Origin of the sequence: Longimicrobium sp. (assembly GCA_036377595.1) — a bacterium.
Lineage (GTDB): Bacteria > Gemmatimonadota > Gemmatimonadetes > Longimicrobiales > Longimicrobiaceae > Longimicrobium.
The window spans coordinates 1-53,740 of sequence record DASUYB010000098.1 but is presented as its reverse complement, the minus strand read 5'-3'; the positions used below and the strand labels follow the sequence as shown (position 1 = coordinate 53,740).

Sequence of the window (53,740 nt, the reverse complement as noted above, 5' to 3'; positions counted from 1 at the left end):
TTATCGGGAGAAGGGGGGCCGGGGGGGATGAGGGCCCGGCGCGAAGCGCCCCCGCTGTTTACCGCGCCGCGATCGCCGGCGGGGTCGCACCCTGCAGCCAGCGGCCCAGCCACTCGTCCGTCACCTGGCTGATCAGGCGGTAGCTGTTGAAGTCGTACGCCGCGCCGTGGTGGCCGGGCGGATAGATGCGCAGGTCCACGTCCTTCCCCAGCGCGGTGAACGCCGTCAGCAGCTGCATGGTGTTCTGCGGATGCACGTTGTCGTCCAGCAGCGAGTGGATCAGCAGCAGGTGCCCGCGCATCTTCGCGGCGTTCTCCAGCGGCGAGCTCTCCTTGTAGCCCTCCAGATTCTCGCTCAGCAGCCCCATGTAGCGCTCGGTGTAGATCGAGTCGTAGAAGCGCCAGTCGGCCACGGCGCTGTTCGCCACGCCCACGGGGAAGAGCTCGGGGTAGAGCTCCATCGCCATCAGCACCGCGTAGCCGCCGTAGCTGGTGCCGATGATCCCCACCCGCCGCGCGTCCACGTACGGCAGCGTCGCGAGATGCTTCGCCGTCTCCGCGAAGTCGTGCGCCTCCCACCGCCCCAGGTGCTTGTAGACCGTCTTCATGAACGCCGCGCCGTAGTTGTTGGTCGCGCGGTTGTTCACGCCGATGACGATGTAGCCGTGCTGGGCCAGCCACTGGTCGTAGCCGTCGGTGGCGAACTGGTCGTACACCTGCTGCGACCCCGGCCCGCCGTAGATGTCGAAGACCACGGGATACTTCTTCGTGGGGTCGAAGGGCACCGGCTTGATCATCGATGCGTCGATCCGCACCCCGTCGGCGGTGGTGAACGAGAACGGCTCGGCGGGCGAGTACTCGTGCGTGGCCAGCCACTGCGTCACCTGCGGATTGGCCTCCATCGTCCGCAGCTTCCCGCGCTGCGGCGACCACAGCTCCACCTGCTTGGGCTGCCGCACGCTCGTCCAGCGGTCGATGAAGTAGGCGGTGCTGGGCGACATGTCGAAGTGGTGCGTCCCCGGCGCGGAGGTGATCTTCCGCGTCCCGCTGCCGTCGAACCTCACCGCGTACATCTGGCGCTGCAGCGGCGAGTCCTGCGTGGACGAGTAGTAGATGGTCTGCGTGCGCGGGTCGATCCCCTCCACGCGGGTGACGGTGAAGTTCCCCTTCGTCACCTGGTTCACCAGCCGCCCCGAGTAGTCGTAGCGGTACACGTGCTGCCACCCGTCCTGGTCCGAGATCCAGAAGAACTCGTGCATCCCGGCCGGGAAGGTCATCATGTCGTCGATCCCCGCGTAGAAGTCGTACAGGTCGATCCACGCGTCCGACCGCTGCATCATCACCTGCCGCCGCCCGCCGGTGTTCACGTCGAAGAAGAACACGCGCAGCTCGTTGTGCGCGCGGCTCAGCGTCAGCACGGCGATGGTGTCGGGCCGGCTGGTCCAGTAGATCCGGGGGATGTAGAAGTCGCCGGTGAGGCCGGTGTCGAGCCAGGTCTTCCGCCCGCTACGCGCGTCCACCACGCCGATGCGCACCTTCGGATTGGGATCGCCGACCTTGGGATAGGGGATGCTGTCGTAGCTGGGATGCAGCCCGGAGAGGTCGCTCAGCATGTAGATGGGCTCGGCGCTCTCGTCCACCTGCCAGAACGCGATCCTGCGGCTGTCGGGCGACCACTTCCACGCCTGCGCGAGGCCGAACTCCTCCTCGTAGACCCAGTCGAAGTGCCCGTTGAACACGTGCAGCGTGGCGTCATTCGTCAACCGGCGCTCGGTGTGCGTGGCCAGGTCCGTCACGTACATGTCGCCGCCGCGCTCGAAGCCCAGCATCGACCCGTCGGGCGAGAGCTCGGCCGTGCGTGCGCCGCGCGTGGCCAGCTGCAGCGACCGGTCGGCCAGCGAGTAGATGTAGTAGTCCGCCGTCCCCGAGCGGCGGTAGATGGGCTGGAAGTTGGACTGGAAGACCAGGTGCTTCGAGTCCTGCGCCCACTGGAAGCTCTCGTACTCGAACGGCGTCTGCGACCCGGGGAAGGTCATCCCCTGCGCGGAGAAGAGGGTGCTTTCCGCGCCGGTTGCGGGGTCGTACGCCTTGATCACGTCCTTCCCCTGCGCGTCGCGGTCCAGGTAGCTGAACCGGCTCCCTTCGTCGATCCAGTTGACGCTGCGCGGGCCGTTGCGGCCGGACAGCGCGCCCGTGGCGGCCAGCGCCTCCTGCAGGCTGGCGAAGCGCTGCTTCTGCTGCGCGCCGGCCAGCGCGGGCACCACCGCCAGCGCGGCGGCCAGCAGCATCGACGCGGCGCGCGTTTGGGTCGAACGAGTCATTCGGGCTCGGGGGAGCGAAGGGATTGGGGAGATCGGCGGACGAAGCGCGCAAGGTACGCTAAGAAATCAGCACAGGCAACGCGATAAAGAAGGAGAATGTCTCACGCAGAGTTAGCAGAGTCAGCAGAAAACCGCTGTTCAACTGCTGACTCTGCTGACTCTGCGTGGAGCTCTTCTGTTGATGGATCACCCGAGAATGCGGTCCACCTCGGCGAGCTCGTCCTCCGTCAGCGTCCACCCGGCCGCGGCGGCGTTGCTGCGCACCTGCTCCGGCTTCGTCGCGCCGGCGATGACGGAGGCGACGGCGCGGCGCGCTAGGAGCCACGAGAACGCCAGCTCCAGGAGCGTGTGCCCCCGCGCCTCGGCGAACGCGATCAACCTCTCCACGAGTTGGAGCTTCTCGTCCGATCTCCGGTCGGCGACGCGCTCGTCGGAGAGCCTGGCGCCCTGGGGGACTGGTTCGCCCCGGCGGTACTTCCCCGTCAGCAGCCCGCTGGCCAGCGGGTAATAGGGGATGAAGGCGATCCCCAGCCGCTCGCACGCGTCCAGCACGCCGTCCTCCGGCTCGCGGTGCAGCAGGCTGTACTCGTTCTGCACGCTGGCGAACCGCGCCGCGCCCGGTCGCACCGCATCTGCCGCCTCGTGCAGCTGCGCAGCGGAGAAGTTGGAGCAGCCGATCTCGCGCACCTTGCCGGCGCGCACCAGCTCGTCCAGCGCGGCCAGCGTGTCGGCGATGGGCACCGTCTCGTCTGGCGTGTGCAGCTGGTAGAGGTCGATGCGGTCCGTGCGCAGCCGCCGCAGGCTGTCCTCCACGGCGTGGCGGATGTAATCGGGACGGGCGCCGTGGCGCTGTTCGTCCATCTTCATCCCGAACTTCGTCGCCAGCACCACCTGCTCGCGCCGGCCCTGCAGCGCGCGGCCAAGGTACTCCTCGCTCTGGCCGCTGCCGTAGATGTCGGCCGTGTCGAGGAAATTCACCCCTGCGTCCAGCGCCGCGTCGACCACCGCCGCCGTCCCCGCCGCGTCGACTCTCCGCCCGAAGTTGTTGCATCCCAGCCCCACCACCGACACCTCGAGCGATCCGATCCGCCGCTTCTCCATCGTCCGCGCCTGTCCAGGGTCGTCGTGTCCGTGATCGACCGCGGTGGCTCGCAAGCCTCACGCCCGGTGCGGGTCAGAAACAGCAAGTCTCACACGGAGGAAACGGAGGGAACGGAGGACTGCCGCTGTTCCTCCGTTCCCTCCGTTCCCTCCGTGTGATTCCCTTCCCTTGACCGAAGTCGTTACAGCATCACCTCCCAGGGGCGGGCGCGCTGGCGGCTGCGCTCGAGCGCGTCGCGCATCAGCAGGTCGTGGTAGTTGATCTCCGGCTCGTCCGGACCCGGTGTGCGCGGGCGCCAGTGGCCGTCGGGCTGCAGCTCCCACGACAGGCGGTTGTCGGCCAGCGCGGCGTCCAGCAGGCGCAGCAGCCGCTCCTTCAGCGCGGGGTCCAGCACGGGGACGATCGTCTCCACCCGCTCGTTCAGGTTGCGCTCGCGCCAGTCCGCGCTGCCGATGAACACCTCGGGGTCGCCGTTGTTGGCGAAGTGGAAGACGCGGTCGTGCTCCAGGAAGCGGCCCACCAGGCTCACCACGCGGATGTTCTCGCTGTACCCCGCCAGCCCCGGGCGGAGACGGCTGTGCCCGCGCACGATGAGATCGATCTTCACCCCCTCGCGCGAGGCGCGGTACAGCTCGCGGATAATGCCGGGGTCGTCGAGCGCGTTCATCTTGGCGATGATGCGGCCGTTCGCGTACCGCCGCTGGTGCTGCACCTCGCGCTCGATACGCTCCTCGAACACCCGCCGCATGTCGCGCGGGGCCACGAGCAGCCGCGTGTACTGCTGGTCGGGCGCGTACCCGGTGAGGAAGTGGAACAGGTTCACCAGGTCGTCGCCGATCTCGTCGTGGCAGGTCAGCAGCCCCAGGTCGCTGTACATCCGCGACGTGCGCGCGTGGTAGTTGCCGGTGCCGATGTGGCAGTAGGTGCGCGGCGGCCCGCCCTCGTCGCGCACGATCAGCGCGACCTTGCTGTGCGTCTTCAGCCCCACCAGGCCGTAGGTCACGTGCACCCCGGCGTCTTCCAGCATCTCCGCGCCGCGGATGTTGTTCTCCTCGTCGAAGCGCGCGGTCACCTCGATCAGCACCGCCACCTGCTTCCCCAGCTCGGCGGCGCGGATCAGCGCCTTCACGATGGGGCTGGCCTCGCCGCCGGTGCGGTAGAGCGTCTGCTTGATGGCCACCACGCGCGGGTCGACCGCCGCCTCCTCCAGCAGCCGCTGTACGCTGGCCGGGAAGGAGTCGTACGGGTGATGGACGAGGACGTCGCCGCGGCGGAGGATGGAGAAGATGTTGCGTTCCTCCTCGGTCTCGCCCTCGTGCTGCAGCGGCTCGGGGACGACGGGCTCCCACGGCTCGTACTTGTGCGCGGGGACGTCGAGCTCGGCGAGCACGGCGCAGTCCGCGTGGGCGATCAGCCCGCCCGCCTCGTACACGTCCTGCTCCTCCAGCTCCAGCTCGCGCACCAGCAGCTGCCGCACCTCGCGCGGCATCGCCCGGTCCACCTCCAGGCGCACGACCGGGGCGAAGCGGCGCTCGCGCAGTTCCTCGCTGATCAGCGCCAGCAGGTCCTCGGCCTCGTCGTCTCCCCGGTCCACGGCCGCGCTGCGGGTGACGCGGAAGGGGTGGACGTTCACGATCTCCATCCCCCGGAACAGCGAGCCCACGTTGGCCTGGATCACCTGCTCCACGGGGACGAAGTGGAAGCGGTGCTCGCTGTGGGGAACGGGGAGCCAGCGCCCGTTCTGGGGGGGGACCTTGATGCGGGCGAAGTGATAGGTGCTGCGCGCGGCGTGGCGCATCAGCACCGCCAGCGACAGGCTCAGGTTGGAGATGAAGGGAAACGGGTGCCCGGGGTCGACCGCCAGCGGGGTGAGGACGGGGTAGATCTGCTCGCGGAAGTGCTCGTCGAGCGCGCGCCGCTGCGGCGTGTCGAGCTCGTGGTAGTGCGAGACCACGACGTCGGCCTCGGTGCGCAGGAGCGGCTTGAGCACCTGCTCCCAGGTGTCGCCGAGCGCCGCGTGCATCTCCAGCGCGGCGTTGCCGATCAGCTCCAGCTGCTCCGCCGGCGTGCGTCCGTCGGTCGAAAGCGCTTGCACGCCGGCCGCGAGCTGGCCCTTGAGGCCGCCCACGCGCTTCTGGAAGAACTCGTCCAGGTTGCTGGAGGCGATGGCCAGGAAGCGCACGCGCTCCAGCAGCGGCGTGCGCGTGTCCAGCGCTTGCGCGAGCACGCGCCAGTTGAAGTCCAGCAGCCCCAGCTCGCGGTTGAAGTACAGCGCCGGGTTGTCCAGGTCGGCGCCGCGCGGCACGGGGCGCGGGCGCACCGCGCGCGGGATCGCGTGCGGCCCGTCGGGGACGCGCGGAACGGCGCGGACGCTGCGCGGGCGGCGCGGCGCGGACTGCGGGGGCGGCGGACTCTCGCCGGGGCTGGCAGACGGGACGTGCTCGGCGCGCATGGGATGGGCTGGGGATCGGGTCGGGGCGTATACGTACAGTTAGCGCGGCGCCCCGAAGATGTAAACCATTCCAATGTAACGATGTTTCGCGCGGCGGCGGAGTCGGGGCGGGGGTTTTGGTGATCGGCTGAACGCCTGGCGAGCCGCGCCGGGGGTTCGACGGGCGAATGAATTCGCAGCAACAAGAGCACGAAGTCCCTGCGGGACTGCAGCCGCCCGCATCCGTGCACATCGCCTGCATTCGCGCCGGATCGGCGCTGCGATTATCGTGATGGCGCCACGTATCTTCCCCTCTCCCGATCTCCCTTGAACCTCACCCGGCCCGCTTCCACGCCTCCTCGCGATACACTGCTCGCGGCGCTCCTCGCCGTGGGGGTGATGGCGTGCGCGGGGATCGTGGCCGCGCTGCACTGGCGGTTGTTTCGCAGCGCGATCTGGCCGGACGTGGCGAAGGCGGCGATCGCGGCCGGCGCGCTGGCGATGCTCGCGTGGGAGCGGCATCGCCGGCGCGCGGGGCGGCCGGTCGCGCGGCGGACGGCGCGGCGCATGGGGATCGCGCTCGTCGCGGCGGCGGTGCTCGCGTGGTACGCGGGGGCGCTGTACGCGTACCGCGGCTTCTTCCACGTGTGGGACCAGTTCCACTACGTGGTGGGATCGAAGTACTTCCGCGAGTTGGGCTACGACGGCCTGTACCGCTGCGCCGCCGTCGCGCTCGACCAGACCGGCACTGTTCGACAGCGGGATGGATCGCCAGTCGACCTGCGGGCGGAGGTGCGCGCGCCGGGGTTCCTGGTCCGCGACCTGGATCGCGGCAACGTGCTCGTCCCCGCCGCTGGCGCGCTGGCGGATCCGGGCGCGTGCACGGGGCGATTCACCCCCGCGCGGTGGAACGCGTTCCGGCGCGATGTGGTCTTCTTCCGCATGGCCGCGGGCGCGCAGCACTGGGCGCAGATGCAGCGCGACCACGGCTACAACCCGCCGCCGCCGTGGACGGCCGTCGGCGGCGCGGTCGCGGGGCTGCGGCCGGCGAGCAGCGGGTGGATGGTGGCGCTGGCGCTGCTCGATCCGCTGCTGGTGCTCGGCGCGTTCGCGGCGCTGGCGTGGGCGTTCGGCTGGCGGACGGCGTCGCTCGCGGCGGTGTTCTGGGGATGCCAGGCATTCGCGCCGTTCTTCTGGACGGGTGGCGCGTTCCTGCGGCAGGACTGGTTCTTCCTCTCCGTGCTCGCCGTCTCCCTGTCCCGCCGCGGACGGCACGCGGCGGCGGGCGCGTCGCTGGCGGTCGCCGCGTGCCTGCGCGTCTTTCCCGCCCTGCTCGCGATCGGCTGGGTGGTGATGCTGCTCGATCCGCGCACCGCCCGCCCCCGGCGCCGCGCGATGCTGCGAACCGCCGCCGGCGGCCTCGCCGCGGCGGTGGTGATGCTGGCGGCGGGCGCGGCCGCGGCGGGGCCGGGCGCGTACCCCGCGTTCGTGCGCCACATCCGCCTGCACGAGCGGACGCCGCTCACCAACGAGATGGGGCTGCGCCCGCTGCTGACCTCCGGCATCGGCCACGGCCCCGCGTCCGGGCGCCTGCGCTACCTGCGCGACGAGCGCCTTCCCGATCCCGTGCAGCCGTGGAAGGACGTGCGCTCGGCGCGCTGGCGCTCGCGGCAGCCGGTCGCGTGGATGCTGGCGCTGCTGCTCGCCGCGCCGTTCGTGATCGCCGTCAGGCGCGCGCGGCGAACGTGGGCGGCGCCGGGGCTGTCCACGCTGTGGATCGCCCTGATGCTGCAGTTGACGTCGTACTACTACGCCGTCCTCGTCGCCATCGCCCCGCTCGCGCGGCTCCGGCGACGGCTGGAGGTGTGGATGCCAGCCGCCGCGCTCGCCTCGCAGATCGCCGCCGCCGCGCTCTGGTGGATGGACGAGCGCCACCTCGCCCTCAGCGCCATCGCCCTCGCACTGGTGATCGCCGCAAACAGCGTGTTCGTGATTCGTGGAAGCCGCAGACTCGGACGGTAGACTCGCCGGCTTTGCGCCTTCGTTGCTCAGGTGAATTCCTCCGATGCCGGCTGGACGTCATCCTGAGGCCGCCAGACCGTAATCAGCTTCTGCACAAGAACTTGCAGGCCGAAGGATCTATCGCCGGCTCGGCACCTGATCCGGCGAAACTCACCGAATCTTCACCCGGATCGATTTGCCCGGCCCTGAGATGAGGAGCCCTGCGTGGGGGAGATGAGCGGGCGCGTCTGCGTGGTGACGGGCGCCAGCAGCGGCATCGGCAAGGCCACGGCGAAAGAGCTGGCGCGGCGCGGAGCCACGGTGGCGCTCGTCGTTCGCAGCCCCGAGCGCGGCCGCGCGGCGCTCGCCGAGATCGAGCGCGACGCCGGGTGCCGCGACGCGCGCATCGTCCTGGCCGACCTGTCGCGGCAGGCCGACGTGCGGCGCGCGGCGGACGAGCTGCTGGCGGCGTTCCCGCGCATCGACGTGCTGGTGAACAACGCCGCCGTCTACACGCGCCGCCGCCGGCTGAGCGACGACGGGATCGAGATGCAGTGGGCGGTGAACCACCTCGCGCCGTTCCTGCTGACGAACCTGCTCCTGCCGCGGCTCGTCGCGAGCGCCCCCGCGCGCGTGGTGACGGTCAGCTCCAACGCGCACGAGATGGCCGACCTGCGCTGGGACGACCTGGAGATGCGGCGGCGGCGCTACCGCGGCTTCCGGCAGTACGGCAACACCAAGCGCGCCAACGTGCTGTTCACGCGCGAGCTGGCGCGCCGCGCCGCCGGCACGGGCGTCACCGCGAACGCGCTCCATCCCGGCGTCGTGGCCACCGACCTGCTGCTGAACGGCTTCCCGCCCATCCGCCTGTTCCGCCGCTGGATGCGCACCCCCGAGCAGGGCGCCGCCACCGCCGTCCATCTCGCCGCCTCGCCCGAGGTGGCGGCTGTCACGGCGAAGTATTTCGTCGACGAGCGCGCGGTCTCGCTATTCGCCTCCACCCGCGACGAGACCGCGCGGCGCCTGTGGGAGATCAGCGAGCGAATGGTGGGGCTGGGGTGAGCTTTACCCGGCTTCGTCCAGCCACGAGGCGAGGGCGTCCACGGCTGCCGCGAAGCCTTCGAGGTACTGCTCGCCGCGGTAGTCGGACGGCTCGGGGATGCGGATGCGGTTGAGCTCGAACGCGCCGCGATGCGCATCGAACACGTCGCGTGCCGTCGAGGCGGCGATGTACGGGCTGACCGACGACGCGGCGTCCGACCATTCGATCGTGGCCGCGACGAACGCGAACACCTGGGCGAAGTAACGCCACGCGGGCGGCGAGGTGCCGGGCCTGAACCCCAGCAGGATCTCCCAGTCCCGTGGATCGGCGGCGTAGGTGACGGGGCGGCCGAGCGTCCGGTATGCGATCCGCGCGGCCGTCATCTCCTGCGCCGCCCGCCGCACGGAGGCAAGGGTGTAGCCGGTCGCGGTCGCGAGCGTCCGAACCGTTTCCGGAGCCCCGCCGAGCCCCAGCAGCACCGCCAGGAGATCGGCTTTCACACCCACGCCGAAGGCGGACCGCAACCGAAGCATCAGCGCCGGCGCGGAGATGAGCGATACGTCGCCGCCACGTTTTCGGCGCACGAGCAGCTCGTCTTCCCCTTCCGCCTGCGCGGCGAGTCTGTGCCAGCGCAGATCTCCGCCGTCCACCACCGCGCGCGCGAAGGTGGCGAGCCCCCCGTGCGCCGACACGGGGAACTGCTTCCGCAGCGTGGTGATCCGCTGCACGCTCATCAACGGCGCCCCCGCCGTCGCCCACCACGCAAGCACGTCGTCGAGGCGGCGTTCGCCATCACGCAGCACGCACGAAAGGAGGACCAGCGCCTCGGGATCGACGATCGCCCGCGCCTGAACGGCGCCACCGGATACGGGTGCACCGAGCGCCGCCCATTGCCTCCATGCGACGGCGACGGCGGCCTCGCGCGCGCGGCTAGCGATCTCGGCGGGCGTCGCGGACATGCTCCACCACCTCGGCAACGAGCCGCGGGAAGACGGGTGATGCGTCCTGCGTCAGCACCCACGCGGCCGCCTCGCCCAGCTCCGCGTCCGACGGTGCGAGTGCGACCAGGTCCTGCGCATGGACGCTGCGCAGCGTCTGGTCCGCCGCCGCGAAGAGCTTCAGCGCGATCAGCGTGCGCCGCCCGGCGAGCCCGACATGCAGCGCGCCGTACCGCCTCCACTCCAGGTCTTCGCCGATCCACGGCGGCAGCCCCTGGCTCCACTGGCGCGCCACGACCGTGTTCATCCAGTCCGCCGACAAGCCGAAATCCCGCGCCACGCGGGCGATGGCGCGGTTGAGGGGTTCAGGCAGCGGGTCGGGCGGTACCAGCACGACCGGCGAGCCGCTCCGCTCCACCTCCGCGCGGGCGATCACGTCTACGTCCTGCGTCGTCCGCGCGACGAGACCCAGCAGGTTCAGCGTCGCACCGCCCACGACCACCACGGCGGCCGGTGCGGCCTCGGCCTGAAGGAGCGACCCGACCGCTTCGAGCGCACGCGGTAATATCTGAATCAACTCGGCCATGTGGCCATCCTCATGGGTGAAATTATTTATCTTAATAAGATAGATAATATATCCTAGCCTACTTCGTCTAGACTCGCGGTGACTTCTGAATTCACGTCACCGTGGCGCCGCCGCAGCTGGAGCCGGCGCCGGCGGTGCAGCCGAAGCAGTGCGGGCCCAGCACGATCTCACGGCTCGCGAGCCCCTCCAGGTCGAAGTCGAAGACGGTGCGCGGGGCGCGGGGGTGCACCGGCATCTCCAGCATCTGGTTGAAGTCGCAGTCGTAGAGGGTTCCATCCCATCCCACCGACAGCGTGTTGCGGCACATCACCCCCGCGGCGGCGGCGGGATTGAAGGCCGTCACCAGGCGCTCCATGTACTCGGCGAGCTGGCCCGACGTCTCCAGGAACTCTAGGAAGCGGGAGATGGGCATGTTGGTGAGGGCGTACAGCGCGTTGAACTCCACGCCATACAGCCGCAGCAGCTGCCGCTTCCACTCCGCCTCGAGCGCCTTCTGGTTCCCCGGGAGAAAGGTGCCCACGGGGTTCGTCACCAGGTCCAGCACCAGCCCGGTGCCCGGCTTCCCGTAGCCCAACGCGTTCAGCCGCCGCAGCGCGGTGATGGACTCGTCGAACACGCCCTCGCCGCGCTGGGTGTCGGTGCCCTTCTGGCGGTAGTGCGGGAGGCTGGCGACCACGTGCACGCCGTGCCCGGCGTAGAACTCCGGCAGGTACGCGTAGTTGGGGAGGAGGGTGATGGTGAGGTTGCAGCGGTCCATCACGTGCTTCCCCGCGGCGCGCGCGCGGACGACGATCTCGCGCCAGCGCCGGTGCAGCTCCGGCGCGCCGCCCGTGATGTCGACGGTGGGGATATCGATCTGCTCGATGATCTCCAGGCAGCGGTCGACCACCGCGTCGGGCATCATCTCGGTGCGGTCGGGGCCGGCGTCGACGTGGCAGTGGCGGCACGTCTGGTTGCACTTGCGCCCGACGTTCAGCTGCAGGATCTCGATCCCCGTGGCCCGCAGCGGCAGCATCCCCGCGCCGGCCAGCGCCTCCCCGAACCCACGCACGGGCACGCGCGCCAGCATCGCGCGCTGCTCCGCGGCGGAGGCGAGCGGCGCGTGGCGTTTGTGGAGCGTCGGGAGGACGCGGTGCGCGGTCGCGGGCATCGAAACTGATAGTCCTAAGTCCTGGGTCCTGAGTCCTAAGTGCCCCGGGTCCACAGCACTCAGGACTTGGGACTCAGGACCCAGGACTTCTTTTCCTACATCCCCAACCCCTCGGCGCGGTTGCGCATCTGGATGCCGTGCACAAGGGACGCGCCGCCGCGGATGGCGGCGGCCACGTGCACGGCCTCCGTCATCTGCTCGGTGTCGGCGCCCTTGGTCAGGCAGTCCTGGCTGTACGCGTCGATGCAGTACGGGCACTGCACCGCGTGCGCCACCGCCAGCGCAATCAGGCTCTTCTCCCGCTCCGTCAGCGCCCCCTCGGCGAACACCGCGTTGTACCAGGCGAAGAACTTCTCCGCCAGCTCCGGTGCGTCCTTGCCGATCTCGCCGAACCGCGGCAGGTCGTGCGCGTCGTAGTAGTGCGTGTGCATGTCGGAAAAGTGCCCAGTTCTCAGTGCCCAGTGCCCAGTGCCCAGTAGAAGACTCGTCCCGCGCGCCGGTGCCGGCTCGCGGGACGAACCCACTGGGCACTGGGCACTGGGCACTTGGCACTGGGCACTGTCTTTACGCTGTATCCGCCACCTGCGCGCGGTACGTCTGCTTCAGCCGGGCGATGAAGGCGCGGATGCGCTCGGCGTTCTTCCCCACGTCGCTGCGGCCGATGCGGCTGACCGAGCGGATGTCCACCCGCGCGATCCCCGACGCGGGGGTGACGCGGATGGAGACGTCGTCCTTGAAGCCGAACCACTTCGTCTCGTCCACCGCCTCCAGCCGCCGCCCCTGCGGATCGTTCACCACCACGTCCCACCCCATGTCGTTGGCCACGCGCATCACCGCGCGGTAGGCCTCGTCGGGGGTCATCGACAGCATCACCGGCTGGACGTCGGGATACGCCTTCCGCTGCTGCGCGGCGATCGAATCTCCCTCGTACTGCCACGCGTTCAGCTTGCCGCCGCTGGTGTCCCGCATCATCCGCGAATAGGTGAGCTCGGGCGGGCTCACGAAGTCGGTGGTGATGTCGTGGATGGGCGGCACCGCGCGTGCGTGCCGGCGGAAGCTCCACGGGAAGAACCACGCCGCCGCCCCCAGCAGCAGCGCCAGCGCGGCCAGCGCCAGCGCGCCGCGGCCCGGCCCGCGCCGCGCCATCAGCGCCGCGACGATCGCCAGCACCGCCGCGGCGATGCCGAGGTACGCCCCGTACTTGAACATCGTGCGCAGCGCCGTCCCCACGTCCCACCACCCCAGCCGGTAGCCGGGGCCGGCGAACATCACCATCAGGAACGCGATCGCCCCCACGACCAGGGCGACGAGGGCGAGGGTGTGGCCCAGGTTCGACGGGGCGGGCGGGTCGAAGCCGGCGGGGGTCTCGCCGAGGCCAACAGGGGGATCGTTGCCAACAGGGCTCATCGGGTGGCTCCTGTCCGTCGGTTGCGGATCTTCTTCCAGGCGATGGGGACCAGCGCGGTGATGCCCAGCAGCGCCAGCGCCAGCAGCGTCTGCCGGTCGAACAGGTCGCGCGTCGACTCGATCGTGGCCAGCCGCGCGCCCAGGTTGCAGAACACGAAGCTGCCCGGGATGATGCCGATGGCCGTCGCCGCCACGTAGGTGCGCGTGGTGACGGGGGTGAACGCCGGCACCAGGTTCACCAGCCAGAACGGGAAGAGCGGCACCAGGCGCAGGAAGAGGAGATAGCCGAACGCGTCCTCCTCGAACCCTTTGGCGATGCGCTGCAGCCGCGGCCCCATCCGTCGGCGCGCCGCGTCCGCGAACAGGTAGCGCGCGCCCAGGAACGCCAGCGTGGCCCCCGTCGTCGCCGCGGCCACCACCAGCGCGGTGCCCGCCCAGCGCCCGAACAGCAGCCCCACCGCCAGCGAGAACACGATGGCGTCGGGGATGCTGAGCGCCGTCAGCACCACGTACGCGGCGAACGCGACGACCAGCATCGCCGGGTAGTGCGCGTGCGTGAACTCCAGCAGCCGCGCGCGGTTGGCCTTCAGCGTCTCCAGCCGCAGGTACTCGTGCCCGCCCAGCAGGAAGAAGGCGGCCACGATCGCGGCGATGGCGGCGACGAGCACGATCTTCTTCCAGTCGAACCCGCGCCGCGCGGGCGCCGCCTCCCCGTCCGCCGCCGGAGTAGTCACGCGCGGACGCGGCGCACCCGCGGCGACGGCGATCTTGCGGCGGCGCGGAAGAACGGCTTCATTCGCGGGCTCCGGTTCCGCCCGCGCGGCCATTCGCGGCGGGCGGGGTGACGATCGGCGATGGTGGGTGTTCGTTGCACCGAATGTAGCGCGGCGGCGGGGTCCCGCAAAGCAGAGGGAGGGGCGATGACGAGCGAGAGCAGCGAGCGCCATCACCGCGCGGCGGATGCGCGGGGACCCGTCCCCATCGCCGTCGTCACCGTCAGCGACTCGCGGACGGAGGAGACGGACACGAACGGGCGCTGGCTCCGCAACGCCATCGCCGCCGCGGGGCACGAAGCCGCGGGCTACCGCGTGATCCGCGACGAGCCGGACCTGGTCGCCGCCGCGCTGGAGGAGATGGTGACGGGTGGCGCGCGCGTGATTGTCTTCAACGGCGGAACGGGGATCGCGCCGCGCGACACCACCTACGACGTGCTGTCGCGGATGATCGAGAAGCCGCTCCCCGGCTTCGGCGAACTGTTCCGGATGCTGAGCTGGGAGCAGGTCGGCGCCGCGGCCATGCTCTCGCGCGCCACGGCGGGCGTCCATCGCGGCCGCGTCGTCTTTTCCCTCCCCGGCTCCCCCGCCGCGGTCAAGCTGGCCTGGGAGAAGTTGATCGCCCCCGAGATCAACCACGTCGTGTGGCTGGTGGAGGGGTGATTAGGGGAAAGAATTGGGGGGAAGAAGGGGGCGAATAAATTCGCAGCAACAACCACACGAAGTCCCCCTTCGGGGACTACTGCCTTCGGTGCCGACGAGACGGCGGCGCTCGGGGCACGCAATGGATGCTCGTTGCGAGCGCCGCTGTCGCGTCCTCACCAGAGCCGGTAGTCCGCGAAGGCGGACTTCGTGTGGTTGTTGCCGCGATGTAACCGTTCAGTTGGTCGGCAGAATCGTGGGCGCGGGGGTGCCAGCACGCAGGGCTGCGATGGAGCGAGCTACAAAGTCGAGCGGATGAATTCCTTGTTGCTGACAGGTCGCGCTGATCGAGAGGATGCGCTCGGCGTAGCGCAGCCCGGCTTCGCTCTGGCTGCCGAAGCTGCTCTTGCGCCACAGCACGGCCTTCCGCAGCGCGCGCTCGGCCGCGTTGTTGGTCGGCTCGACCGGCTCGTCGAGGAAGGTCCACAGCGATTCCCACAGCTTCAGCAGGTTGCGGCACATGCGTGCGACCCGGTTGTTGATCGATTTCGCGCCGCCTTCGACCAGACGCCGGAAGGACGCCCGGATGCGGGCCATCCCGCGTTTCAGCTCGTCCCGCGCCAGCGTTCCTTCCTGGTGGCTTCGCCAGCGCTCGAAGACCCGGTCGCAGATCTTCTCGCCCTCGGCCGCGAACTCCGCCGCCATGCCGCCCCGCAGCGCGAGCTTCCGGAAGTTCCGGATCAGGTGCGCCCAGCAGAGCTGCCGTTTCGCGCAGGCCTGGTAGGAGCACCAGCGGTCGCTGCTGACGATTCCCGCGAAGTCGCCCAGGAACTCCTTCAGCTCCTCCTTTCCCCGGCTGCGCCCGATGTGGAACGCCGTCGCCCGGTCGGCCACGCCCACCCACAGCCACATCTTCCTGCCGCACAGCTTCCACGGCGTCTCGTCGACGCCTGCCCGCCAGCTCGCCCTCACCTCGGTCTGCACCACCCGGTACGCCGCTTCCAGCGCGGCGCTCGTCTCCTGCGTGCAGGCTTCCGTGCTCCCCAGCGACGGCGCCGGCACATCCAGCAGCCGGCCCACCAGGTCCTGCACCGAGCGGCGGCTCATCCGGTAATGCCCGGCCAGCACGCCTGCCAGCGCGGTCAGCCGCGGGCCGAAGTGTTTGCCGCCCGACGGCAACGGCGCGCGGGTCAGCCCCGAGCACTTCGGGCAGCGCAGGCACCTCAGCCGGTGCTCCGTCACCTCGGCGTGGATCGGCGGAAGCTCCACCGTCTGGTGCACCTGCGCCGGAAGCGCTTCCTCCGCACCCGCCAGCGAATGCCCGCAGTGCTCGCACGCCTCCGGCGCGTGCTGCACCACCTCGCCCACCCGCTCCGGTGGGAGAAGCATGCGGTGGTGGCCCCGGTGCCCCGGCTGGCCGCCACGCCTCCTTCCCTTCGGCTTCTTTCCCGGCCGGACGAGGCCCGGAGGATCCGACGACGGTGGCTTCGACGAGTTGGTCGAGTTCTGCGCCAGGCGCGCCTCCAGCTCCCGCACGCGCTCCTGCAGGGCGGCGATGAGCCTCTCCTGCTGCTCCACGGCAGCACGCAACGATGGCGAGAGTACCTCGCCGCTGGCCTCGAGTTGCTCGACTATGCTCATGAGCCACAATATGTAGTGGCCAACATGAACGAAGTCCACAACTTTCGCGCATGGCCCCTGAACGGTTACACCGCGGCAACAACCACACGAAGTCCGCCTTCGCGGACTACATGCTCTCGTTGGTCCGGGATGTTGGTGCTCGCGACTGGCTTCGCACGATTGTCGGGACCGAGCGCCGCGGCTTGGACAGCGCCGAAGCCCGTAGTCCCCGCAGGGGGACTTCGTGTGGTTGTTGCAGCGAATTCATTCGCCCCTCCCCGACAGCCTCCCCCAGTGGTGTCCAGCTCGCGCGGCTTTTGCGTGCTCCGGCGCGCGAGCGGGTCTCCTGATCACGCCCGACGTCCATCCCTGATGCCGGTCATCACCCTTCGCTCCATCGCCGCCGCGCTGGCGCTGGCGGCCGCGGGCGCGTCCGCCGCCGCGGCGCAGCAGGACGCGTTGGCGGACACCGCGCGGCGCTACGCCATCGACACGCTCTCCGTTCGCGTGCTGCGCACGCCGGTACCGCCGCTGCGCGCGCCCTTCGCCGTCTCGGTCGCCGGCGGCGAGGAGCAGCGGCGCGCGAAGCCGGCGCTGGCGCTGAACGAGCCGCTGGCCGGCATCCCCGGCGTGCAGGTGGAGAACCGCTTCAACTACGCGCTGGGCGAGCGCATCGCGGTGCGCGGGCTGGGCGCGCGGGCGCAGTTCGGCGTGCGCGGCGTGCGCGTGCTGGTCGACGGCCTCCCCGCGACCATGCCGGACGGGCAGACCACGCTCAACCACGTCGACGTCGGCTCCATCGGCCGCGCGGAGGTGATCCGCGGGCCCGCCAGCGCGCTGTACGGCAACGCGTCGGGCGGCGTGGTCCGCCTCTCCACGCTCCCGCCGCCGCCCGTCCCCCTCGGCTCCGAGTACCGCGCCAGCGCCGGCGCCGACGGGCTGCTGCGGCTGCAGAGCTGGGCGGGGGGAACGACGGGGCCCGCCGCGTACCGCCTGAGCGTCACCCGCCTGAAGTACGGCGGCTACCGCGAGCACCAGTCGGCGGACAACTCGCAGGTGGGGCTCAACCTGGGCCTGCACCGCGGGGCGGACGCGCTGCGGCTGGCCTTCACCGCGGTGCACTACGACGCGCAGAACCCCGGCGCGCTCTCCGACTCGCTCCTGCGCGTGGACCGCACCGCCGCCGTCGCCACCAACGTCACCCAGAAGGCGGGCGAGGAGGGGCACCAGGGGCAGCTCGGGCTCACCTGGGAGCACGCGCTCGGCGCCGGCTCGATCGAGGTCACCGGCTACGGCCTGGCGCGCTCGCTCGACAATCCCATCCCCGTGCGCTTCATCGACCTGGACCGCGCGGCGGGCGGGGCGCGCGCGCTGTGGACCGGCGCCGACGTGGTGCACTGGACGCTCGGCGGCGAGTGGGAGCTGCAGCGCGACCACCGCCAGAACCACGAGAACCTGCAGGGCGCGCGCGGCGCACTCCTGTTGGACCAGGTGGAGCGCGTGACCTCCGCCGCCGCCTTCGCCGCCCTCTCTGCCGACGCGGGGCCGGCGACGGTGCTGGGCGCTGTGCGCTACGACCGCTTCCGCTTCTCCGTGCGCGACCGTCTTGTCACTACCGGCGACCCCGACGACTCCGGGGCGCGCACCCTGGGCGCGTGGAGCCCGACGCTCGGCGTGAGCGTGCAGGCCGCGCCGTGGCTGGCGTTCTACGGCAACGTGGCCACCGCCTTCCAGACGCCGACCACGACGGAGCTGGCCAACCGCCCCAGCGGCGCCGGCGGCTTCAACCCCGACCTGCGGCCCGAGCGCACCGCGTCCCTCGAGGCGGGCGCCCGCGCGCGCCGCGGCGCGGCCTGGGGCGAGCTGGCCGCCTACCGCGCCCGCATCCGCGACGCGCTGATCCCGTTCGAGGTCGACGGCTTTCCCGGGCGCCAGTTCTACCGCAACGCCGGCCGCGCCGTGCACCGCGGCATCGAGGCCAGCGCGGGCGTCGAGCCGGTGGCCGGGCTCACGCTCCGCGCGGCGTACACGTACACGGACGCGCGCTTCGGCACGTACGTGCTCGGCGGCACCGACCTGAGCGGCAACCGCGTCCCGGGCATCGCGCCGCACCGGGTGGAGGGCACGGTGTTCTGGTCGCGCGCGGCGGGGCCGTTCGCAGGCGTGGACGTGCGCCACGAGAGCCGCACCCCCGTGGCCGACACGGATTCCACCGGCGCGCTCGCATCTCCCGCGTACACCACCGTGGACCTGCGCGGCGGATGGTCGGAGCTGCGCCTGGGCCGCGTCCGCCTGTCGCCGAACGTCGGCGTCACCAACCTCTTCGGCGTGGAGTACAACACCTCCGTCGTCATCAACGCCGCGCGCGGCCGCTACTACGAGCCGGGCCCCGGCCGCTCCATCTACGCCGGCCTCGAGGTGAAGCTCGGCAGCGGCTGGTGATCGAGCTCGTGTGCGCGTTGCCGACGCATCCGCGCTGAACGAAGACGGACAGGCCTCACGCGGAGACGCGGAGGGCGCGGAGAACTACGCGGAACTGCTCCCTAGCCATCCTCCTCGCCGTTGGCACCCCACATCTGCCCGTATCTTCCGAGCGCCAGCTGTTTCGTCGCCTAACCTGTATACATCTGTAATCTTGAAGACGCATTAGGCGCGGCACCGACTTTGCAGCCGTGTACGCTCTTCGACCGTCTCTCCCACAAGGAGGCAACGATGCGGAAGCTGGGACTAAAACTGGACAACCTGAGCGTCGACTCGTTCGACACCGGGAACGCGCACGGCCGGGTCGGCACCGTGCGCGGCAACGACACGGTGGAGACGGAATGGTGCACCGGGTACCCGGACTGCGGCGTCTCGCAGCACGGCTGCCAGACGCCCCGCCGCACCTGCTACGGCACCTGCGGCTGCACCGAGAACTGCGATACCATCGCGCCCAACTGCTGACCGGGATGCCGCCACGCGATCGTGACAGTCACTTCCCTCACCGGAGGAACTCATGGCCAAGCTGGCGCTGAAGATCGACACCCTGAAGGTGGATTCGTTCGCGACGGGCGACGCGCACGGCCGGGTCGGCACCGTGCGCGGCAACGACACCATCGAGTCCGAATGGTGCACCGGCTACCCGGACTGCGGCGTTTCGAAGCCCCAGTGCCAGACGCCGAACGACACCTGCTTCGGCACCTGCACGTGCACCCAGACGGGCTGCGATACCTTCTTCCCCCGCTGCTAGGGGCCGGCGCGCAGACCACGAAATCGCCCCCGCCCGGGCATCCCGGGCGGGGGCGATCTACAGGACGCACGAGTTGACGCTCTACCCGGCGGATATCGCCGTCCGAGCATCTTCCGGCGCGCGAATCAACCGCTCGGCGTGCGCCTTCTGCCGCTCCATGTAGTACGCGACGAGCTTGTACGGATCGTGTCCGAAGCGCTCGGAGATCCGGTGGCGAGCCGCGCGTACCTCGGCGATCAGCTCCTCGCCCTCGTCCACGAAGTCCTCGATCTCGTTCTTCATCTTCCCCTTTCCCAGGAGCTCGAAGCTACATCGGAAGTAGCGTACGCACCAGACATGTCGACGCTCTTACCCTGAAGAGAGTGTGCATCGCCACCGTGCGTTGTAGATTGTGCGCCCGCCCCGCGAGGGGCGTTTTCGCATCCGCAGAATAGCATTGGGGATTGGAAGATGGCGCGCCTGTTTCGCCGCAGGGAAGAAGGTAGGAAGTCGCTCTGGGACCGCATCGTCGACGTGGCGCTCACCGACGTGTCGGTGCTCGTCAAGGGGATGGACGACGGGTCGCTGGAGCGGCTGGAAGAGACGCTGATCGCCGCCGACTTCGGCGTCCCCGCCACGCTGCGGCTGGTGCAGGTGGTCGAGACGCTGGCGCAGCGCGGCGTGGCCCGGTCGCAGCAGGACTTCGAGCGCGCGGTGAAGGACGAGATCACGCAGATCCTCTCCGCCGGCCGCTCCGACACGGCGCTGCGCTTCGACTACGACGCGGGCCCCACCGTCTTCCTGGTGGTCGGGGTCAACGGCGTGGGGAAGACGACGTCCATCGCCAAGCTGGCGCACCGGCTGCAGCGGCAGGGGCGCAAGGTGCTGCTGGCGGCGGGCGACACCTTCCGCGCGGGCGCCATCGAGCAGCTCAAGCGCTGGGCCGACCGCGTAGGCGCCGACTTCGTGGACGCCGAGCCCGGCCGCGACCCCGCCGCCGTGGCGTTCGACGCCATCGAGCAGGCGCAGGCCACCGGCGCCGACGTGGTGATCATCGACACCGCCGGCCGGCTGCACACGCAGGGCGACCTGATGAAGGAGTTGGAGAAGGTGCACCGCGTGATCGGCAAGAAGCTGGAGGGCGCGCCGCACGAGACGCTGATCGTGCTCGACGCCACCGTGGGCCAGAACGGTATGGCGCAGATCCGCACCTTCCAGCAGACGCTGCCGCTCACCGGCATCATCCTCACCAAGCTCGACGGCACGGCCAAGGGCGGGATCGTGGTGGCGCTGAAGGAGGAGTTCGACATCCCCGTGAAGTTCGTCGGCGTCGGCGAGACCATGGACGACCTCCTTCCCTTCGAGGTGAAGGAGTTCGCGGAGGAAGTGCTGGGGGCTTGAGTGCTGAGTTCCCAGTGCCCAGTGCCCAGTGCCCAGTAGGATGTCATCCTGAGGCCGCGCCGCACGCGAGCCGCGTCCACGAAAGCACCTGGCGCGGCCGAAGGATCTGGCCGACGCCGACGGGTGATCCACATCCCGCCACCGGAATCCCGTCCGCGATGACCCGATACGCGCCGATGACGGCGGACGACATCCCCGAGGCGCTCGCGCTGTGGAGCGCGTCGGAGGGCGTCGGGCTACGCGGCGCGGACGAGCCGGGAGAGCTGGCGCGGTACCTGGCCCGCAACCCCGGCCTCAGCATCGTCGCGCGCGAGGACGGGCGGATGGTGGGCGCGGTGCTGTGCGGCCACGACGGGAGACGGGGGTATCTGCACCACCTGGCCGTCGCCGCGTCGCACCGGCGCCGGGGGATCGGGGCGGCGCTGGTGGAGCGCTGCCTCGCCGGCCTCCGCGGCGATGGCATCGCCAAGTGCCACCTGATGGTCTATCACCACAACCAAGCGGGGCAGGCGTTCTGGCGGCGGATCGGCTGGCACGCGCGCGACGATCTCCTGATCATGTCCCGCAACCTCACCGGCGACTCGAACGCCTGACGATTCTTCCTCCCGCCTTCTCCCCGCCCATCTCATATCAGTCGTACACCAGCACCGCCTGCATCCTCCGCAAGTTCGCGCCGGGGAAGCGGCGCATCGCGTTGACCGAGCGCAGGAAGGCCGCGGCCTCCTCGCGCGTCTTCCCGGCATAGACCGCCAGGAACGCCAGGTTCTCGTCCACGTTCGTGTAGGTGATGTTGTTCTCGACGATCTCGTCGCAGAAGAAGCGGTGCGAGAACACCTTGCGGCGGGGGAACAGCGCCTGGACGGCCAGCCGCTCGCGCTCCGGGATCGAGCAGCGCGCGCCGCTGCGCAGGATCACGGCGTAGAACGGCTCGGAGCGGAACTCGTCGCGGGGGATGCCGTCCCGCGGCGGCACGAAGGTGAGGTCGTGCGCCTGGAAGCCGCCGCACGGATGGGCGGGATCCGGACAGATGGTCCCGGGCCGCTGCACCGCGGCGGGATGGGCATCGCCCCGCGGTGCGGCGAGGAGCATTGGAGCGGCGAGCAGGCAGGCGATGCGGGTCGGCTTCATTGCGATCTCTCGTGCCGGGGGTGAGGCGCGCAGCACCAGCAAGGCTCCCTCTACTAAGGCATCCGCGCCGGGATTTCACAACGCAGCCGTGGCCGCGCCGGCAACCGCTCACCACCGCGTGAACCTCTCGCCGCCCCAGTTGTAATCCTTCCCCAGCATCCCGACATTACCGGCAGCGGCCATTCGCGCGTGAAGCGGAGCCTCGCGCGGCGACTGTCCATAGATTCCCCGGGAGCCGCCGAGCGTCCGCGTCGACGCGAGGACGGCGCGGCGGCTCCGCTCGGAATGACAGGCCTGTCGCGCGGGCATCTCGTCCCCGCGCGTCACGAGCGAAGCGAGCCCGTCCCTCCCCCAGTCGGTTTTGGGGGAGGGACAGGCGCGAAGCGCCAGGGAGAGGGCCTCCGCGCGGCGCCTGGAACCAATCGCCCAGCAGCATCATCACCACGCAACCCGTGACGTACGGCAGCACCACGCACCAGCCCGCGATCTCGTCGCTCGACCGCCCCGTGCAGTTCCTGAAGGGGGTGGGGCCGGGCCGTGCCCCGCTGCTGCAGAAGCTGGGGCTGCTGACCGCGCGCGACGTGCTGTACCACGCGCCGCACCGCTACGAGGACGCGTCCACCATCACCCGCATCAGCGCGCTGGCGCCGGGGCTCGACGCAACCATCATCGGCCGCGTCGTCTCCGCCGGCGTGCTCCCCACACGCCGCGGGCTGCGCATCTTCCAGGCGGTGATCAGGGACGACACCGGGATGATCGAGTGCGCGTGGCCCGGGCAGCCGTACCTCGAGCGCGTGATCCGCAAGGGCGACCTCCTCCTCCTTTCCGGCCCGGTGAAGTTCTTCCACGGCCGGCAGATGCAGCCGCGCGAGTTCACCGTCGTCGCCAGCGAGGGAGACAGCTCGGCCGAGGAATCGGGCGCCATCTTCCCCGTCTATCCGGCCACGGAAGGGCTCACCTACCGGCAGGTGCGCAAGCTCATCCACGACAATCTGGACGAGCTGCTGCGCCGCGTGCGCGAGGAGGACGACCCCATCCCCGCCGACGTGATGAAGCGCCTGGAGATCGAGCCGCTGTGGAAGGCGCTCGACCACGTGCACCGCCCCACCTCGCTGCAGGAGGCGGAGATGGGGCGCCGGCGGCTGGCGTTCGAGGAGCTCTTCTTCCTCCAGCTGCTGCACGCCCGCACCCGCCACCGCACGGTCGCGCAGCGCAAGGGGATCGCCTTCGAGCGCAAGGACTTCCTCGTGCGCCCCTTCCATCGCCAGCTCCCCTTCACGCTGACCGAGGCGCAGAAGAAGGTGCTGAAGGAGATCGGCGAGGACATGGCGTCGACCCGGCGGATGAACCGGCTGCTGCAGGGCGACGTGGGCTCGGGGAAGACGGTGGTGGCGCTCTTCGCCATGCTGCGCGCGGTGGAGAACGGCTACCAGGCGGCGATGATGGCGCCCACCGAGATCCTGGCCGAGCAGCACGCGCGCACGCTCACGAAGCTGCTGGACGGCCTCCCCGTCGGCGTCACCCTCCTCACCGGGCGGATGGGCGCGAAGCAGCGGCGCGAGGCCGGCTACCGCATCGCCAGCGGCGGCGCGGGGATCGCGGTGGGCACGCACGCGCTGATCCAGGAGAGCGTCGCCTTCGACCGCCTGGGCCTCGTCGTCGTCGACGAGCAGCACCGCTTCGGGGTGAAGCAGCGTCTCGCCCTGGCGGAGATGGGAACGCAGGCCGACATGCTGGTGATGAGCGCCACCCCCATCCCCCGCTCGCTGGCGCTGACGCTGTACGGCGACCTGGACGTCTCCGTGCTCGACGAGCGCCCGCCCGGCCGCCGCCCGGTGCGCACCGCGCTGCGCTTCGAGTCCGCGCGCCCCAAGGTGCTCGGCTTCGTCCGCGAGGAAGTCGCCAAGGGCCGCCAGGCGTACTTCGTCTATCCCCTCGTGGAGGAGTCCGAGAAGGTCGACCTCAAGTCCGCCACCGAGGAATACGAGCGGTTGAAGACCGAGGTCTACCCCGACCTCCGCGTCGCCCTCATCCACGGGCAGATGCACGGGGACGAGAAGGACCAGGTGATGCGCGCCTTCGCCGCGGGCGAGGTGGACGTGCTCGTCTCCACCACGGTGATCGAGGTGGGGATCGACGTGCCCAACGCCACGGTGATGGTGGTGGAGCACGCCGAGCGCTTCGGGCTGAGCCAACTGCACCAGCTGCGGGGACGGGTCGGGCGCGGCGCGGAGGAGAGCTACTGCATCCTGCTGGCGAACGGCGCAGAGGCGCGCGAGCGGCTGAAGATGTTCGCGGGGACGGAGGATGGCTTCCGCATCGCCGAGTACGACATGCGCCAGCGCGGCTACGGCGACCTGTTCGGCTCCCGGCAGACGGGGCTGCCGGACTTCCGCTTCGCCGACCTGGAAAAGGACATGTCGCTCCTCGGCCGCGCGCAGATCGAGGCCCGCCGCATCGTCGACGCCGACCCCGAGTTGGAGCGCCACCCCCAGCTCCGCCGCGTGCTGGAGGACCGCTACGGCGAGCGGGCGCGGATGTACCACGTGGGGTGACAAACATCTGCGCCACCGCAGCCGGGACCCCTCACCCGAAAAAATGGAGAGCCGAGACGTAACAGCCGTCTCGACTCTCCATTTTTTCGACCTCTCCCGACAGCAGGAGAGGTGAACTGCAACTCAGCGCGGAGGTTGGTTGCAGTTCTCCCCTCCCCTGCGCAGCGGGGGTGGGGGCCACCCGTGGCGGGCAGGATGCGTCCCGGTCGCACCGAAGCTCCTCCGCGCGCTGAGTTTCTTCCCTCATCTCCCATGGTTGGAAGTGAGGGCTGGGGAGATGTGCGCCCCGCCGGACGTCACCGCCGATAGGCTGGAGCCGGGAGCTCCCGCGGCTACGGGCCGGTGCGCACCCAGCGCAGCTCGGCGGAGGTGAACATCCCGCGGGTGACCAGCGTGTCGCCGCGCAGCCTCGCGGAGCCGCCGAACGGCCGGCTGCGGCTGAACCACGCCGGCCAGGTGCGCACCACCAGGCTGTCGCCCGCCCATCGGTACTTTCCCACCCAGCCTCCGTCTGCGAGCATGCGCTCCGCGCCGTCGCACAGTACGAACCGCTCGCGCATCGTCCACGCACCGTTGCCGCCCAGCACCCAGCGCGCCGAAGTCCAGTCGCATCGGATCGGCACCGGCCGTCCATCCACCGACACCAGGGTGAACACGGCCTTGGGGTCCGGCGGGTCCTTCCGTGGATCGGGAGGGAGGTCGCACGCGGCGAGAAACACGGCGAGCAGGATCAGGCGGCGCATCGGAAGGGGGCGGAGAGGGGTCGGTGGAAGGCGGTGAGTGGCGGAACGGTAGCCGCCACCCTCCGCGCGAACAACCTCTCTCCCCCGATCCACCCCATCCGTGGTGCCACGCCCGCGACGCGCGCCGGCGCTCATCCCCCGCCCGGCCCGCTTCTTCCGTCCCCGGTCCATCGCGCAACCCCGTACTTTCGTACATCCCCATCCCCCGGTACTTTGCCCGCCCATGAAGTACGCCAGCGCGGAAGACCGGCTGAACCCCGTCACCCCGCCGGACGTCACCGACGAGACGCTGGGCGGCTACCAGGCGGTGCACGGCCGCGCCGCCGCCTTCGAGGGGTGCGACGGCGAGCCGTACACCGCCGCGGTGGAGACCGACGAGAGCGGCGACCCCGCGGCGCCGTACAGCGCGTACCTCGTCTTCATCCGCTGGGCGCAGACCGGCACGGCCATCATGGGCCACCTGGAGACGGACGACCTGGCCACCGCCGCCAGCGAGGACGAGGCCCGCGCCGCGCTCGAGGCGCTCCCGCTGGCCCGCGTGCGCGAGGTGCTCGACGCGACCATCCGCGCCCGCGCCGACGACGAGGGCTGAGCCGCACCGCCGTCTCCCCGGACACACCCGAAGCCAGAGGCAGATGCTCAAGGAAAGCCTTCTCCTGCTCAGCGAAAGCTCGGCCGCCAAGAGCGTGATCACCCGCGCGCCCATCTCGCGCAGCCTGGCCATGCGCTTCGTGGCCGGCGACACGCTGGAAGACGCGGTGCAGGCCGCGCGCGCGCTGAACCGCGCCGGGCTGGCCGTGTCGCTGGACTTCCTGGGCGAGAGCGTGAACTCGCGCGAGGAGGCCGAGGCCGCCACCGCCATGATCGTCCGCATTCTGGAGACGATCGAGCGCACCGGGATCGAGGCCAACGTCTCGGTCAAGCCCACGCAGCTGGGCCTCGACCTCGACCCAGAGTTCTGCAGGACGAACGTGGAGATGGTGCTGCAGCGCGCCCGCGAGCTGGGCGACGGCGACGGCGAGGTCTTCGTGCGGCTGGACATGGAGAGCAGCGACTACACCGAGCGCACCGTGTCGCTGGTCGAGGCGCTGTGGGAGGACGGCTTCCACAACACGGGAACGGTGCTGCAGAGCTACCTCCGCCGCACGCCCGACGACCTGGAGCGGCTGATCGAGCTCGGCTCGCGCGTCCGCCTGGTGAAGGGCGCGTACAAGGAGCCCGACGAGGTGGCCTTCCCCGACAAGGCCGACGTGGACCGCGCGTTCGTGGAGGAGATGGAGCGCCTGCTCGAGGCGGGGAAGTATCCGGCCATCGCCACCCACGACGAGGCCATCATCGAGCACGCCCGCCAGTTCGTGTTCGAGCAGGGGATCCCCAAGGAGAGCTTCGAGTTCCAGATGCTGTACGGCGTGCGCCGCGACCTGCAGACGCGGCTGCGCGAGGAGGGGTACAACGTCCGCGTCTACGTTCCCTTCGGCGACAGCTGGTACCCGTACCTGATGCGCCGGCTGGCCGAGCGCCCGGCCAACGTGCTGTTCATGGCGGGGAACATCCTCAAGGAGTCGGGCGCGACGCGCTTCTTCAACCCCGCCGCCATCGTCACGGGGATCGCCGCGGGCGCGGCGGCCACGCTGGTGTGGCGGGGGCGGAAGAAGAAGTCGAAGCTGCGCCGCCGCGGCCGCCGCTGATGCCGCGCGTCATCTACCGGCTTACCCTAGCCGAGCCGCAGTCGCACCACTTCCTGGTCGACGTCGAGGCCGACGGCGTGACGGCGCCCGCCCGGCTGGTGATGCCGTCGTGGACGCCCGGCTCGTACCTGATCCGCGAGTTCCCGCGCAACGTGGTGACCTTCGCCGCGGCCGACGGCGCGGGGAACCTCCTGGCCTCGCGCAAGGCCGACAAGAACACCTGGGAGGTCGCCGCGCCGTCGGACGGCCGGCTCCGCGCGCGGTACCTCGTCCACGCCGACGAGCTCTCCGTCCGCACCAGCCACCTCGACGCGTCGCACGGCTTCGTCAACGGCCCCTCCGTCTTCATGTACCTGGAGGGGCGCGAGGGCGACGAGGTGCGGCTGGAGGTGCGCGCGCCGCAGGGGTGGCGCGCGACCACGGCGATGGAGGAGACGGAGCCGAACGTCTTCCGGGCCGCGCACTACGACGAGCTGGCCGACAGCCCGCTGGAGATCGGCACGCACTCGCTGATCGAGTTCGAGGTCGACGGCGTTCCCCACCGCTACGCGATCTGGGGGCGCGGCAACTACGATCCGCAGCGGCTGGTGGCCGACACCACGAAGATCGTCCGCACCGAGAAGGCGCTGTTCGGCGAGCTGCCGTACCGGTCGTACACCATCATCCTCCACCTCATTCCCGGCGGCTCGGGGGGGCTGGAGCACCGCGACTCCACCGTGCTGGTGGCCGACCGGTGGAGCTTCCGCGGGCCGCAGTACGAGAGCTTCCTGGGGCTGGTCGCGCACGAGCTCTTCCACGCGTGGAACGGCAAGCGCATCCGCCCGGCCGTCCTCGGCCCGTTCGACTACGTGCGCGAGAGCTACACGCGCGAGCTGTGGGTGGTGGAGGGGATCACCACCTACTACACGGACCTGATCCTGCGCCGCGCCGGGATCATCTCCCCGCAGCGATACCTGGAGAAGACGGCGGAGCAGATCACGCGGCTGCTGGGCATCCCCGGCCGTCTGGTGCAGCCGCTGGAGGACGCCAGCTTCGACGCGTGGATCAAGTTCTACCGGCCCGACGCCAACTCCCCCAACGCCACCATCTCCTACTACCACAAGGGGGGACTGGTGGCGCTGCTGCTGGACCTGGAGATCCGCCGCGCCACGGGGAACCAGCGCTCGCTGGACGACGTGATGCGCGCGCTGTGGGCCGAGTCCGGCCGCCCCGACGTGGGCTTCCCGGAGCGGCGGGTGGAGGAGGTGGCGTCGGAGGTGGCGGGAGTGGACCTGAAGCCGCTGTTCGACCGCTGGCTGCGCACGCCCGAGGAGCTGGACTTCGCGCCGCGGCTGGCGGAGGCGGGCCTGGCGCTGATCCCCGCGCACGAGCAGCCGCGTCCGCCCGCCGCGCCCGGATCTCCGCCGCCGCCGCCCGCGGAGGGCCCGCGCGAGGCCAGGATCGGCTTCCAGTTCAAGTTCGAGGGCGGGAAGACGATCGTGGGCAACGTGCTGGCGGGGACCCCGGCGTGGCGCGCCGGCGTCGGCGCGGGCGACGAGATCGTGGCGCTCGACGGCCTGCGCGTGGACGCCATGTCGCTGGGGATGCGGATGCAGGAGAAGGCGCCCGGCTCCACCGCGCTCCTCACCGTCTTCCGCCGCGACGAGCTGCTGACGCTGCAGCTGCCGGTGGAGTTCGCCCCGCCGCAGCGCCTGGTGCTGCGCCCGGCGGACGCGCCCACGGCGGAGCAGCGGGCGCTGCTGGAGCACTGGCTGCGCCAGGACCCGCCGCCCGCCGCGTCACCGGATACCGCTCGATAATCGGCGATCCGGTTTTTTCACACAGAGGGCACGGAGATCACGAAGGCACAGAGAACCCATCGCGGTCCTCTGTGCCTCTCTTTTGATCTCCGTGCCCTCTGTGGCTGTGTGATGTGATACCGAATTTCCGGACCAACTGTGCATTGGAGGAAGGGATGGGAATGTCATTCCGAAGGCGCTGCGCCGCCCTATCCTCCATGCCAGGTCATGGCGCCTGAGGAATCTGTGGCCGGCTCCCGAGCCACAAGCCGCCTGTCGCTTGGACGCATGCCACAGATTCCTCGGGCGCCGCCCGGCATCGACGCGATTGAAGATTCGGAGCAGCGGCGCCGCTCGGAATGACATCCGATCGGAATGCACAATCAATTACGGCAGCCAGTATGATTCTTCTCGATCACTCCGGCGGGTCGAAGGAGAGGCCGGTCCAGACGGCGTCGAGCGCCAGCCCGCTCTCCGCCACGCGCGAGGCGGGCCAGGCGCGGAGAAGCTCGTCGCCGAAGCGCGTGTGGCCGGCGACCAGGCCGCCGTGGTGCTGGAAGTGCCACCACTCCACGGACAGGTAGTTGTCGCGCCAGTCCGCGCGCGCGGGGATGCGGTGCCAGCCGGCCTCGGCCAGGAGGTCGGTCAGGCAGATCCACCGGCCGCGCCGCCGCACCGTCTCGATCCCCCCCGGCCGCCAGAGCGCGCACTCCAGCTCCATCTCCCGCACCAGCGCGGGGTCGTGGAGCGGGTCGGCGGGGTCGGGCGGCTCGCCGGCGCAGTACACCCGCCAGAGCGGACGCTCGTCCGTCCCCCCGTCGCGGACGATCGCGTAGCGGTCGTCCGGCCCCTGCATCCCGGTGCGGATGTAGAGGTCGATCGCGCGCCCGGTGTAGTGCACGCTGGTGCGGCTGCGCCCCGGCGCGGCGGCCGCGCGGAGCTCCCGGATCCCCCCGCTGGAGGTCAGGATCCCCCCCAGCGCTCGCACCCGCCGGTACGCCTCGAGGTACGGCGCCTCGAGGTCCGCGCGGATCACCACCTGCTCGTATCCATCGCCCACCCGGTCCGCGGGGACGCGCGCAAGGCCGGCCGGGCGCACCGCCGCGGGGCGCGGGGATTCGCCGCCGCCCAGCACGCGGGCGATCATGTGGAGCAGGAAGCCTTCCTCGCGATAGGTGACGCCCAGGCGGTTGCACGTCATGTGGCCGTAGCTGGGAAGGAGCCCGCGGCACGCCTCGTCCCACGTCTCCACCCTCTTCCCGCCGAGCACCAGCCGCCCCGCCTCCACCGCCGCGCGCAGCCGCGCGCGGTGGGCCGCGAGCCCGTCGAGGTAGCCGTCCAGCGGCGCGGGAAGGGGGACGCCCTCGCGCGCGGCCGTCCAGAACGCCTCCACCCGGTCGCGCACCGTCGCTTCCTGCGCCGCCATCCCCGCGTCGAACACCTCCGCATAACCCTTGTCCCCCCCGACCTCGGGGTCGCCCACGAACGAGTCGCGATGCAGACGGGCCAGCTCGGCCGCGCGCCTGGCGTCGCCCCCGAAGAGGGCGAGGGACACGACCAGCGCGGGGAGCGCCCGCCCCAGCCGCACGGAGCGGTCGGCCAGCGCGGCGCCGCGCATCAGCTCGATGCAGGCCTCGCTCGATGCGCGGAAGAGCGTCTCGGCCAGCATCATCCCCTCATCGCCGCCGTACCGCTCCACCTCGGGCTCGTACGCGATCCAGCGGAGCGCCTCGGCCCGCGAGGGGCGGGTGACGGCCGTGGGCTCCTCGCGCGGCGCCGCCAGCAGGCCCGCGGGCGCGTCCTGCAGCCACGCCTCCAGCGCGGGGGAGACCTCGCCCGCGAGGACGCCGGGATCGCCGTACATCCGCAGCCGCACGTGCGGCCCCAGCTCGCCGTAGCGGATGAAGAAGAAGCCGGCGATCCACCCGCGCTCCAGGCAGTGGCGGACGAACGGGTCGACCACCTCCAGGATCACCCGGTCGCCCGGGGGCCCGTAGACGTTGCCGCGGACGAAGAGGTGCGCCGAGAGCCACGCGTGGCCCGGCGCGTGGAAGAGGGCGCACGGCGCCGGGGGCGCGGGGTCACTCGCCAGGAGCATGGGACAGGTTCACCTGGATGATCTGTTCCGCCGCGTAGCGCCGCCCCTCGAACTCGGGAAGCTCATCCCCCCCGGGGAGGCGCTCCGCGAGCAGCACCGAGTAGGCGTCGCCGTCGTCCGGCGCGAAGTGGCCGAAGAGCCCCACCAGCAGCGGGCTGGCGAAGTCGACGTACTGCGGCTTCCGGTGGTTGAGCGAGGCGCGGCTCACCCGGCGCGGCACCGGGCGCCCGTTCACCTCGTCCATCCCCCCACCCCCGCCCGGGAGCACGAGAAGCGGCTGGATGGAGGCGTAAACCTCGCGCGGGATGCCGTGCTCGCGCCGCCACCGGTCCACGCGCAGGAAGAAGTCGAGCGGCGCCTCGTCGGCGCCCTGCCGCGGAAGGAGCGACGCGGGGACCACCCACTGCCGCCGCCGCAGGACGATGCACCCCTCGTAGACGATCCGCGGGGCGTGGGTGACGGAGGTGAGGTAGCGGTCCAGCGCCTCGCGCTCCGCCGCCTCGCGCGCGGCGCGCTCGGCGGGCCCGGCGGGCTCCAGCGCGGGGTCGCGGAGGATCCCCGCCAGGTGGAAGGGATGCTCGGGGAGGCGCAGGTACAGCTCCACCGGCGGGGTGAAGCGCGAGAGGAGCTGGTACAGCGGCGGGCGCGAGCCGGGGTTCACGATCCCCAGGTCCACCGGCACCACCCGCTCGCCGGTGGGGGCGTGCACCAGGCAGAGCGCGCGCGGATCGGCCGGGTGCGGGGCGACGACGATGTCGGTGGAGGGCACCTGCTCCTCGGCCACCCCGCTCTCGCCGGTGGGATAGCTGATCTCCCGCGCCACCAGTGGGGGATGGAGGTTGGCGTTGTGGTTGCCGTCGCCGCAGATCTCGGCCATGAACCCGTCGGCCGGGCCGCGGTTGGCCTCCTGCAGGTCGCGCTGCACCCGCGCGGGGAAGAGCGGGAGGAAGCGGGAGAAGAACTTCCCGAACCCCATCCCGAACGCGCTCTTGGTGAGGATGAGCCGGGCCGTTCCTCCCGCGTCGGCCCCCACCAGCTCGGCGAACGCCGCCGCCGAGGCCGGGTCGGGGCTCATCGCGGGAACGCCGCCCAGCACCGCCTCGAGGTCTCCGCGCGAGAGCGCCACCTCCTCGGCGCCGGGCGCGGCGGCCCAGCGTGCCGAGACCAGGTCCGACAGCGCGCGCTCGGCGCGGCGCAGCCCGTCGATGAAGGGGAGGCCGAAGGGGTTGGAAGGGCGGTATCCCGCGGGGAGCTCGCCCGGATCGCCGCGGCGCTGGAGGAGGGCGTGCGGCTTCAGGTGCTCGCGGCTGAAGTCCTCGAAGAAGGCCAGGAGCGGGACCGGCGCGGCGTCGGGGCCGTAGTGCGCCTCGAACCAGTGGCGCATCTCGGCCTGCTCGCCGCGGTTGGCCGCCACCCGGCGCGCCAGCCGCACCAGCCCGGCCAGCGTTTCCTCCAGCGCGCGCACCTCGGGGGTGCGCGCGAGGGTGACGGGGACGTCGGCGGTGGAATCTTCCAGGAAGGGAAGGTTCGCGGCGAAGCCGGGGCCGCGCAGCTTCAGCGCCGCGCGCGCCTCCTCCAGCTCCGCGCGGGTGTCGGCGAGGAGACGGATGCGCTCCTCCGGCCCGGCCGCGTCGTACCGCCCGGCCCGCTCGCGCAGCGTGCCCAGGAGCGCGGCCAGCCGCAGCGCGCCGGGGTCGCCCGTGCGCTCGAGCAGGGCGCGGAGCGGGAGGTCCCAGTCGGCGTCCTGCTCGCGGATCCCCAGCCGGAAGCGGAGGAAGCCGGCCTCCGCCAGCTTCTCGAGGTAGGCCAGCGCCACGTCCTCGCCGGCGTCCACCGCGGGGCTGGCGGCCAGCGCGCGCGCCAGCTCGCTCAGCGACACGCGGGGGCGCGCGGCCAGCTCGTCGGCCACCAGCTCCAGCACCGGGTTCTTCTCGATGCGCTGGAACACCTCGCGCTCCCTGTGGACGGCCAGGAACGCCATCTCCTCGCCCTCGTCGGAGAGGGTGGGGTTCAGCTCGACCTCCAGGAAGGGCCGCAGCGCGGGGTTCGCCTTCACCCAGCGCGTGATCACCCCGCAGATCTGCTTGTTCAGCCGCGTGGAGCTGCGCTTGCGCCGCGGGTCGCCGCCCAGCCGCAGCCGCGCGCCGCGCTCGCCCGGCGCCGCCGGCACCACCTCGCCGGGAACGATCGCGCACAGGGTGCCGAACGGGGTGGCCTTCATCGCCGTGCGGGTGAAGTAGCGCAGCAGCCCGCGCTCCGTCTTCTCCGCCTTCCCCCCGGGCCGGCCGGCGTCGCTCTCCAGGTAGCGCGCCTGCGCGGTGTGCAGCGCGGGGCTGGAAAGGAGGAGCCCCTTCTGGAAGTCTTCCTCCCCCAGCAGCGCGCGGAAGCGGGTCCGCGCGGCGCGCGTCTCTTCCGCGTAGCGCGCGCGCAGCTCGCCGAGTACCCGGCCGCGCTCGTCCAGCCGCGCCGCGAACGCTTCGACCCCGGCCTGGGCGTCGGGAGAAAGCGCCGTTCGCGCCGCCTCCAGCGCCGCCGGGCGGGCGGGACGGAGGTTGAAGAGGTCGCGGCGGAGGTTCACCAGCTGCTTGCGGGTCTCCGGGGATTCCTCCGCCCGCACCGCCTCGAAGAGGAGCGCCGACACCGGCTCGCGCGCCGCGGCCAGCGCCTGCTCGACGTCGCGGAGCCGCTCGAGCAGCGCCTCGCAGCGCGGCGCGCGCAGCGACTCGACCGCGTCGACGGGAAGCCCCGACAGGCGGCAGACGAAGTGCGGGAACAGGCCGCCGCCCTCGGCGAGCGGCTCGGTGTCGGTTTGCGTTTCGGGCGCCGGGGGCGCGAGCGTGGTCATGCGTCTCGGGGGTCCGGAGAAGAAGATGGTTGCCGCGCCGCGTCGTGCGCGGTGCGCCCGGCCGCGCGGCGGGTCTCGCGCACGGCCTCCGCGTCGGCGGGGAGCGGGCGGGCGTGGCGCGCCAGGTGGCCGCGCACCTCCTCGAGCCCCGCGCCGGGGTGGCGCTCGCACAGCAGGGCGGCGATCCCCGCCACGTTCGGCGCGGCGAAGCTGGAGCCCCACATCCCGTCGCGCGGCCCGCCTCGCCAGAGCACGGCGCCGTGGTCGCCCGGCGCGGCCAGGCACTCCACCGCCGCGCCGTGGCGGAAGGCATAGTCGAACGGGTCGCCGAAGGGGCCCTCGCCCACGCTCAGCACGCTGCCGAACACGGCGGGATAGACGTGCTCCGTCCGCGGATCGTCCGGCGCGGCGGCGACGATCACCACGCCGGACCGCCGCGCCTCCTCGCAGGCGGCGTAGAGGGGGACGAGCGCGTCGGCGCGCGGCGTCCACAGGCTCAGGCTGATCACGTCGAAGCGCTCGCGCACCGCCCACTCCAGCGCCGCGCGCAGCGCCGCCACCGAGGTGTCGAAGGCGTCGCCGAACACGCGCACGGGGCAGATCTCTGCCTCCGGCGCCACGCGGAAGAGGGTGGAGATGCACGCCGTCCCGTGCCCGATCCGGTCTCCGTCGTCGGCCGGGGGCGCGCCCGCGCCGCCGGCGAAGGAGACGCCGGGGCGCAGCCGCAGCCCGGGAACGCGCAGCGCGTGGTCCCACCCGCTGTCGATCACCGCCACGCGCACGCCGCGGCCCGTGGTGCCGCGCGCCCAGCGCGGGCGCGGCAGCGGCGCGTAGAGGCGGGCGAGGCCGCCGCCGCGGTCCGCCGGGGCGAGCGCCGCCGCCGCGTCAGGCAACGGTGCCGGGAAGGCAGTCGGGGCCATCGTCCTCCGTGGCGATGCAGCTGGGCCAGGTGCAGCGGGTGCAGCGCGTCCAGTCGGTGCAGCGCGTGGCCTCGGTGCACTCGCCGCAGTCGTCGTCGTCCGTCTCGCCGTGCGGCGCCGGCGTGGTGGCGAAGGTCCGCACCCGCAGCGCCTCGAGCGTCAGTGTCAGCCGTTCGTGCATCGCCCCGCGGCGAAAAGGTTCGTTCGTGCCGGCGGGGGCACCGGGCATGCCTCGCGGAGAGGCATGCCCGGGTCCCGCCGGGGCGGATCAGTACAGCGTGAAGATGAAGCAGGTCGACGAGGTGCACTCGGTGCAGTTCGAGCAGTTGGTGCAGTCCGAGCAGCCGGTGCAGTCCGAGCAGTTGCTGCAGTCCGAGCAGTTGCTGCAGTCCGAACAGTTCGAGCAGCCGGTGCAGCCGGAGCAGTTCGAGCAGTCGCCGCACAGCGCGTGCACGGCGCCCTCGGGGGCGTCCTCTTCCAGGGTGGGCGTAAAGGTACGGATGCGCAGTTCGTCGAGACTCAGGTTCAGCTTCGCGTGCATGTCTTTCCTCCCGAGGAGGTGGGTGATCGGGGCTCCGGCGAAGTCCGGGCCCTGCCGGGGACGGCCCTGAGTGGCGCGTCCCACGCCGGTAACGCGGGAGTCTCCACCGCGTCCTGTACCAATCAGCCGTAATCCGTCGTCTACTTCACATGTTGCGGTTCGAAACCACCTTTACTTAGCGCACGCAGGCCGAATAGGCGCGTCCTTCGCGGGCCTCAGGATGGAGGTTTGCGCTCCATCGGCCTCAGGCCGACGGCGCGGGCACCCGCGCGGACGGCCGCCGGCGCAGGCGCTCCCACGTGCGCACTGTCTCGTGGAAGAGGACGTGGCGGTCCACGCCGAATCCGTCGGCCAGGAGCGCCCCCATCTCCAGCCCGCGCCGTTCCGGCACCGGTGCGGGGAGCGCCTCGCGCACCCTCCGCACGGCCTCGTCCAGCGCCACCCCCGCGTGGGTCAGCCGGCAGAGCGAAGTGGCCCGGGCCACGCCCGCGCGCCATTCGTCCGCCGTCAGGTGGCCGGCGTGATAGAGCTGGAAGAGGACGTAGCGCTGCACCCACCAGGCGCGGTTGGCGTTGTTCCCCTCCAGCGCCCGGCGCGGCGCGGGGAGGAGGGCGGCCAGCAGCGCCGCGTCGTGCGCGTCCAGCTCGGCCGGACGGCGATCCATCCAGCGGCGCGCGGCCTGCGCCACGCCCCACGTCCCGTCGCCCCACTCCACCACGTTCAGGTACAGCTCCAGGATGCGCGCCTTGTCCAGCGCCCGCTCCATCCGCAGCGCGAGGATCGCCTCGCGCGCCTTGCGCCCCACGCTGCGGGCGGGAGAGAGGTAGAGGTTGCGCGCGAGCTGCTGCGTGAGGGTGCTGGCCCCCCGCGCCCCCCACCCGCGCAGCGCGCCCCACGCCGCGTCCGCCACCGACCGCCAGTGGATTCCGCGGTGGCGGAAGAAGCGCGGGTCCTCCGCCTTCACCACCGCGAACGCCAGGTAGGGGGAGACCTGGTCCAGCGGCGTCCATTCCGTCGCCGGCGGCGGCGCGCCCGTCTCCCGCGCGCGGACGCGCATGTACGCCGTCACGCCGGGATCGGCGGCGCGGAGGCGGCCGACCGGGGGAACGCCGCGGCTCACGCGGGCTCCGCCAGGCGCACGCCGCGGCCGCGCAGCTCCGCGGCCGCCTCCACCAGCGCCGGCCAGCTCCGCAGCACCCGGCCGTAGCCGCGCAGCAGGAGCCGGAAGGCCGCGCGCCGCGCATCGTCGCTCCCCGGCAGGTCGGCGGGGGCCGACGGGTCCTCGCGCTCCAGCAGCGTCGCGGTCTCGCGGCGGCTCTCCTCCACGGCGGCGCGCCAATGCGGGGGCGCGCCGCGGGTGGCGGCGAGCAGCGTTTCCATCTGCCTCACCGCCGCGGCCGCCGCCCGCCCCATCGCCTCCCGCACCCGCGCGGCGAACGCGTCCGCCTCGAGCGCGCCGAGCGCCTCGAGATGCGCGCCGAGGATCCCCAGCGCCTCCGCGCCCTCGCCGGCCGGACCGGTGGCGAGATGCTCCGCCACCAGCGCGCCGGTCACCCCGTTGGCGTACGTCGACAGGGGGACGGGGAGGGCCGGGTCGGGACGGGGAGGATGGGGACGGTGGACGATGGCGCGAGGAACGAAGCCGCTCAGCAGCCGGGGGAAGAGCGCCGCGCGCAGGGTGCCGAAGAGCGCGTCCTCGGCGATCCCGCCGGGGACGAACGGGGGGAGGAGGACGCGCAGGTCCACCCCCATGTTCCCCGCCATGCAGTACGCGCCCGTGCCCAGGCCGGCGCGGGTGGTGCACTTCACCAGCTGCCGCGCGCGGAGCCGCGCCGCGAACCCGTCCGCGCCGGCGGCGAGGCGCTCCAGCGAGGGGCCGCGCAGCGCCAGCCGCCACTGGGCGCGCCCCGGCCCCCCGCAGTCGCCCACGATCCCCCCGAAGCTCACGGCCACGCGCGCGCCCGGCTCGGAGACCCGCGCCAGGTACGCCTCGTCCCAGGGAACGCCCACCCGCGCGGGCCCGCTCCGCCCCGAGGCGGCGCACTCCCCCGGCGTGCTCCCCAGCAGGCGCTCGTGGACGGCCAGGAAGTCCTCGTCCACCACCTCCACCGCCGCCAGCGCGGCGTCGAACGAGGAGGCGAACCAGTACTCGTTGGGGTCGGGCGCGAGGGCGAGCGCCAGCTCCTCGCGGGCGCCGGGCGGGCGGCAGACGGTGGCCAGGGTGTCGTCGTCCACCTGCAGGCAGAGCCCGCCCGCGCCGTCCAGGAGGAGCGCGTTGCGGGTGGCGCCGTAGGTCGCGCCCAGGCGGGCGTCGCCGAGCAGCGCGAAGCGGGCCGTCTCCTCCGGCACGCCGGCGGCGGCCGCGAGGACGCGCGCGTACGCGCCCCGCCGCGCGTGGTCGGCGGCGAAGGCGGCGCGGCGATGGCGGCCGGCCAGCGCGCGCAGCGTCCGCCGGTTCTCCGCGCGTGCGTCGGCCGAGTCGCTGTCGTCCAGCACCACCACCTCCGTTTCCCGCCCGTGGCGTGCGCCGTGCTCGAGCCAGCTCTCCAGCCCGCGCGCGAGGGTGCCGGGGCGGTTGCGCGTGGGGATGCAGAGCGCGCCGATGCGCGGCGCGGGAGATGAGCCGGCGCCCGCCTCGAGCCGCGCGCCCAGCCAGCCGAGGAGCTCCGCCTCGGCCACCAGGTGCCCCTCGCCGGCCAGGCGGCGGAGCCGCTCCAGGGCGGCCGCCTCCAGCGCCGCGCGCCCCGCGGGCACGGCGCCGCCGTCTCCGGCGAGCAGCGCGGGAGGAATCGCCCGCGCGCACTCGGCGGCGTGCTCGCGCAGGGTGCGCGGGACCGCGCACGCGTCCAGGATCCGCGCCTCGGCCGCGCTCGGCGGGCGCGCCGCGCGGACGCCCGGGGCGAAGCGCGCGAAGCGCTCACGCGCCTCCACGGCGGGGTCCCGCGGCGCGACGGGGGCGCGCGGGGGGCGGGCGACGGGGCTCACGAGGCCGCCGCCGCGAGGGGCGCCGCCGCCGGCGCCGCGGGAACGGAGACCGGGCCGCCGTGCAGGCGCTGGTACGCCTCGCACTCGCGCAGCAGCGCCGCGTGCGGCCCCACCCCGGCCACGCGGCCGTTCTCCAGCACGCACACCTGGTCGGCGTGGCGCGCCATGGCGATGCGGTGGGTGACGAACACCACGGTGTGGTCGCGGTACTCGCGCACCAGCGTCTCCAGGATGCGCGCCTCCGTGGCCATGTCGACGTTGGCGGTGGCCTCGTCGAGCAGCAGGATGGGCGCGCCGCGCACCAGCGCCCGCGCGATGGCGATCCGCTGCCGCTGCCCCCCCGACAGGCTCATCCCCGCCTCGGCCACGGTGGTGCGGTAGCCGTTGGGGAGGGTGCGGATGAAGTCGTCGGCCTGCGCGTGGCGGCAGGCGCGGTACACCCGCTCGGGAGGCACGGCGCCCATCCCCAGCGTCAGGTTCTCCCACACCGTGCCGGAGAGCAGGCTGTACTCCTGCCACACCACCGACACCTGGCGGCGCAGGTCGGCCAGGGGGATGCGCGAGACGGGTACGCCGTCGATCAGGATCCGCCCGCCGCCGGCGTGCTCCAGCCGCGTGAGCAGGCGCAGCAGCGACGTCTTCCCCGAGCCGCTGGGGCCCACGATGGCCGTGACCGTCCCCGGCGCCATCCGCAGGCTCACCCCGTCCAGCGCGCGCTTCTCCGGCGCGTAGCCGAAGACGACGTCCTCCAGCACCACCTCGCCCCGGGCGATGGTGTGCACGGCGGGCGGGGCCTCGCCCCGGTACGCGCCCTGGGGGTCCTGCTCGGGCTCGCCGTCGAGGTACTCGAACATGCGGCCCAGGTTGACCGCCGACTGCTGGAACTCGGAGAAGAGGCCCACCATCTGGTTGATGGGGCCGTACAGGTAGCCGCTGTAGGCGGTGAAGGCGATGTAGTCGCCCAGCGTCATCGACCCGCTGACGATGTAGTGCCACCCCAGCCAGGTGAGGAGCGCCGTGTTCAGCGCGCCCAGGATCCCGTTGGTGCTGGTCACCATCTGCCCCAGCCCGCCGGCGCGCAGCTCCACGTCCATCGCCCGCGTCAGCTTGTCGCGGGCGCGGGCGAAGGTGTGCCCCTCGAGCCCCATGGACTTGAGGGTGCGGATCTGGGTGAACGCCTCGGTCTGGAAGGCCGAGAGGTCGGCGTAGGCCTCGGCGCTGCGCTTCCAGCGCTTGCGCATGGCGCCGCCCGACAGCGCGATCACCGCGGTGGTCAGGGGGATGCTGACCAGCGCCACCACCGCCAGCTTCCAGTGCAGCAGGAAGAGGAAGGGGGGGACGAGGAGGAGGTAGAGCCCCTGCAGGAAGAGCGTCTGGAACACGCGGGCCACGCTCTGCAGCGCGCGGCGTACGTCGCCGAAGCGGCTCATCAGCTCGCCCACGCGGTTCTCCTCGAAGAAGCGCATGGGAAGGTGCTGCAGGTGGTTGAAGAAGAGGAGCCCCGCGGCGTTGTTGAGGCGGGTGTTGACGGTGAGGTTGTAGTAGTTCTGGACGCCGTTCAGCAGCAGGCTGGTGGCGCCGATGGCCAGCGCGGCGCCCACCGCCACGTTCAGCAGCGTCACGTTCCCGGAAGGGTACACCTGGTCCACCAGCACCTTGGTGGTCCAGGGCATGGCCAGCCCCAGCAGCTGCACCACCACCCCCATCCCCATCCCCCGCAGCAGGGGAAGCCAGAAGGGGCGCATCAGCAGCGTGAGCCGCCGGAACTGGCCGTAGGCGTCGCGGAGCGCCGGCGCCTCGGCGGGCGCCGGGTCGGCGGCGGCGCCGCTCCCGGTGGGGGGAGGAACCATGCGCGCCCCGGTCAGGCCAGGAGGAGGATACAGGGGAAGCGCGCCGGGTCGTCCAGCCGCAGGAGCGCGTAGCCGATCCCCGGCGCGCCCTGCCACAGCCCGGTGCGCATGTGCTCGTCGCCCCCGGTGTCGTGCTCGGGGAGGCGGAAGCCGCGCTGATCGGTCGCCCGCAACCGCTGCTCGGCCAGCGCGCGCGCCTGCGCCTCGAGCGACGGGTTCCCCAGCCGGCGGGCGGTCTCGAGGAGGAAGTCGACGCGGCCGAAGTGCCCGCAGCAGAGGTTGTCGACCCCGCCCTTCTTCCGCTTCCCCGCCTTCTCCAGCGCCAGGAAGAGGTCGCCCGCCACGCCCCGCTCGTCGTCGGGGCGCAGCCCGTCGAGCGCGGCCAGGCGGCTCAGCCCGATCCCGGGCGCGCCGTGGCACCACGAGCCGATCATCTTCCCCGGCTCGCTCCGCGAGTCGGGCCAGTCCATCACGTCTTCGCGGAAGAGCGCGCGCTCGAAGGCGAAGCTTTCCACCGCGGCGTCGTAGAAGCGCCGCTCGCCGGTGCGCCTGAACACCTCGAGCAGCGCGTGCGCCACACCGCTGCTCCCGTGCGCGAACCCGGTCTCCAGCTCGCCGCGCGCGCCGGGCCAGGCGCGCAGCCCGGTCTCGGGGTCCGCCTGGCGATGGGCGGCCAGGTGCCCGGCGCACCACACAGCGCGCTCGGTCCACCCGGCCGCGCCGGCGGGGTCGGCGTCCGCCAGCGCGAAGAGCGCGGGGATCGTCCCCGCCGTCCCCCAGAACATCTCCAGCTTCTCGTCGCGCGCGATCGCGTCGGGGGTGAAGACGGCGGCCAGCGTGCGCGCCTCGTCCAGCATCGCGGGCTCGCCCAGGAAGCCGGCCATCCGCACCAGGGCGTAGACCATCGAGCCCGTCCCCGTCAGCCCGTATCCGGTCTCCGCCAGCAGCCCCTCGGGTCCGCCCGCGGCGCGGATGCGGGCGCGGAGCGGGGCCGTGGCGCGGAGCGCGGCGTCGCGCATCTCGGCGCGGCCGGTGGCGGCGTGCACGGCGGCCAGGAAGAAGGCGTCGCCCACGCGGCCGTTGAACATCCCCGAGTCGTCCACCGGCGCGAAGGTCACGCCGTAGCCGGGGTGCCAGGTGAGGCTCCCGTCGGGAAGCTCGATCGCCTGCGCCAGCCGCTCGCGGGCGATGCGGAGCGCGCGCGCGGCCAGGGTCAGCGGGGGCGCGGCGGGTGCGGCGGCGGTCATGGCCGGGGCGCGGGAAGAGGGTGGCGGACGACCTCGGCCAGGAGGCGCGTGGTGCCGGGGGTGCGGTACGGCTGCGCGCCGGGCCGGGGGCGGGCCTGCATGCGGGCGACGACCAGGCCCCATTCGGGATAGGCCTCGCAGTCGGTGTCCAGGTAGCCGCGGGTGGCGTAGACGGTGGGATCCGTCCCCAGCCACCACAGGAAGCCGTACGCCGGGTTCCGCGGCGAAGGCGTGAGCGAGGCGCGGATCCATGCCTCGGGCACCACCTGCCGGCCGTTCCAGCGCCCGCCGTCCAGCGCCAGCTGGCAGATCTTGGCGAAGTCGCGCAGCGTGGTGCGCGCGTCGGCGTACGTCCAGGCGTGCCCGGCGCCGTCCAGGCGCAGGCTGGTGGAGTCCATCTGCAGCGGCGCGAAGAGGCGCTCGGCGGCGTACTCCCGCAGCGGCCGCCCCGCCGCGCGCTCCAGCAGGGGCGAGAGGAGCTGCGCCCCCTCGTTGCTGTATTCCCACCGCTCGCCGGGCGCGCGCTCCAGCGGCAGCGACAGGACGAGGGCGTTCTTGTCGCTGACGCCGCCCACCATCTCGTCGCCCGGGCCCCGCCCCCAGCGCCGCCGCAGCCCGCCGGTCATGGTGAGGAGATGGCGGAGGGTGACGCCCCGCCCGGCGCCGGCGCGCCACTCGGGGAGCCAGCGCGCCACCGGGTCGTCCAGCCCGATCCTGCCGTCCGCGACCAGCAGCCCGGCGAGCAGCCCGGTCCACGACTTCATGCTGGACATGGTGGGCATCGGGTAGCGGTACTCCGGGCCGTACCACTCCTGCACGATCCGGCCGCGGAAGGCCACCAGGCAGGCGTCGGCGCCGGAGCCCTCGCACAGCGCGCGGTGCCGCGCCAGCGCGGCGGTGTCGAGCCCCAGCGCGGCGGCATTGCCGGCCCGCCATCCGCCCCCGTCCGCGAGGGGCGCGCTCGCCGTGCGCGACATGCCGGCCGCGGGCGCGGACCCGAGGCGCTCCGCGAGGGCCTGGACCTCGCGGCGGAACCACGCGTCCTGCGGGAAGGAAGCGCAGCGGGCGTCGAAGGCGCGCATGGCCTCGCGCGCCTTCTCCACCCGCCCGGCGTAGGTGGCCGCGTGGATCAGCTCCGCCCGGGTCTCGCACGCGCGCTCCGCGGAGAGCGCGGGGTCGCGCAGGAGCACCTCGGCCGCGGGGATCACCTCGGCCCAGCGCCCCGCCCGGTTCATCGCCATCAGGTCCTGCGCCTCCGCCGCGGGCGCGACCCCCACGATGGAGGCGGCCACCGCCACCCGCGCGACGAGGGCGGCGCGGCTGGCCGGGGTGCAGGAACGAACCGAGGCGAACGAGAACCGGGTCAACGGGATCTCTCCCCAAGAACAGGATGTTTCCTCGAAAGATGGCGGTTAAGGTAAATCAATTTTCGGAAGACGCGCAAGGCGTCGGACAACATTAGTTTTTCATGATGATGAGTTGCGTTCTGAATGGGAATTTTGCTTGCACTTATTGTGATCGTGCAGTTATGACCGGGCGGATCTGGATTCAAGGCTGCTCATTCAGTCGTCAGATAATAACGGCTCTATAGGATCTGCATCCCACACATACAATCCGCGCCGTTTGCGGTGAAGGCCAGTGGATCAGCGCAGATTCCAACGCATTCCTCCCTCTCTTTCCCATGAGAACTCGTCGGTCGTCGGCAGGAGGATGCCGAGGCCGCGGAGATCGTATCGAGCGGGAGTCGCTAGATCTTGATTCCGCGCTCCCGCAACCCGTCGTCTCGTCACCAGAGATCGTGCCCGCGGCTGAAGCCCTCGTGCCGGCGAGACGGATCGATGCGGACGGCGCCGGGTTGACGCAAACACCCGGTTCCGCTACATTTGCACTTCTTCGCGCCGTCAGCCGACGCGTGGAGATACCGGTTTCGGGACGTGGCGCAGCCCGGTAGCGCACCTGAATGGGGTTCAGGGGGTCGCCGGTTCAAATCCGGCCGTCCCGACTGGTTTAAGTGATTGCCCCGGCAGCGGTTACGCTGCCGGGGCTTTTCACATCCAAGGAGGGGGTGGGCTACATTCTGGGCTACATTTGCTCAGGCCGCCTGCCCCTTGCCGAGGTACTGGCGCATCTCCCTCCGGGCCTTGGCCGCCCGCGCCCGGACGATCTCGTTCTGCGGGTCCTGGTACACCCGCTCACGCGTCGCGCTGTCGAGGTGGCCCGTCAGCCGGTTCAGCACGCGGGCGTCCTGCGCGAACTCCGGCGCCAGGTCCGTCGCCTGCCGGCGCAGGCCGTAGAACGACCGGCCCGCCTGGTGCTCCACACCCGCCGCCTTTTCGAGCGCCCGGAACATGTCCCGGATCGCCGTCGGACCGAGCGGCTGGCGCGTTACCCAGTCGAGCAGCGCCTTCCCTTCCTTCAGCCGCCCCGCGGGAAAGAGGTAGTAGTCCTCGATCTCCTTCCTGCGAAGCGCGGCCTCCGCCACGGAGAGATAGCCCTCCGACAGGACCTCATCCACGAGCGCGCGAAGCTCGGGGTGGAGATCGACAACCTCGCCGTGCTTCTTCCCCCGCCCGTGGACGATGAAGCGACCGAGGCCGAACCCACCAACAGCGTCCAGCACCAGATCGCTTCGCTTCGCCCGCACGGCCTGCCCCGCCCGCAGTTCCGCCGCCAGTTCCACCAGCAACCGCAGCCGTGGGTCCGCCGCTGGGAGCGCGGCGAAGATCAACGCCACCTCGTCCACGGAGTGCCTGGGACGCTTCGGCTCGACGCGAACCCCGGTCAGCGCCTGCCATTCCTGCTTCAGGCGAACCTTCCAGTTCCGCTTCGGCAGTGCGGCCGTCTCCGGGATCAACTCCTCCTGCCGGAGCCAGCTCGCCACGCCGTAGAGCATGTCGCACATGTACTCGGCCGTACGCGCCCCGCGGCCATCCTTGCTGCGGCGCCCGAGCACCCGGACCAGGTACTGGATCTTCCCGGGGGTGAGCTCGGCCCACTGCAACTCGTGCCCGAGAATCTCCGCGCCGCGCTCGGCCAGCTTCCTGGATTCGCGTGAGTGCTTCGACTCGGTCGGGTACATCCCGCGGACGGGATCGAACGCGAGCGCGATTCCCTCGCGGAGCGTGAGCGGCTCAGGTTCGGGCTCCCGCTGCTCGCCCTGAGTGATCTCGCCCATGCGGGTGGCAAGCTCGAGTGCCTGCTTCTTTCCGAGCTTGCGGTCCCGATGACCCAGGCTCCGCTTCTGCCGCTTACCCTTGTTGTCAATCCATAGCAGGTAGAGAACCCCGCCGGGCTCCCGCTCTGCTACGCGGATGGTCGAGCCGTACATACCGAACGACTCGGACCAGCACTTCTTCTCAGCTTTGGGCATCATCATCTCCCAATTTGGAGTGGATGATGTCCCGGAAGAGCCTGTCCGGAACATACCCACTCAGCGGCGAAAGACAAGGTTTGACCCTCGTTTTCTCCGCTTTTCTCGGGAGGTCCTTGCGACGGATCAGCGGCTTGCCCTTGCGTCCGGAATTCGGGATTCTTCCTTCACGCAAGAGGAGGCTAAGATGGTCCACGCTGTAGCCGGATTCCTGGGCTGCACGGCGCAGGCTCAGGAGCTCGTCCGCCTTCTGCAGCATGGCCGTGGTGAGCTGGTCCGCACACCATTCGAGGGTGCGGGCCTGCGCGTCGGCGCCCAGGCTGCGCTGCTGCATGGCGAGCGCGCGCCAGGTCTCGGGGAGGTCGGCCGGGGTGAGCGCGTGGAGCATCGGGTCGGGTCAGCGCGAGCGGTGCAATGGGTCGATCGGCGAACTGTCGCCGCTCCTCCAGCGATGCCCTACCAAGCGCCGAGGTTTCGGGCTATGCCGGGCTTCCGGACCTTCAGGGACGGCAAGACGCTGGGGCGCGACAGTTTGCTTACTGATACCCCGGAGACCGTCGCCGCGGCTTCCGCGCGCGAAAATCACATGAAAAGGCAGGTGCTAAGCATGTCCAGCAGATCGCCGTCATGGTCAAGGCTCCGCATGTCGCGGTCGTGAAAGCCACCCTCGAGCTGAGGGTAAAGATGGCCCGCGGCGACGACGGCCGGGGCGGGCGCGGCCGTGGCCGCAGCGGCTGACCTGCATTCCGGCCGGAATGGGCAATCAGATGCGCGAAGCTCAGAACTCGCTCCCGGGGACGGGTGGGAATTGCGCTTCACGAACGGATACGCCAGTTTTCGGTGACACCCCATCGCGTTTCCCTCCCTCACAGCACTCCCCCCGGTACACGAGAGATGACAGCTCCAGCTCCTGACCGTGCAGGCGGTCAGTATCAGGAAGTGCCTGTCGCATCCATTCAACTCGACGAGGAAAACCCCAGGATTGCGGCGTTTCTGGACGCTCAGGAACCGCCGTACACCGCGGAGATGATCTTTCTCGCGCTTGGTGCGGGTGGAGACGAAGATGGCAACAGCGGTCCTACGTTCTCGAAGCTGAAACAGTCCATTCTCACCAACCGCGGGATTGTTCAGCCTGTGATCTTGCGGCTTAGAGACGATGGACAGTTTGTCTGTATTGAGGGGAATACCAGAGTAGCGCTCTATAAGGACTTCCTTGCTGCGGAGATTCCCGGCCCGTGGGAACGGATTCCTTCGATCGTTCACGAGCAGATCACGGAGGAGGATGTTCACGCGATCCGGCTACAAGCTCATCTCGTCGGTCCGCGGCAATGGGACCCCTATTCAAAGGCTAAATACCTGACGTATCTGCGGAACGTCGCAAACTTCTCCGCGGACCGACTGGTCGATTTCTGTGGCGGCAGCAGGCGCGCCGTGACCGAATTGCTCGACGCGTACTCGGACATGGAACACTACTATCGGCCGCTGTTGGAATCCGACGCAGACTTCGATCTTCGCCGTTTCAGCGGGTTCGTTGAGTTACAGAAATCTGGCGTAAAGGACGCCATTGTCCGCTCAGGCCATACATTTAGCGATTTCGCCCAGTGGATCATCGACGAGCGGATTGATAAGCTGGCTCATGTACGCTGGCTTCCCAAGATTCTGCGCGATCGCAAGGCTACAGAGGTCTTCTTGAAGGATGGTATCGAACAGGCGATACGGATTGTGGAAGGGCCAGATACGCAGAAGCAGTTGCACGACGTGCCACTAGCAGCTCTTTGCCGAGCACTGGCGGAAGCCGTCAACCGTATCGAGTTCCGGGATGTTCGGAAGATGAAGGACGATCCCACCTCTCCGACGGCGCAACATCTTCTCGAAGCATACGAAGCCCTGCAGGAGATCGTAAACGAGGTGGGATTGGTCTAAAAGGCTGCGATTTAGGCCGACGGCGAGAGGGACACGAGTCGAGGAACGAGGATGCCTGAGTCCGCGCAGCATGCGCGACTTGTCGACCGCATTGTACGGTGGGTGGTGGAGCACCACGGCGCTCACCCGGGGCTCTGCATTTTCCGGGACGGTCCGGAAGCAGATCCAGGCAACAAGCCATTCCCGGTCGGAGGCTTCGTACCTGATGTCGTTGCCCGCACCGTGCCATCCAGTTTCTTGATCATTGGGGAAGCAAAGTGGTACCGGGATCTGGAGACGCGTCGCTCTCGCCGGCAGTTGCACGCTTATTTGGAGCACTTGGCCCTTCAGCCTGATCCCAGACTGGTTATCGCTATCCCGTGGCCACTCGCCGGGACCGCAAGATCTATTGTTCGCAACGCGAAGCTGGCCGTGAGGGCAGAACGCGTCGAATCGATAATTCTCCCATTCGAAACGGAACTGCGCTCGTGACGCTCCGCGTACGGAAGGAGGCGGACCGCCGCCCCAAGCAAGCGGCCTTTCCCTACCAAGTTGAAGCTGTCCAGGCGATTGAGCGGCTGGAATTCGCTGCGCTATTCCATGAGCAGGGGTTGGGAAAGACAAAAATTGCGATTGATCTAGCCCTTACGTGGTTAACTCAGAACGTTGTTGATTCGGTGTTGATCATCACGAAAAACTCGCTGGTTGAGAACTGGAAAACCGAGATTCGATTTCATTCTTACCTGACTCCGCGGGTGATAGGTCAGAATCGCCGCGATAATCACTTCGCGCTAAACAGTCCAGCGCGACTATTCTTAACGCACTATGAGACATGTATCGCGGAAGAGGGCCGCCTCACTCTCTTCCTGAAGACGCGCCGTGTTGGGGTGATCTGCGACGAGGCGCAGAAATTTAAAAATCCCGAAAGTAAGATTGCCGGTGTACTGTTTCGGCTCGGCCCACTGTTTCACCGCCGAGTGGTGATGACCGGAACACCAGTAGCAAACCGCCCATACGATGTTTGGGCCTTAATCCGTTTCTTGGACGGCGGAGCGACACTCGGGGACGATTTTCCCGAGTTCAAGCGCGATTACGATCTCTCGTCCGACCTCGCTCACAACCCAGTCACCCGGGAAGCGTTCGAGTCTCGCCTTGATAGTCTTTGGGAAACGCTACGTCCGTTTTGCGTCCGCGAAACCAAGAATACGGCTGGCCTTTCTCTGCCTGACAAAGAGATTGATACGGTCTGGGTAGACCCAGAGGAAATTCAAGAGGAATTGTATGAAACTTATCGAGACGAGCTTCGCGCCGTAATCGTCAGGGGCGGCGTGCCAGTAGTTGACAAGGTAGATGATGTCTTGAAGCGACTCCTTAGGCTGGTGCAGGTTGCTTCGAACCCGCGGCTTGTCGATGCCGCGTATGCACGCACCCCTGGAAAACTGCCGGCGCTGGAGCTGCTCCTTTCCGAAGCTCTCGCCGATGGAGTCTCTAAAGCGGTCGTTTGGACGACGTTCACCGAGAACGTGGATTGGCTCGCCCGAGCGCTTCGCCGCCTCGGTACCGTACGCGTGCATGGCAGGATGTCAATCGCCGAAAGGAACCGGTCGCTCGACTCCTTCAAACGCGATGCGTCAGTCCAGGTATTAATTGCGACGCCCGGCGCGGCCAAGGAGGGGCTAACGTTGACGGTCGCAAATCACGCGGTGTTTTATGACCGCGGCTTCAGCCTCGATGACTACTTGCAGGCTCAAGATCGAATTCATCGAATCTCACAGAACCGGGCTTGCTTTATTCACAACATCTCGATGCGGGGAACCATCGACGAATGGGTCGATGAGCTGCTGGGCGCGAAACACTTGGCTGCCATGTTGGTCCAAGGCGACATCGCGCTAAAAGAATACCGCGAACGCGCGACCTACTCGTTTGTCGAGCTGCTCGCGCGCGTGTTGGGAGTGGAACCACCTGCCTCAGCCCCTGAAGGTGAAGAGAACTAATGCGAACGACGACCGCCGGACGGCGTGCTTCCGCCGCCGAAGCAGTTCCCGTTGCTGCGAAGGGCTCTGACTCCTTCGTGCACGACACTCTCGTCATTCGGAAACAGCAAATTCCCATCCGGGTCGGCGAGCTACGACACGCCGATCTTTTATACTACGCAGATAACCCAAGGGTATATTCCGTCGTTCGAAACGGAGCCGCGCATGAGCCTACGCAGGAAGAAATTCAGCAAACCCTGCAAGAGATGGATCATGTGAAGGAGCTGGTTCACCAGATTCGCGAAAACGGTGGTCTAATCGATCCGCTGTACGTCAGAGGAGGAACCCTCGATGTGATCGAGGGCAACAGTCGGCTTGCAGCTTACCGGATTCTCGCTACGAAAGACCCGATCCGCTGGGCCAGAGTCAAATGTGCGCTCCTACCAGACGATATTGATGAGTCGGTTATTTCCGCTCTCCTGGGTCAGTGGCACCTCCGGGGGAAGAAGGAATGGCCGCCCTTTGAACAAGCAGGATACCTATACCGACGCCATATGGTGCACGGTGTTGCAATTGACGATCTGGCTGCGGGTGTAGGCTTGTCTCGCGCAAAGGTGCGCCGGCTCGTTGAAGCCTATGCGTTTATGGTCAAGCACGATGACACGCAGCGTGAGCGATGGAGCTATTACGACGAGTTCATCAAGTCACGAAAGATCTCGAAAGCGCGTGACCTGCACCCGGAGTTTGAGGAGCTGGTGGTAGCGCAGATCAAATCTGGAGAGATTCCGAGGGCTCAGGATCTCCGTGACAAGCTTCCTGTGATTTGTGAGGGACCCCCCAAAGTCCTTCGCGGGTTCAGCACAGGAAGGTATGGGTTCGAGGAAGCGTTTGACCGCGCCGTTGAAGCGGGCGGGGACCACAGCCATTATCAGAAGCTCACAAAGTTTCGAAAGTGGCTGGCGCAGCAGGATGTGCGGGACGCACTATCTGCGGCTGATGGCCCTCTGCGCCCACAGATTACTTTCGAGGTGAGGCAACTCCTGCGCATTTTGGGTAATTTGCAGAAGAACGGCTGAAGGGCGTCGATGAGGAAACTCAAAGCCTCCGCGTGGAACTGCGGAGGCTCTGAACTCCATTCCGACCGGAATGCGCGTGGGGCCGGCTCCCTAATTGCCGTTGTCGTCACACTCCTGGATTCGAGCAGCGATGCGCTCCACCAGCACTTTGGCCGCAGCTCTGTTGGGTGAGCACTCGAAAATCCGTCAACCCGAGGAATTGCGTATTAAAGAGGTAAGTGTCATTTTTCTCCCCCTGCATGTGCTTGGGAGGGTATCGTGGGGGGAGCACGCTGTCCGCTGCGGTTCATCAGATTTCAGGTCCCGCTCCTCAGTTCCTCCTGCCATTGTAGGCTGCTTCGCATCGACAGGGCCAGCAGCAACTCCTGCTCTCACTGTATCGAAGGAGCGTCATGCCAACCGACAGCCGAACGGACTGGAACGACCTCGCGCATTCGGAGCGCATTGAGGTTCTAGCGACACGGTCGATGGATCAGATCGTCCAAGATTACCGACTGGGTGAGGAGCTTGATAGCGAGTTCCGTGAGCACTTGGCACGGGAAATCCGGCTGTGGCAGCCAGATAACGTCGGCGAGTTGAAGACAGCGGGAAAGCCGCCTACGAAGGACGTTGTTCTCGGCGCTTGGCGCGATCTTGATCGGTCTGAGGCCCTCCTCGAATTGATTGACAATAGTATTGACGAATGGTTACGGCGGCGAACGAAGGTTCCCGATAAGACGGCGCCCGAGCTCAATATCTACATAGATATTGACGAAGAATCGAACCAACTGACTTACGAGGACAACGCTGGCGGCGTGTCCGTCGACAAGCTTGAGCACCTCGTTGTGCCGGGCTTTAGCGACACGACCGCGCTTTCACCAACGATCGGGAGCTACAAGACCGGCGGGAAAAAAGCTGTGTTCCGATTGGCCGAAGCAGCGGCCATCGTCACGAGGTACTGGAACCCCGCAGGGACAACGGACGATGCCATTGCCGTACAGTTAGGCCCGGAGTGGATCAACGATCCTGATCGTTACGACTTCCCATACGCCCTCTTGAAGGACAAGAGCGTAATCGAGAAGGGCCAGACACGATATGTGTTCCAATTGAGAGAGGAGCCGGTCGGTGGAGCTCCTTGGTACACAGAACCGGATCAAGTCCAGAAGATTGTAGATCAGATTCAACTGACCTACACGCTGTTACTTATCCGCAATCCCGCAATCAAAATTTATTTCTTAGATCGGTCGCAGCCACTCAAGCCCCTCGACGATCTATACGATTTTAGCGCCACTCACGCTGGCGAGATTGATATTCGGCCACAACAGGTGACCTTCGAAGCCGTATTGGAACTTGAAGGCCGCAAACACGATGTACAGATTGAAGTGGTGCTTGGATGCCGGAGAACTTCCGGTTCGAAGAAAGGCGGTCCCTCTTGGGGGATTGATCTATACGGGAATGATCGACTTTTCGTAGCCTACGATCAGACTACGTTCGCTGACCGGTTTCCCGCCAGCGCAGCGAAAAACCTCATTCGGGGCTATATCAACATCAAAGGGCCCAATGTATTCATTCCGTGGGATACGCATAAGCGGCACTTGAACACCGACCGTGACATCATGCGCCTGCTCACCACTCACAAGTTGGTGAGAAACCTCTTCGATAACTGGAGAGCAACGTACGCCGCAATTGCAGCATCGGGCGAGGTTTCGAATCTGATCCAAACGCCGCTCGCGAACATCATCGACCGCTCAAAACGGGATCTCGCTATCCCGCATCGGGCAACCGTGGCAATCGGTCCGAAGCGCGGGAGAGGCGCGGCGCTCCCCGATACGGTCTATCGTCCCAAGGTAACGCCGAAGAAAAAACAACGAGACACCATTCAGGTGACGTTCACGCTTACAACCGACCAAGCGCGAACGTTAGCAGCACAGTTCGGGATTGTCGGTGATTTCCAGCAGAGGGCAACGGCCAATGAGCTCTCCTCCAGCATTAAAAACTGGGTATTAAGGAAATCTAAACGGTGATTGCCAAGAAAAAGGACGACAAAAACCGGAGGATCTTCGGGCCGGCCAAATACGCGGCTTTCCACCTGCTATTTGCGCGCTGGCTTCGGCACTTCGGAAGCGCTGAACGATACCGCTATGTCACGCTGGGGGGCACCGAACTGCGAGACGTTCAGAACCTCTGGTTTATCGACCCCAATCTCGTCACCCAAGCCACCTCGTACGAAATCGATCCGGTACGTGCGCGAATCGCGGCGGAAACGTCGCGAAAACTCGCGACCGCCGACCCACCCATCGAAGTGCAAACAAGTCGAGGTAATTTGTTTGACTACGTCCGGGAAGATGATGATCTACCAGCGATCCTCTTTCTGGATCTCGAGGGTGTATGCGCCGCAGGCGATTTCCACATTCAGTTCGCTTCAATGTTTCAGGACGGTCGCCTACGAGAAGATGACGTCCTCTTCGTCACGAGCTATCTCGGGAGGAACCTCGGGTGGAATCGAATTTACCAGGGACTAGATGCTGAGTTTCGGATCCTGCAGCTGCATGATGCTGAGAGCAAAAAGCACTGGTATCGGCGCGCTCACCCTTCCTTCACTTTGTACCGCGGACTCACGCGCGCGGGGGTGCAATCTGAACTAGCCGTGCGTTGCTTCGGCTGCGTCGAGTATCGAGATAAATCGCCAATGGGCCTTTACGGCTATAGCTTCGCTGAAGGCTCTACCGTCTTCAGCCGCCTCGTGAAGGAAGCACCATACTGGCACGTGAAGCACGGGGCGCTCGAGCGCCCCGTGCTGTGAAGCGCCATCACAGACCGCATTCCGGTCGGAATGCGTTTGGGCGCCTGTTCACGCAGAGTCTCCGTCCCCACCGGCTTGTATCCGTGCCGCGATCCGATCTACGAGCGCCTTCGCTGCAGCTCGGTTCGGCGAGCATTCAAAGATCCAATGGACTGCTTGCTCATATACGGCCCGCTGCTTCTTTGATACATCTTTCAGAGCGCTCCCCACCGGGGCCCGAAGCACTACGTCGTATCTGACGCGCAGTGTTTCGAGACGGTCGCGCAGTTCCTCCTGCTCGGACCTGAGAAGAAGGTCGTGTTCAATCAGCATCTGCATCTGGCCGAGTGCCGACCCAATCTCTTTCCCTATCAAGTCGGCGGCTGCCCGCCCGATCTTTCCATCTTCTAGGATTTCTAAGGACTCGATCGCTTTCCGCTCATTAGCTTCAAACTTCTTCAAGCGTACACGCCGGGCTGAACTGTCTCGGCACTTGTGAGCGAGTCCGCGGCCGAGTGGGCCAAGCCGGTGAATCAATGTGAGTGCCGCCGCGTTCTGTTCAAAGTTATCCCGCCGCCCGTTCGGGACAACTCGGGGATCAATGATGTGCAACTCGCCCACTGTCCAGGCATTGAACCGCGACTCGGGAAAGATGCCGGCGAAGATCTCGGGTCCGCCCACCTGGAGATCTCCTACGCGCGCGCGGAGGCCTCGCAATCCAGGCGATGCGTGAATTGCTCCGTGGTAGCCGTGGTGCAGGACCCAACCCACTGCCACGAGGCCAATGTCCGGGTCTTCCAGGGTGATCGTCTCTAGTTCCGTAAACCGGTCCGTCTTACCTGTAGAGATTGCGAATTCATCGCTAAAGGGGCGCTCGACCCGAGCTTCTGAGTTCCCGATGCGAATTTCGAAATGCCCCCCCGGCAAAAAATCGCTAAGGTACTCCTCAATGGCCGTTGCAAACCTGAAGGTGCGCGGGAACGGAACCGGTGCCACTTGAGCGAGATAACAGCGGATCTCGTCTTCGTTGAGAAGAAGGTCATTTCGAAGGCGCACTACCCGTTCGAGATGGACTTCGAAGTAATGCGAATCCAATTCCTCTTTCGGCCCTTCGCGGACTGTAACCACGTCCCGCACGACGTCGCGTAGGTCGCCCAAATACTCCGGATCGAGCAGAATGCTCCGGAGCTTTCGGCAGTCCCACCGAACTTCCGTCCCGCGCAATTCGCCGTGAGCTTTCGTTCGAAAGCTAAGTGCCTGCGCATAGCCCAACGCTGCTAGTCTTCCAACTCCACGAAAGCCGCGGGCGCCACTCTCCACGTCGCCTCGCTTCCGGCTCGCACCGAACGCGATCAGCATCCGCTCAGCGTCAGACGCTGGTAGCCCGATCCCGTTGTCGCGAATCCGCACCTCGCGGCCTGAAGCGTCGAGCGAGACGTCGATTCGGCCTGCTGCGCGACCGGAGAGAAGGCCCGCGCGACATGCTTGATCAATCGCGTCCGCAGCGTTCTGGACGTATTCGCGGTAAAGCGCAAGCGGTTCGACATACATCGCCGTGCTGAGCAGCTCAACAATGTCTTTTCCAACCACCAGTTCTTCCGCGTGAACCACCCGCGGGGAAGCCGGCGCAGCTTCGATCCGGCGACCTGGCAGGTTCAC

Annotated in this window: 43 protein-coding genes and 1 tRNA gene; 18 read left to right on the top strand and 26 right to left on the bottom strand. The window is 69.3% G+C overall.

The window, feature by feature from the left end; all coding sequences use genetic code 11:
- Positions 1 to 58 precede the first annotated feature (58 nt).
- The 3 genes from VF092_15970 to ppk1 all read right to left on the bottom strand — a co-directional run bounded on the left by VF092_15970 (position 59) and on the right by ppk1 (position 5,874).
- Entirely contained in the window at positions 59 to 2,320 is a 2,262-nt protein-coding gene (locus tag VF092_15970) for a S9 family peptidase (protein HEX6748795.1), read from the bottom strand.
- A 186-nt stretch (positions 2,321 to 2,506) separates the two neighbouring features.
- Entirely contained in the window at positions 2,507 to 3,421 is a 915-nt protein-coding gene (locus VF092_15965) for an aldo/keto reductase (protein HEX6748794.1), read from the bottom strand.
- A gap of 182 nt (positions 3,422 to 3,603) precedes the next feature.
- The gene (gene ppk1, locus VF092_15960) at positions 3,604 to 5,874 is read right to left on the bottom strand and encodes a polyphosphate kinase 1 (protein HEX6748793.1); all 2,271 of its coding nucleotides are present in this window, start codon (positions 5,872 to 5,874) and stop codon (positions 3,604 to 3,606) included.
- A gap of 306 nt (positions 5,875 to 6,180) precedes the next feature.
- Here ppk1 and VF092_15955 point away from each other — a divergent pair, with 306 nt between their 5' ends.
- A complete protein-coding gene (locus VF092_15955; protein ID HEX6748792.1) occupies positions 6,181 to 7,875 on the top strand; it encodes a hypothetical protein in 1,695 nt (564 codons plus the stop codon).
- 213 nt (positions 7,876 to 8,088) lie between these two features.
- Positions 8,089 to 8,916 (top strand): SDR family oxidoreductase, encoded by an 828-nt coding sequence (locus VF092_15950; GenBank protein ID HEX6748791.1) that lies wholly within the window; start codon positions 8,089 to 8,091, stop codon positions 8,914 to 8,916.
- A gap of 3 nt (positions 8,917 to 8,919) precedes the next feature.
- Here the strand turns inward: VF092_15950 and VF092_15945 are convergent, their stop codons facing one another.
- From VF092_15945 to VF092_15920, 6 genes are all read right to left on the bottom strand, one after another.
- A complete protein-coding gene (locus VF092_15945; protein HEX6748790.1) occupies positions 8,920 to 9,855 on the bottom strand; it encodes a hypothetical protein in 936 nt (311 codons plus the stop codon).
- Positions 9,827 to 10,420 (bottom strand): hypothetical protein, encoded by a 594-nt coding sequence (locus tag VF092_15940; GenBank protein HEX6748789.1) that lies wholly within the window; start codon positions 10,418 to 10,420, stop codon positions 9,827 to 9,829. The genes VF092_15945 and VF092_15940 overlap by 29 nt, the downstream gene beginning before the upstream one ends.
- A gap of 91 nt (positions 10,421 to 10,511) precedes the next feature.
- Positions 10,512 to 11,570, bottom strand: a complete 1,059-nt coding sequence (gene arsS / locus VF092_15935; protein HEX6748788.1) for an arsenosugar biosynthesis radical SAM (seleno)protein ArsS — start codon at positions 11,568 to 11,570, stop codon at positions 10,512 to 10,514.
- 95 nt (positions 11,571 to 11,665) lie between these two features.
- Entirely contained in the window at positions 11,666 to 12,001 is a 336-nt protein-coding gene (locus VF092_15930) for an arsenosugar biosynthesis-associated peroxidase-like protein (protein HEX6748787.1), read from the bottom strand.
- Positions 12,002 to 12,134: 133 nt separating this feature from the next.
- Positions 12,135 to 12,977 carry a DUF1499 domain-containing protein gene (locus VF092_15925; GenBank protein ID HEX6748786.1) on the bottom strand — a complete coding sequence of 281 codons (843 nt, stop codon included), beginning with the start codon at positions 12,975 to 12,977 and terminating at the stop codon, positions 12,135 to 12,137.
- Complete coding sequence (locus VF092_15920) at positions 12,974 to 13,804, bottom strand: TVP38/TMEM64 family protein (GenBank protein ID HEX6748785.1); 831 nt, start codon at positions 13,802 to 13,804, stop codon at positions 12,974 to 12,976. The genes VF092_15925 and VF092_15920 overlap by 4 nt, the downstream gene beginning before the upstream one ends.
- A gap of 93 nt (positions 13,805 to 13,897) precedes the next feature.
- Between VF092_15920 and VF092_15915 the strand changes: the two genes are divergently transcribed.
- A complete protein-coding gene (locus tag VF092_15915; GenBank protein ID HEX6748784.1) occupies positions 13,898 to 14,413 on the top strand; it encodes a molybdenum cofactor biosynthesis protein B in 516 nt (171 codons plus the stop codon).
- A 216-nt stretch (positions 14,414 to 14,629) separates the two neighbouring features.
- Here the strand turns inward: VF092_15915 and VF092_15910 are convergent, their stop codons facing one another.
- The gene (locus VF092_15910) at positions 14,630 to 16,033 is read right to left on the bottom strand and encodes an IS66 family transposase (GenBank protein ID HEX6748783.1); all 1,404 of its coding nucleotides are present in this window, start codon (positions 16,031 to 16,033) and stop codon (positions 14,630 to 14,632) included.
- Positions 16,034 to 16,384: 351 nt separating this feature from the next.
- Between VF092_15910 and VF092_15905 the strand changes: the two genes are divergently transcribed.
- The 3 genes from VF092_15905 (at position 16,385) to VF092_15895 (ending at position 19,241) form a co-directional block, all read left to right on the top strand.
- Positions 16,385 to 18,454 carry a TonB-dependent receptor gene (locus VF092_15905; GenBank protein ID HEX6748782.1) on the top strand — a complete coding sequence of 690 codons (2,070 nt, stop codon included), beginning with the start codon at positions 16,385 to 16,387 and terminating at the stop codon, positions 18,452 to 18,454.
- Positions 18,455 to 18,724: 270 nt separating this feature from the next.
- Positions 18,725 to 18,955, top strand: a complete 231-nt coding sequence (locus tag VF092_15900; GenBank protein HEX6748781.1) for a hypothetical protein — start codon at positions 18,725 to 18,727, stop codon at positions 18,953 to 18,955.
- A 52-nt stretch (positions 18,956 to 19,007) separates the two neighbouring features.
- Complete coding sequence (locus VF092_15895) at positions 19,008 to 19,241, top strand: hypothetical protein (GenBank protein HEX6748780.1); 234 nt, start codon at positions 19,008 to 19,010, stop codon at positions 19,239 to 19,241.
- An 81-nt stretch (positions 19,242 to 19,322) separates the two neighbouring features.
- On the opposite strand, the gene VF092_15890 is transcribed toward VF092_15895, so the two are convergent.
- Complete coding sequence (locus VF092_15890; GenBank protein ID HEX6748779.1) at positions 19,323 to 19,523, bottom strand: hypothetical protein; 201 nt, start codon at positions 19,521 to 19,523, stop codon at positions 19,323 to 19,325.
- Between the two features lie 168 nt (positions 19,524 to 19,691).
- On the opposite strand from VF092_15890, the gene ftsY reads away from it, so the two are divergent.
- Both ftsY and VF092_15880 read left to right on the top strand, forming a co-directional pair.
- Positions 19,692 to 20,621, top strand: coding sequence for a signal recognition particle-docking protein FtsY (gene ftsY / locus VF092_15885; GenBank protein ID HEX6748778.1), 930 nt, complete (start codon positions 19,692 to 19,694; stop codon positions 20,619 to 20,621).
- A gap of 158 nt (positions 20,622 to 20,779) precedes the next feature.
- Positions 20,780 to 21,214 carry a GNAT family N-acetyltransferase gene (locus VF092_15880; GenBank protein ID HEX6748777.1) on the top strand — a complete coding sequence of 145 codons (435 nt, stop codon included), beginning with the start codon at positions 20,780 to 20,782 and terminating at the stop codon, positions 21,212 to 21,214.
- Positions 21,215 to 21,251: 37 nt separating this feature from the next.
- Here VF092_15880 and VF092_15875 read toward each other — a convergent pair whose 3' ends face one another.
- Entirely contained in the window at positions 21,252 to 21,749 is a 498-nt protein-coding gene (locus VF092_15875) for a hypothetical protein (GenBank protein ID HEX6748776.1), read from the bottom strand.
- A gap of 452 nt (positions 21,750 to 22,201) precedes the next feature.
- On the opposite strand from VF092_15875, the gene recG reads away from it, so the two are divergent.
- Positions 22,202 to 24,304, top strand: a complete 2,103-nt coding sequence (gene recG, locus VF092_15870) for an ATP-dependent DNA helicase RecG (protein ID HEX6748775.1) — start codon at positions 22,202 to 22,204, stop codon at positions 24,302 to 24,304.
- Between the two features lie 332 nt (positions 24,305 to 24,636).
- Here recG and VF092_15865 read toward each other — a convergent pair whose 3' ends face one another.
- Positions 24,637 to 25,047 (bottom strand): hypothetical protein, encoded by a 411-nt coding sequence (locus VF092_15865; GenBank protein ID HEX6748774.1) that lies wholly within the window; start codon positions 25,045 to 25,047, stop codon positions 24,637 to 24,639.
- 223 nt (positions 25,048 to 25,270) lie between these two features.
- Between VF092_15865 and VF092_15860 the strand changes: the two genes are divergently transcribed.
- The 3 genes from VF092_15860 to VF092_15850 are packed head-to-tail and all read left to right on the top strand — an operon-like array spanning position 25,271 to position 28,534.
- Positions 25,271 to 25,639 (top strand): hypothetical protein, encoded by a 369-nt coding sequence (locus VF092_15860; protein ID HEX6748773.1) that lies wholly within the window; start codon positions 25,271 to 25,273, stop codon positions 25,637 to 25,639.
- A 43-nt stretch (positions 25,640 to 25,682) separates the two neighbouring features.
- Complete coding sequence (locus VF092_15855) at positions 25,683 to 26,735, top strand: proline dehydrogenase family protein (GenBank protein ID HEX6748772.1); 1,053 nt, start codon at positions 25,683 to 25,685, stop codon at positions 26,733 to 26,735.
- Positions 26,735 to 28,534, top strand: a complete 1,800-nt coding sequence (locus tag VF092_15850; protein ID HEX6748771.1) for a PDZ domain-containing protein — start codon at positions 26,735 to 26,737, stop codon at positions 28,532 to 28,534. Before VF092_15855 ends, VF092_15850 begins: the two co-directional genes overlap by 1 nt.
- Positions 28,535 to 28,928: 394 nt before the next feature.
- Here the strand turns inward: VF092_15850 and VF092_15845 are convergent, their stop codons facing one another.
- The 10 genes from VF092_15845 to VF092_15800 form a co-directional block, all read right to left on the bottom strand.
- Positions 28,929 to 30,611 (bottom strand): thiopeptide-type bacteriocin biosynthesis protein, encoded by a 1,683-nt coding sequence (locus VF092_15845; protein ID HEX6748770.1) that lies wholly within the window; start codon positions 30,609 to 30,611, stop codon positions 28,929 to 28,931.
- A complete protein-coding gene (locus VF092_15840) occupies positions 30,595 to 33,456 on the bottom strand; it encodes a lantibiotic dehydratase (protein ID HEX6748769.1) in 2,862 nt (953 codons plus the stop codon). The genes VF092_15845 and VF092_15840 overlap by 17 nt, the downstream gene beginning before the upstream one ends.
- Positions 33,453 to 34,349 carry a S8 family serine peptidase gene (locus VF092_15835; protein ID HEX6748768.1) on the bottom strand — a complete coding sequence of 299 codons (897 nt, stop codon included), beginning with the start codon at positions 34,347 to 34,349 and terminating at the stop codon, positions 33,453 to 33,455. Before VF092_15835 ends, VF092_15840 begins: the two co-directional genes overlap by 4 nt.
- Entirely contained in the window at positions 34,342 to 34,557 is a 216-nt protein-coding gene (locus tag VF092_15830) for a hypothetical protein (GenBank protein ID HEX6748767.1), read from the bottom strand. Before VF092_15830 ends, VF092_15835 begins: the two co-directional genes overlap by 8 nt.
- Positions 34,558 to 34,644: 87 nt before the next feature.
- The gene (locus tag VF092_15825) at positions 34,645 to 34,917 is read right to left on the bottom strand and encodes a hypothetical protein (GenBank protein ID HEX6748766.1); all 273 of its coding nucleotides are present in this window, start codon (positions 34,915 to 34,917) and stop codon (positions 34,645 to 34,647) included.
- A gap of 244 nt (positions 34,918 to 35,161) precedes the next feature.
- On the bottom strand, positions 35,162 to 36,037 hold the full coding sequence (locus VF092_15820; GenBank protein ID HEX6748765.1) for a biosynthetic peptidoglycan transglycosylase: 876 nt from the start codon (positions 36,035 to 36,037) through the stop codon (positions 35,162 to 35,164).
- On the bottom strand, positions 36,034 to 37,902 hold the full coding sequence (locus VF092_15815) for a hypothetical protein (protein HEX6748764.1): 1,869 nt from the start codon (positions 37,900 to 37,902) through the stop codon (positions 36,034 to 36,036). Before VF092_15815 ends, VF092_15820 begins: the two co-directional genes overlap by 4 nt.
- Entirely contained in the window at positions 37,899 to 39,752 is a 1,854-nt protein-coding gene (locus VF092_15810) for a peptidase domain-containing ABC transporter (protein HEX6748763.1), read from the bottom strand. Before VF092_15810 ends, VF092_15815 begins: the two co-directional genes overlap by 4 nt.
- An 11-nt stretch (positions 39,753 to 39,763) precedes the next feature.
- Positions 39,764 to 40,999, bottom strand: coding sequence for a lanthionine synthetase LanC family protein (locus VF092_15805; protein ID HEX6748762.1), 1,236 nt, complete (start codon positions 40,997 to 40,999; stop codon positions 39,764 to 39,766).
- Positions 40,996 to 42,366 (bottom strand): serine hydrolase domain-containing protein, encoded by a 1,371-nt coding sequence (locus VF092_15800; protein ID HEX6748761.1) that lies wholly within the window; start codon positions 42,364 to 42,366, stop codon positions 40,996 to 40,998. The genes VF092_15805 and VF092_15800 overlap by 4 nt, the downstream gene beginning before the upstream one ends.
- Positions 42,367 to 42,927: 561 nt before the next feature.
- Here VF092_15800 and VF092_15795 point away from each other — a divergent pair.
- Positions 42,928 to 43,001 (top strand) — tRNA-Pro (locus VF092_15795).
- A gap of 90 nt (positions 43,002 to 43,091) precedes the next feature.
- Here the strand turns inward: VF092_15795 and VF092_15790 are convergent.
- Entirely contained in the window at positions 43,092 to 44,369 is a 1,278-nt protein-coding gene (locus tag VF092_15790; GenBank protein ID HEX6748760.1) for a hypothetical protein, read from the bottom strand.
- Entirely contained in the window at positions 44,356 to 44,757 is a 402-nt protein-coding gene (locus VF092_15785) for a hypothetical protein (protein ID HEX6748759.1), read from the bottom strand. The genes VF092_15790 and VF092_15785 overlap by 14 nt, the downstream gene beginning before the upstream one ends.
- Before the next feature lie 506 nt (positions 44,758 to 45,263).
- Between VF092_15785 and VF092_15780 the strand changes: the two genes are divergently transcribed.
- From VF092_15780 to VF092_15760, 5 genes are all read left to right on the top strand, one after another.
- Positions 45,264 to 46,292: a hypothetical protein gene (locus tag VF092_15780; protein HEX6748758.1), complete on the top strand. Its 1,029-nt coding sequence runs from the start codon at positions 45,264 to 45,266 to the stop codon at positions 46,290 to 46,292.
- Between the two features lie 467 nt (positions 46,293 to 46,759).
- A complete protein-coding gene (locus VF092_15775; GenBank protein HEX6748757.1) occupies positions 46,760 to 48,265 on the top strand; it encodes a DEAD/DEAH box helicase in 1,506 nt (501 codons plus the stop codon).
- Complete coding sequence (locus VF092_15770) at positions 48,265 to 49,320, top strand: ParB N-terminal domain-containing protein (GenBank protein HEX6748756.1); 1,056 nt, start codon at positions 48,265 to 48,267, stop codon at positions 49,318 to 49,320. Before VF092_15775 ends, VF092_15770 begins: the two co-directional genes overlap by 1 nt.
- Before the next feature lie 392 nt (positions 49,321 to 49,712).
- Positions 49,713 to 51,323 (top strand): hypothetical protein, encoded by a 1,611-nt coding sequence (locus VF092_15765; protein HEX6748755.1) that lies wholly within the window; start codon positions 49,713 to 49,715, stop codon positions 51,321 to 51,323.
- Positions 51,320 to 52,102 (top strand): hypothetical protein, encoded by a 783-nt coding sequence (locus VF092_15760; protein HEX6748754.1) that lies wholly within the window; start codon positions 51,320 to 51,322, stop codon positions 52,100 to 52,102. Before VF092_15765 ends, VF092_15760 begins: the two co-directional genes overlap by 4 nt.
- Positions 52,103 to 52,150: 48 nt before the next feature.
- Here the strand turns inward: VF092_15760 and VF092_15755 are convergent.
- On the bottom strand, positions 52,151 to 53,740 hold a 1,590-nt coding region (locus VF092_15755), incomplete at its 5' end, for an ATP-binding protein (protein ID HEX6748753.1).

Coding starts and splice junctions, on each gene's coding strand:
- VF092_15895 (HEX6748780.1), top strand. CDS start 19,008: ATGGCCAAGCTGGCGCTGAAGATCGACACCCTGAAGGTGGATTCGTTC.
- VF092_15810 (HEX6748763.1), bottom strand. CDS start 39,752: ATGGTTCCTCCCCCCACCGGGAGCGGCGCCGCCGCCGACCCGGCGCCC.
- VF092_15785 (HEX6748759.1), bottom strand. CDS start 44,757: ATGCTCCACGCGCTCACCCCGGCCGACCTCCCCGAGACCTGGCGCGCG.
- VF092_15920 (HEX6748785.1), bottom strand. CDS start 13,804: ATGGCCGCGCGGGCGGAACCGGAGCCCGCGAATGAAGCCGTTCTTCCG.
- VF092_15905 (HEX6748782.1), top strand. CDS start 16,385: ATGCCGGTCATCACCCTTCGCTCCATCGCCGCCGCGCTGGCGCTGGCG.
- VF092_15780 (HEX6748758.1), top strand. CDS start 45,264: ATGACAGCTCCAGCTCCTGACCGTGCAGGCGGTCAGTATCAGGAAGTG.
- VF092_15880 (HEX6748777.1), top strand. CDS start 20,780: ATGACCCGATACGCGCCGATGACGGCGGACGACATCCCCGAGGCGCTC.
- ftsY (HEX6748778.1), top strand. CDS start 19,692: ATGGCGCGCCTGTTTCGCCGCAGGGAAGAAGGTAGGAAGTCGCTCTGG.
- VF092_15770 (HEX6748756.1), top strand. CDS start 48,265: ATGCGAACGACGACCGCCGGACGGCGTGCTTCCGCCGCCGAAGCAGTT.
- VF092_15865 (HEX6748774.1), bottom strand. CDS start 25,047: ATGCGCCGCCTGATCCTGCTCGCCGTGTTTCTCGCCGCGTGCGACCTC.
- VF092_15900 (HEX6748781.1), top strand. CDS start 18,725: ATGCGGAAGCTGGGACTAAAACTGGACAACCTGAGCGTCGACTCGTTC.
- VF092_15930 (HEX6748787.1), bottom strand. CDS start 12,001: ATGCACACGCACTACTACGACGCGCACGACCTGCCGCGGTTCGGCGAG.
- VF092_15940 (HEX6748789.1), bottom strand. CDS start 10,420: ATGGCCGAGTTGATTCAGATATTACCGCGTGCGCTCGAAGCGGTCGGG.
- VF092_15805 (HEX6748762.1), bottom strand. CDS start 40,999: ATGACCGCCGCCGCACCCGCCGCGCCCCCGCTGACCCTGGCCGCGCGC.
- VF092_15875 (HEX6748776.1), bottom strand. CDS start 21,749: ATGAAGCCGACCCGCATCGCCTGCCTGCTCGCCGCTCCAATGCTCCTC.
- VF092_15765 (HEX6748755.1), top strand. CDS start 49,713: ATGCCAACCGACAGCCGAACGGACTGGAACGACCTCGCGCATTCGGAG.
- VF092_15890 (HEX6748779.1), bottom strand. CDS start 19,523: ATGAAGAACGAGATCGAGGACTTCGTGGACGAGGGCGAGGAGCTGATC.
- VF092_15965 (HEX6748794.1), bottom strand. CDS start 3,421: ATGGAGAAGCGGCGGATCGGATCGCTCGAGGTGTCGGTGGTGGGGCTG.
- VF092_15850 (HEX6748771.1), top strand. CDS start 26,735: ATGCCGCGCGTCATCTACCGGCTTACCCTAGCCGAGCCGCAGTCGCAC.
- VF092_15825 (HEX6748766.1), bottom strand. CDS start 34,917: ATGCACGCGAAGCTGAACCTGAGTCTCGACGAACTGCGCATCCGTACC.
- VF092_15915 (HEX6748784.1), top strand. CDS start 13,898: ATGACGAGCGAGAGCAGCGAGCGCCATCACCGCGCGGCGGATGCGCGG.
- arsS (HEX6748788.1), bottom strand. CDS start 11,570: ATGCCCGCGACCGCGCACCGCGTCCTCCCGACGCTCCACAAACGCCAC.
- VF092_15970 (HEX6748795.1), bottom strand. CDS start 2,320: ATGACTCGTTCGACCCAAACGCGCGCCGCGTCGATGCTGCTGGCCGCC.
- VF092_15840 (HEX6748769.1), bottom strand. CDS start 33,456: ATGACCACGCTCGCGCCCCCGGCGCCCGAAACGCAAACCGACACCGAG.
- VF092_15910 (HEX6748783.1), bottom strand. CDS start 16,033: ATGAGCATAGTCGAGCAACTCGAGGCCAGCGGCGAGGTACTCTCGCCA.
- VF092_15830 (HEX6748767.1), bottom strand. CDS start 34,557: ATGCACGAACGGCTGACACTGACGCTCGAGGCGCTGCGGGTGCGGACC.
- ppk1 (HEX6748793.1), bottom strand. CDS start 5,874: ATGCGCGCCGAGCACGTCCCGTCTGCCAGCCCCGGCGAGAGTCCGCCG.
- VF092_15925 (HEX6748786.1), bottom strand. CDS start 12,977: ATGAGCCCTGTTGGCAACGATCCCCCTGTTGGCCTCGGCGAGACCCCC.
- VF092_15945 (HEX6748790.1), bottom strand. CDS start 9,855: ATGTCCGCGACGCCCGCCGAGATCGCTAGCCGCGCGCGCGAGGCCGCC.
- VF092_15845 (HEX6748770.1), bottom strand. CDS start 30,611: ATGCTCCTGGCGAGTGACCCCGCGCCCCCGGCGCCGTGCGCCCTCTTC.
- VF092_15860 (HEX6748773.1), top strand. CDS start 25,271: ATGAAGTACGCCAGCGCGGAAGACCGGCTGAACCCCGTCACCCCGCCG.
- VF092_15950 (HEX6748791.1), top strand. CDS start 8,089: ATGAGCGGGCGCGTCTGCGTGGTGACGGGCGCCAGCAGCGGCATCGGC.
- VF092_15855 (HEX6748772.1), top strand. CDS start 25,683: ATGCTCAAGGAAAGCCTTCTCCTGCTCAGCGAAAGCTCGGCCGCCAAG.
- VF092_15790 (HEX6748760.1), bottom strand. CDS start 44,369: ATGCCCAAAGCTGAGAAGAAGTGCTGGTCCGAGTCGTTCGGTATGTAC.